Genomic DNA, 49,419 nt, shown 5'->3' with positions numbered 1-49,419 from the left:
GTCTAAAAAAGTAATCGATTCCCTATCTAAATAATCGATCAATTGAGGAAAAAATAACTCAATAAATTCGACAAAAAAGGTGGAGATTAACTCCTTAAATAAGCGGTCATGGTCAATATTATTAGTCATGTAATGTCATCTTAACTAATCTGAGCGATGAATGACTACTCGTCCCTATTGTATTCTGAAAAGTCGGTTTTGGCAACGGATTATTATGACCTTACCCCCTTAACCTACGAGGAGAGGGGGATGCTTCCCGCAAAAAACCCCACAGAAAACGGGTTTCTTGAAGAAACCCGTTTTCTCGATAAGAAATTAATTACATTTTCGCTAGATTTAACCTTAAAGTGATTAACAAGCGCAGACATTCCACTAACCGATCACAAAAAAAAACTGGAGCGAGCGCTTTTCGCCACCCCAGTGCTGTCACGGAATTCAATTCTGTATCTAAATTAACACATTATTGGCAGCAAGCATGATTAAGGAAATTGGAAATTTTTCCCAAAGGGGTTTCCAAAGGCTGTTACCTTGACTGACAGGGGATTTCGAGCCTGATAAAGCCAAAGTTTTGGGAGTCTATCCTCGAAAATTAAACTTCGGCGCTGAGATGTTCCCCCAGATGAACGGTTTTCACCCATTTTAAACGTTTAGGACGCAAAGCCATCCGTAGGCTGACACTGGGAATAATAATAAACCAGTGCATCATATAAATCATGCCGCGAATGGTTTGAGCCAGGATGTCCAAACCGAGAGCAAAAGTGAATTTTTTACCCGTATTGACTCGGATTAATCCTGTCACCATCCCCCAGAGAGAAAGGGAAAGAGCCAAACCAGTTAAAGGCGTTAAAATCGGGGCTTGATGCTGGGTAATTGTGATTAAAAGATCGGGAATAGCGGCCGCAGGTAAGATATATTGAACGAGCAAAAAAGCAATTAAATCAAACTTTTTCGGCCAAGGCATGGGAGACTTTAAAATTGCTTTCCAATAGTCGAGATAACGCTGAAAACCACCCTCGGCCCAACGATTGCGCTGATGCCATAAAGCGATCGCAGTTGTCACCCCTTCTTCCGCTACTGCGGGAAAATTTAAGACATTAATTTTCCAATTATCAATATGGAGACGAATAGTTAAATCAAGATCGTCGGTGATCGTTTGTTCATTCCAACCCCCGCAACGATTTAAGGCACTACGACGGACAAATTGACCATTTCCGCGCAATTCTCCGATCCCTCCCACTGCGATCCGTTGCTGTTGGAAACAGCTATCAAAGATCATTTCTACCGCTTGTCCTTTGGTCCAGAAGTTTTCGGCAGCATTGGCGATCGCTTTTCGCACCTGTACCGCACCCACTTCTCGATCGTCGAACATTGGGACCACATGACGCAGTAAATCGGAGGATAATCCCGCATCCGCATCGAATACGCCGATAATTTCCCCGTTAGTCAGGGATAAAACCTGATTCAAGGCGCCAGATTTGCCACCTCCGGCATTAGCAGGACGATGGAGAATTTTTAATTGGGGATATTCTAAAGCAAGGCGATCAAGAATTGCACCGGTGTTATCGGTACTATAGTCATCGACGATCCAAACTTCTAACTTATCTTGGGGATAGTCTAGATGACAGAGATAATTAACCAGCTTCGTGATTACAGTTTCTTCATTTTTGGCCGCTACTAAGAGGGACACCCTGGGGACAGAGGCTAAATCCCAATCTGGCAAAGGAATTGGCGGCGTTTCTGGTTTCGTGAACAGCAGCCGCAAAGCTTGCCCCGATAGTACCATAGTTAAGGCGATAATTGCCCAATAACCCCAACTCAGCCAATGAAGTCCGATAATTATTGTCCAGATCGCCATGAGGCTAAAAGCCGCTTTCTGTCTGCGTCCCGATCGGCCTTGAAAAATTTCGCTCCTAAATTCCTCCTCCTCATCTTCGGGATCGGACCAGTCAGATAGGAGGGAACCAATCGGGTCTAATTCTTCGTTATCATCCTCTCGCGACCAATAATTTTCTGCCATAATCGACTCAGGTTAAGTAACTGTTCAAATAGAAGCTTATTTCTTGCTTTATCTTACCGAAAATTGTTAAAATTTTTAACGGAATCTTAAGTTTTTTCGGTAAAGAAACCCCAGTTTTTCAGGCTATTGGTTCCTTTTACCCGATAAATGCGCTTTTTCGGCTAAGATTGCTTTGTTTACATTCGTTGAGAAAATTTAACATTTATCCCCTATGTCAAACCTGCTCCTCTGTGTCGGACTGATTTGTGGCTCAATTATTTGGGTGGAGATCGTGCGTGATTGCTATCATGCTCTGGCCCACCATTGGCAGCCCCTTTATCGTCTGCACGTCTGGCATCATCGGGTTTTTCGTCCCGATCTGTCGGTAATGAGCGAGGAAATTTATCGTCGGGCGCACTGGTACAATGATGTACCGGAGGCCTTGGTGATGTTGGCTGCCAGTGTTTTACCGGTACTACTGGCCTACTCTTGGGGGTTCGATCGCCCTTGGTTGGGTTGGTTAGGTTCCCTTTATACTTTGGCTTTTCTCAGTACGGCGATCGGTCGAGGTTTAGGTATCGCCAATCTGGAGGAATTAACCGATTTAACCCATCGTCCGGGGGAATTTGAGAGTTTTCCCGCTCAATGGCGCGTTAATCGTACCTACCACTGGCGACACCATTTTGATAACCAAAAGGCTTATTATTGTGGCACTTTCACCTTTATGGATAAATTGATGGGGACGGCACTTTCTCTCAAGGGTAAAACGATCGCCATTACCGGAGCGAATGGAACTTTAGGGCGATCGCTGTTAAAGTACCTACAACTGAAGGGAGCCAAGGTGATCGCGCTCACTTCTGGGGAGAATGCGATCGCTCTTGAAATTAACGGCGAATCAGTACCCGTAAAAACCGTGAAATGGCAAATCGGCGAAGAAACGCAACTTGAGAACCTATTTAAGTCTGTAGATATACTGATTTTAAATCATGGCGTTAATGTCCACGGCCAAAGAACCCCAGAAGCGATCGAATTAGCCTACGAAGTGAATACTTTTTCCGTCTGGCGTTTAATGGAATTATTCTTCAAAACTGTCCGCACTAACGAGCAAATTGCCCGCAAGGAAGTCTGGGTGAATACCTCGGAAGCGGAGGTTAATCCTGCCTTTAGTCCCCTCTACGAACTCAGTAAACGAGCGATCGGTGATATGATTACCCTGCGTCGTTTAGATGCTCCCTGTGTGGTGAGAAAGCTAATTCTTGGCCCTTTTAAGAGTAATTTAAATCCTGTGGGTATTATGTCGGCCGATTGGGTGGCTAAACAGATTATCAAGGCGGTACAGAGGGATAGCCGCAATATTATTATTACTATTAATCCCTTGACTTTTATCACCTTCCCAATTAAAGAATTCTCTGTTTCTACCTACTTAAAACTATTTACTCGTTCCCCAAAAAATCGGGAAAATCCCTAACTATTTATCCTTAATCGGGGATTAAGACTATTTTTCCGCGCACTCTTTCCGATTCACTATAATTATGAGCTGCTGCCACCTGGGAAAAAGTATAGGTGCGATCGATTCTAACAGTTAATTTACCCGATTCGATCGCTTCTTTGAGAAATTGCCAGTCAGACGCTTGTGCTTGAGCAAAAAATATCAGTTTCCCTTTTTGGGGCAACCAAGCACCGAGATAATTTAAGAGGATAATTCCTGGATTTGGGAGGGTGGTTATATAGGTCCCTTGGGGTTTTAAAAGCTGACGACAGTGCCAAAAAGAAGACTTAGCCACAGCATCGAAGATTATATCATATTTCTGCTCAGTTTTTCTCCAATCTTCTTGGGTATAATCGATAACTTTATCTGCTCCTAAAGAGGTGACATAATCGATATTTTTACTACTACAAACTCCATCTACTTCCGCAGAGAAAATTTTCCCTATCTGCACAGCAAAGCTACCCACTCCTCCCGATGCACCATTAACTAAAATCCGATTTCCTGCTTTAATATTGCCAAAATCTCGCAAGACTTGCAAAGCGGTAGAAGCAGCTAAAGGGGTGGCAGCAGCTTCAATAAAGCTCTGATTAGGCGGTTTTTTAACTAATAGGGAAGCGGGAATAATTGCATATTCAGCATAGGTTCTACCGGGTAATTTATTGACAAAACCAAAAACCTCATCTCCGATCTGGAATTGTTCCACCTGACTGCCTTTTTCAACGATAATTCCACTATAATCAAAACCTAATTGCAGGGGAAATTTATTACCTGTGGCTATTTTGAGCATTCCCCGACGAATCTTCCAATCAATCGGATTAATTCCCGCTGCCATAATCTTAATTAAGACTTCTTTCCCTTGGGGAATTGGCTTTTCTATTTCGGTGTATTGGAGAACATTACTATCGCCATAGCGATTGATGATAATAGCTTTCATAATTAAGAAAAAAGTTGGTAAAATAGTAAAGGAGCAAAAGTAATGACCAAGAGAACAAAAATCCAAACTCGTCCCGCTAAAAGATTATAATCTTGCCCTAATCTTGACCAAGAATGACCAGCGATAAAATGACCGAACAGAAACTCAAACCCCACTGTTAATACTAACCAAATTAAACCGATAGTAATTGCTTGACCGGAGGATTCTAGACCCCAAAAATAGACAAGAGTGCCAATATAAAGACTAAAAAAGAGGATTCCTGTCAGGGTAGAAATTTGATGGGCGCGCAGTTCATCGAGATATTTTCCGTAGGTGGTTTCTCGGAGGATACCGTTACTAACTCCTATTACGATCATCGGTAGCCATAGGACAATGTAGCGACTAATCATAAGTTGTTGGTTTAGAACTCGCTCTAATTGGATTATAGCTATACTTGGCTGATAACTTGAGATATTTTCGTAAAAATTAATATTGTTACTTGCCTAAATTTTCAGCCAGATAATCAACTAGCTTTTTCACTGTTGTAAATTCTTGGCATTTTTCTTCTGAAAGTTCTAGATCAAATTCTTCTTCTAAAGTCATGATTAATTCAACTGTATCAAGTTCATCTCCTCCCCAATTTGAGACTAATAAACCATTACTACAAGAACCATAAGAACTATAAAAGCTAGAAGAACTATAACTACTGAGGGTTTCCTTAGATTTTAAATAAAATAGTTCATCATCAATATGTATCTCAGACTTTTCCACATCTAATTGATCACTAATTATCTCTTGAACTTTGATAAAAATTGCCAGTTTTCGTTCATTGTCTTGTGACGTTATTTTCTCGGTATCATCATTGTTTTTATCGTTAATAACAGCATTAGCTTTTTGTTCTGCTATTTTAATAGCTTTCTCTTCATTGATTCTCCTTGATTCCAATAGACTGGATTGACTGAAAAATAACTGATATCTCATAACTTCAATTCTAGAATTAATTAAGTTTCGTATTATATGAAATTCTACTTTATGACCACTTTCCTTGTAAATTCTTGTGGCTAAATCCCAAACAATCTGATCGCGGTTTGCTTCTAGCTGGTTTAATTTTTCTTCACTCAGAGATACCATATCATCCAAATACTGATTGATCATCATTGCCAGAATTTGCATCTCATAATTTTTGCTATCTTCATTCATTCGACTAGATCCTCTGCTGCAAAAAATCTCAACCATATTGTATCTTAAGATAAATACTTTTATAAAAAATCTAGGGGTGCATCTCACATTTGCAGAAATACCGACAATCAGCAATTATCGGTGACTCTTAGATGATTACAAATGTATCAGCATCTGGCTGTAAGCATCCCACCGAAAAGCTAATGCGCTCCGGGGTTTGGGTAGGGTTGATTCATGAATCAACCCTACCTTGAATCAACCCTACCTTGAATCAACCCTACCTTGAATCAACCCTACCTTGAATCAACCCTACCTTGAATCAACCCTACCTTGAATCAACCCTAGGGTATCGTCTCGGAGTCTCCCCAAATTGTTAATTTTTTTGGGGATTTAGCTACATCATCCGAAAAATGTCACACTAGAGGTAGGGGAGCGTCAACTATCAGTCATCAGCTTTCAGCAATTTTTGGCTATTTCCCCAGGGTATTGCTGGCAGCCGATGGGAAAAAAGATTAACTTCAACCCTGACGTTATCTGCTATCGAGGAGGCTAATTCTATGAATAATACGGAAACACTCTCAGTCGATCGGGATACCAACAAACTCTATAATAAAATTCTCGTGGCTGTGGATTATCAAGATGTCACTCCAGAGGTATTGAATACGGCTATTCTCTTAGCGAAAACCTACGCTAGTGAGTTGCGAATTGTTTATAGTCTGTCTAAACCTTTGACTCCCTACACGGAAACTTTTATTTATGGTAATCTGATCGGTTATGGTGGCGGTTATCCCCCCGATATGATCGCCTTAGAACAACAAATCACCGAAGAAATGCAAGCGGAATTACAAGCTTGGTTAAACGGTTTAGTCGATCGAGCTAAGGAGGATAATATCATAGCCCGGGCTGATTATTATATCGGTGATCCGGGCCAGAAAATTTGTCAAGTTGCCCAGCAAGAAGGGATAGATTTAATTATTGTTGGTCGTCACGGTCGATCGGGTTTATCTGAGTTAATCTTAGGTAGTGTCAGTAATTATGTAGTGCATCATGCTCCCTGTTCGGTTTTGGTAGTACACATCACTCATTAATTAGAAAGGGTTGAAATCCATTTTTTGCTGTCCATTGAATCGCACCATCTCTCCCCGTCCAGTAAGTCTTAATCCGGGCCTTTCTCAGTTGATTTCTGGCATTACGGGAGAGATTGTTGGTGACGGCGATCGCTGTTTGAGGTCGAATGGACTCTAACCATTGTTTATCTAGATTGCTTCCCTGCCATAATAACACTAGGGAGCTGAATTCTTGGGATAAATTAACGGGATTTTTCGGGTTGATAATCCAGAGCCAAGATTGATTTTTTACCTGAAATTTAAATAAATTTTTCTCGAGCAATTGTCCAGTAATTTCGCCGAGATTAAATTTTTCTAACTGGGATAAAGTAATAGTTTTTTTGATTGGTATGTCCTCACTGATAGTTGAGAATTGCGCCGAATTATTGACGGTTATTGCTCCTTGTATTTGATTAATTCCCTCCTGTCGCAAAAAAGGCAAAACTGTATAACGTGCTGTTGCGGGTTCCTCCCCATTAATTAAGAGAGTATTTCCTCGATTTTGAATAATTATTACCGGTTGCGATTTGGTGGCTAAAACTGTCACCTGAGTTAAAGTTAAATGCTGATAAATAATCGGTATTAAAATTAAAGTGAGGATAAATAAACCGATTAAATGCCACCGTTGACGAAACCAGATATTAAAGCAGATTAAGGTAAGGCAAATATAAATAATTAACATCACTCCTAAGGATAATTTACCTGTGGAGTAGGTACTAAAAGGAAGCAGACTAAAAAAGTTGGTAATTTGCAGTAATAACTCTAGAGGGTAATAGAGAATACTAGCACCGATACTGCCCAAAGGGGGATAAATTAAGCCTAAAAAGGCAGTAAAAACTCCTCCTAAACTAATCAGGGTAACTAGGGGAGTTGTGATAATATTAATGGGGATATTATAAAGAGCGATCGAGTTAAAGGTAAACATTAATAAAGGCATAGTCCAGAGAGTGGCAGCTAGACTAATAGCTATAGGTTCAGCGATTAAATTAGGGAAATAGTCAATTTTATTTTTCAGTAAGGGAACGGTAATAATTAATCCCAAAGTCGCTAAAAAACTTAACTGAAATCCTAAATCCCAAATCCAGAGAGGTTGCCATAATAATAGAATTGTAGCCGCTAGTAACAGGGAACCTAAACTATTAACTTGTCGATTATAAAGCAGACCAATTAATGCGCCAATTCCCATCAAAATCGCCCGCAGAACTGAAGGTTGTAACCCTGTTAAAGTGCCGTAAATTATTAAGATAGTAACGGCAATAGTGAACTGTTTTTTAGGGGATAAATTGCGAGTAACAGTTAAAACAAATCCCAACAAAATAGACACATGAAAGCCAGAAGCTGCTAAAATGTGAGCCAATCCAGTTTTAATAAATAAATCAGTGATTTTTGCTGGCAAATTAACCGCTTGTCGTCCGAGGGTAATCGAACTTAATAAAGTGCCTTTTTCTTGGCCTATTCCTTGAATTTGTGCCTCAACAATGCGCTGACGAATCTGCCAAACTCCCCAAGTCGGTGATTTTTTATTGATAATTATTTCCCCTTTTAAACCAGCAAAAGCACCCTGACGCGCTAGATAATTAGCAAAGTCAAAAGCATTGGGATTATTGGCACGACGGGGACGATAGAGTAATCCTTTAACTGTTATTTCTTGTCCGGGATAAACCTGATTTTCTGCTAGATTTGGTAGAGTAACGTAGAGTTTACCTGTGGATTTTTCCTTTGGTAAATTATTGAGGCTAAATTCCTTTACTTCTAACCAAAATTGTAAATTTTCTCGGCGATTGAGACGAATTTCTGATATAATACTGCCCGTGATTTTAATAGAGTTAACCACATTATTTTTTAAAAGATGACTGATATCGTTTGCGCTGGGGTAAGGAGTGCGAATTTCTAGATAAACAACGGCAAAGATAGCTATTAATCCCGCTATCAGCCAAATTTTTTGCGGGGGACTTTGCCACCAAAAACGACGGATAAAAGTTGTGGTTAACAGGGTAATTAGACTGATAATAACAATTCTAATTACCACTTCTTGCCATCGGTTTAACTGGGGACTAAAATCTAGCAGACCTGTAGATAATAATCCCAAAATATAGGCTAAACCAAGAATAACGCTATTAGGGCGATTCATAGAAATTTTTGTCAAAGAATTTCAGAATTAGAGAGCATTATTTTTACCTAAGTATCAGCGAAAATCGAGATTAAAAAGTAACTTAGCATAAACACTATGGGTATCGTTAAATGTAGGTAACTTCAATAATTCCTGCTGAAAATTTTGCCATTCCTGCGTCAAAGGGTGATTATTTTTAGTTAGAGGAGGAAGATAGGTTTGCAAGAAATTAGAGACAAGTTCTTCTTGCCAACTTTGCGATCGAGGATATTCTTTAAGACTCCAATCATCTCCTAATTTAGCTGTTTTGGCTGCGTATTGTACTGCCGCTTCTAGACCACCGATTTGATCAACTAAACCAATTTTAACCGCATCTTTTCCCGTCCAGACACGACCTTGGGCCACAGTTCTAACCTTGTCTGGGGATAATTTTCGCCCCTTGGCTACCGTCTCGATAAATAAATCATAGAACTGATTAACTGCCGCTTGATAAATTTCTAATTCTTGGGGATTTTTCGGTCTGGTAATAGTAGATATATCGGACAATTTTCCAGTTTTAACCGTATCCCAATCGATGCCATTATTATTAGCAATCTTCTGGATATTTAACAACAATCCAAACACACCGATCGAACCAGTAATTGTATCATTATCGGCAAAAATTCTTTGACCACCCATCGCAATCCAATAACCCCCAGAAGCTGCCACATCACCCATAGAAATAATTACCGGTTTTTTCGCATCTAAACGCTTAATTTCTCGCAGAATCACCTCGGAAGCGGTGGCACTTCCCCCCGGACTATTAATTCTCAAAACTACCGCTTTTACCTCCTCCTTCCCTTGTAATTTTCGCAATTCCTTCGCCAATTTATCCCCACCGATTTCGCCTCTATCTCCCTGACCTTCTACGATTGTCCCTTCTGCATAAACTATCGCTATTTGATCGCTACTATCTTCCTCCTCATCGAGAGAACTAGCATAATTAGCTAAAGAAATTTGCGAAAAGGAGCCAGAGTTTTCCTCCTGATTAGTTTTATTTTTTGCTTCTCCTGTCAAATCCTTTGCTAAAGCAATTACTCGATCTAAATGGGCCACTTCATCAACAAAACCCGCCTTTTTCGCTGTGGTTGCTTCCAGAATACCTTGAGTATCAGAAATAGTTTGCACCTGTTGGGGTGTTAAATTGCGACTTTTGGCCACTGTGGAACTATAATTAGACCAAATTGTATCGAGTAGGGTTTGCAGCTGCTGACGATTCTGGACACTTAAATCCTGACGCGTATAGGGTTCCACCGCACCTTTAAAAGAACCCACTTTTACCACTTGTACCCCCACACCATATTTTTCTAGTGCATCGGCAAAAAAGGTTTGTTGACTACTTAAACCATTAATTTCCATTCTCCCCACGGGATTAATAATCACCTTTTCAGCAACGGAAGCGAGATAATATTCCTTTTCCGTCCATTCCACATCGTAGGCGATAATTTTTTTACCCGATTGGCGAAATTTTGCCAAAGCTTGCCGCACTTCCGTCAGGGTAGCATAGCCATATTCACCGACAGTGCCGCGACCGTAGAGTAACAGACCGACAATACTATCATCAAGGGCGGCCTTTTCGATCGCCGCTATCACCTGTCGCAAATTTAAAGTGATCCGACTCTCACTGGTCAAACTATCGGCTAAACTTGAACTAGGGGGAGCATCGCTGATATTGGTGGCTAAGTTAAAGACTAAGACTGATTTTTCCTTAACTGAGGAGCTATCGCTAGAAATCAGGAAAGAAAGCAGTAAAAATGCTAATCCCCCCACACCTAGGGACGAAAATACCAATAATCCCAATAAAGTTCCCAAGCAACTAGCGAAAGTTTGTTTAAAAAACTGACCCATCGGTTTTCATCTACTACTAATTATCCTGTTTCCTATTGTAGGGATTCCCCGCCCAGAAACAAGTTTTTTATCTGACTGCCTGACACATCTTGCTGAATCACCGACAGGTTAAGACACGGATGCGAGAGAACCAAATTCGGTCAAAGAAATCTTGTTTAGCTGGCTTGGAAGCAAAAATTGGTTCGAGGGATGAAACCCTTATAGAGAAAGACATTCGGCTATTTTTGTCAATTGTTTTCGCTCTAGAACAAAAGTGGTCTAGATTTTTTACTTCTATCTTTGACATTTTTCTTGACTTGAATATTTTTTGAGAACTTTTTTAGTTTCTCACTTTTTCTGCCCGAAGAGCATAAGTATAAATACTTAAGTTATTTTCATTTTATATGCTACCAGTCATAAGCTGTTGACTATCTAAATTGCTCGTTAAGGCTGCAAGGGAGAAGGGAGCAGGGAGAGGAAGTTTGAGCATTTGTACTAAAATTTTCAATCCGCAGTTTAAATTCAGTACAGCTTACTACAATTGGAAGTGCGGAATGTGGGTTAGAGGTCTATTATTGTCGTGCCTCTATCGGCTGAAAATACCGAAAAAAAACTCTTAAGTTATACTAAAATAATTAATACAGATAGGCATCTTCCCAGACGGTGAAAAGGAATTATTGACCCTTGAAAACCACAGTTAAAGTCAGCACACAAACCCAATTACCCCTACATCTAGTTATCACCCATCCCCAGTATCGTTTTATCGATTTATTCGCGGGAATCGGTGGGTTTAGAATCGCTTTGGAGAAATTGGGAGGACGTTGTTTAGGCTATTCAGAAATTGATAAACAGGCCATCCAAGTTTATCAACAAAATTTTATTAGCTATCTCAACAGCGATGAAATTGCTTTCGGAGATGTGAGTAAAATTAGCAATTTACCCGATAATCTCGATCTTATTGTCGGCGGCGTTCCCTGTCAACCTTGGTCGGTGGCGGGATGTTTACGGGGATTTGAGGACCCCCGGGGAAAACTCTGGTTTGATGCGATTAAATTAGTCCAGAAAAGTCAACCGAAAAGCTTTATTTTCGAGAATGTCAGTGGGTTAGCTAGTCCTCGCAATCAGGAGAATTTAGAGTTAATTATCGATGAATTAACCAGCTGTGGTTATCAAGTTTACTGGCAGTTATTAAATGCCTACGATTTTGGTTTACCCCAGAATCGCGAGAGAGTTTTTATCGTAGGAATTAGAAAAGATATAGACAACTATGATCGGTTTAAATTTCCTTTACCTTTGGGTATCCATCCGAAGGTTTTAGATATTTTAGAAGACATCAAGAATATTCAACCCGTCGAGAAAGTCAAGTTATCCGCAGATACTTTATTTAATGGTTTTGTTCCTCCATCGAGAACTCGTTTTCAAAAAGAAGATGAATTAAATGACTTTTTTATTTTTTCTGATTTAAGAAATGGTCACACAACTATTCATTCTTGGGATATTATCAAAACTACGGAACGACAAAAAAGTATCTGTTTAGCTTTGCTGAAATTAAGACGCAGTAAAAAGTATGGCGAAAAAGATGGTCATCCCGTGGCTTTTTCTGCTTTTTTGGAAATTATACCCGATCTAAAAATCGAGGAACTAAATCAGTTAGTTTCTCTGGGGATTTGTTGGCAAACGCAGGAGGGGAAGTATGAATTTATTAACTCGAAAAATATGACGGGAATTAACGGCATTTATCGGATTATTTTACCGACGGCCGATATTATTCCTACCCTAACCGCTACGGGTGCTAAAGATTATATTGCTACTATTTCAATTACCGCTACTCATCCCCAAGAATACAAACAATTGTTTTTAAAGAAAATCTATAAACCCAAAAAGTTTCGAGAAATTACTCCCCAAGATGCGCGTAAATTACAAGGATTCCCCGATAATTTTATCTATCATCCACAGCCGGCTATCGCTAAAAAACAATTCGGAAACGCTGTTCCTGTACCAGTGGTGGAGGCAGTAGCAAGAAATTTACTGGAAATAATTCGTCCCGATTATTAGACTGCGGGATACTGACTCATATTAAAATATTTAAAGGCTTAAAAATCAAATCTTCTTTGGGAATGGGTTGATGATCAGCTATCAAACTTTCGAGGTACAATTCCATAGCTTCTGTAATATTGACAATCGTTTCTTCAAAAGTGTCTCCTTGAGAATGACAACCTTTAAGCGCAGGACAAAAAGCGTGATAACCACCGTCTGACTCTTTTTCTAGAATAACGGTGTAGTTATAAATTTGTTTGGTATTATCACTCATAACACTATCAGTTGTGGATTTTAAACTATCCTAGTTACACTTAAGAAATGCTGGATAAAACACAAAAATTTTACCTGTCAACCCCTCCACCCCAATTATGTCAAAATTATTTGACCAATAGTTGACATTCGATACATTGTTTAACAATATTTACAATACTTTGTAATTTTGTTGACAAATATAAATTTTCCCAACAAATCTTATAGGATTGATCTTGAAGCCCTCAGCTTAATTGAAAAATAAAGAACTAAAAGTGGATGTTCTGATATCTGAAAAATTCTCTAGGTGCTGAACGCTAATAGCTAGTAAAAATCTAACTACTTTAAATTGAAAAAATGATCATGTTTAAACGATACGAAGCTGATGAGCAAGTTATATTTCATGGTGATTCTTTGCCGATTTTATCCAGTGAGATTGCCTCTAATTCTGTAGATCTAATTTTTCTCGATCCTCCCTATAATATAGGTAAGCACTTTGCCGATTTTTACGACAAATGGGAATCGGAAAATGATTATATAAATTGGGCAAATCAAATTCTTGATCAGTGTCTTCGTATCTTGAAACCCCAGGGAACATTATATGTTATGGCCAGCACTCAAGCAATGCCTTACTTTGATCTTTACTTAAGACAAAAAATGACGATTCTTAGTCGCATTATCTGGCATTATGATAGTTCAGGAGTACAAGCAACAAAATACTTTGGTTCGATGTATGAACCAATACTTCACTGTGTGAAAGATAAAAATAATTACACTTTTAATTCAAAGGATATTAAGATAGAAGCAAAAACTGGAGCAAAACGAAAACTAATTGATTATAGAAAAGCGATTCCGAGTCAATACAATACAGAGAAAGTACCAGGCAATGTCTGGTATTTTCCTAGGGTAAGATATCGCATGGATGAATACGAAAATCATCCCTCACAAAAACCTGAATCATTGCTAGAAAGAATTATTTTGGCCAGCACTGACAAGAGTGGAATTGTGCTTGATCCCTTTGCAGGAACTTTTACAGCTGCAGCTGTAGCTAAACGTTTGGGAAGAATTTCTATTAGTATAGAATTACAAGAGGAGTATTTAAAAATTGGTCTTCGACGGATTCTCGGATGGCAAGAATACAAGGGAGAAAAGTTACTCCCTCCTCAAAAAAGCTATAGTAGAAAAAGCGAAAATAAACAAGAATCTAACTTTGTACAGGAGAGTCTTTTCGATGTCGATAGTAAAGCATGAATTCACCAAGATAATTATTAAAATTATCGATAATTACTTTCCCAATCAGGGAAATAGCATTTTAAATGCTAGTGAGTTATTGCAATATTTGAACATTAAAACTAGAGCCGCTAATCGAGGTTCTAAATCCCGAGCAGGATTGGCTAATCATTATGCCATTTATGTTTTAGTGGAAGACTATATTAATAATGAGTTTCATCTTAAGGATGGATACGACGAGTATCAAGGCGCTCAGTATATTACACTTTTTCGCAGGCAAAGGGAGCTTCCTTTTGGCAATAAATTACAAAATCATGCTCTCAATCATCGATTAAATCAGGAATTTAACAAGTATTTTCCCACTTTATCTTATCTGCCGATAATTAGAGATGTTAAAACCAATAGATACTGGATTAATGAGAATCTAATTAAGGTTTCTCTAGAGGGTAATCAAGTTAATATTGCGCCAGTGATTATAGATATAATTGATACCTATGTGCAAACAAGACAAAAAGCATTTAATCAATTTATCAGCTATTGTCAACAGATGATTGATATTCAACAGCAAGATCCCCAGAAAGCCATTGAATTTATTCGGAGTTTACTCAGACCAAACATTGATGCTAGAGTTTTTGAGATTGTCAGTTATGCAATTCTTAAAGAGTATTATGGGGAACGGAAAATATATTGGGGATGGTCGCCTGATCAGTTAAACTCTGAATACTTACTTTTATATAAAACTGGTCGAACAAATGCCAATGACGGGGGGATAGATTTTGTCATGAAACCCCTAGGTCGATTTTTTCAAGTTACGGAAACGATAGCTGCTGATAAATATTTTTTAGATATTGATAAAGTGCAAAAATATCCCATTACTTTTGTGGTTAAAACCGAGCAGACTTGCGAGGAAATTTTAGAAAAAGTTGCGGAGCAAGCTAAGATAAGATACAAGATCAGGGCAATTGTCGAAAGATATCTAGAATCGGTAGAGGAAGTGATCAATATTCCCGAATTAATCAACCGTTTTGAGCGGGTTTTAGCTCAAGGTAAAGGAGGAGCGGTAATTGCAGAAATGGTTTTACAGAGCCGGATTGAGTTTAACCTAGAATCAGAGCCATAAAGATATCTAACTCCCCAGCTAAACTAGAATAGAAAGATAGGAAAGCGATCGAAATTAGAATGACGACCGAAATTGAAAAAGAACTAGAAACCGGCGAAGCTGTCTTGGAAAAACGGCGAAATTTTGCCATTATCTCCCACCCTGACGCAGGAAAGACCACCCTGACCGAAAAACTGTTACTATACGGGGGTGCAATCCATCAAGCGGGTGCAGTCAAAGCAAGACGCGACCAACGCAAAGCCACCTCCGACTGGATGGAAATGGAAAAACAACGGGGAATTTCGATTACTTCCACGGTTTTACAGTTCGATTATCGTGATTTTCAGATTAATCTCCTCGATACTCCCGGCCACCAAGATTTTAGCGAAGATACCTATCGTACCCTAGCCGCTGCCGATAATGCGGTGATGTTAATCGACGCGGCCAAAGGTTTGGAACCCCAAACGAGAAAACTCTTTGAAGTGTGCAAACTGCGGCAGTTACCCATCTTCACCTTTGTTAACAAAATGGATCGCCCCGGCCGCGAACCCCTGGACTTATTGGACGAAATCGAGCGAGAATTAGGATTACAGACCTATCCCGTCAATTGGCCGATCGGAATTGGCGATCGCTTTCGGGGAGTCTTCGATCGAGCCACCCAGACCATACACCTGTTTGAACGTCGCTCCCACGGCTCTCAGGAGGCGCAGGAAACCGTGATCGAGCTTGGCGACCCCAAAATTGAGGATTATCTCGAAAAAGACCTGTATTACCAGTTAAAAGAGGATATAGAACTGCTCTCGGAATTGGGTGCGGAATTGGATTTGCCAGCAGTCCACGCAGGAGAAATGACCCCGATCTTTTTTGGTAGCGCGATGACCAATTTTGGGGTGAAATTATTCCTAGAATCCTTCCTCGACTATGGATTACTACCCAGAGGACGCAATTCCTCCCTAGGAGTCCTTGATCCCACCTATCCCGATTTCACCGGTTTTGTCTTCAAACTGCAAGCAAACATGGACCCCAAACATCGGGACAGGGTAGCCTTTGTGCGGGTATGTACGGGGAAATTTGAGAAGGATATGGTAGTAAACCACGCTAGAACTGGTAAAACTATCCGTTTATCCCGTCCTCAGAAACTTTTTGCCCAAGATCGCGCAGTTATTGAAGAAGCTTATCCCGGAGATGTGATCGGATTGAATAACCCCGGGGTCTTTGCGATCGGTGATACGATTTATATGGGTAAAAAGCTCGAATACGAAGGGATTCCCTGTTTTTCTCCGGAATTATTCGCCTATCTCAGAAATCCTAACCCTTCCAAGTTCAAACAGTTTCAAAAAGGAGTCTCGGAATTGCAGGAAGAAGGGGCCGTACAGATATTATCCTCGATCGATGAATTTAAACGCGACCCGATTTTAGCCGCCGTCGGTCAATTACAGTTTGAAGTGGTGCAATTCCGTCTTTTAAGCGAGTACGGAGTCGAAACTACCCTCGAACCCCTAGCCTATAGTTTAGCCCGTTGGGTCGCCGGGGGTTGGGCCGCTTTGGAAAAAGCAGGTAAACTCTTTAATACTTTAACCGTCAAAGATTATTGGGGTCGTCCCGTCTTATTATTCAAAAATGAGTGGAATTTACAGCAAGTCAAAGAAGATCATCCCTCTTTGCAATTAAACTCGATCGCACCGGTAGGAGCGGGAGTACAACCCCAATCCTAACCATTAATCCCTCAAGACAATTGCCGAACTGGTCAGGACAAGATAGCGACCCCCAGACAACTGCACTAAAGTGGAAGTGGTCAGAAAGTCTCGATCTTTCCTAACAATCGGATGTCTCAAAGCACTATCGTTGACGAGTCCCTCACCATTAGAAAAATTCCTGCTGTCAATTCCCGAATTAATCCCTGTTTAATTCGCTTTTGTTATTTTCTGGGAAATTATCTGGTTTTACCAGCTTTTTTCAGCAAAATAACGGTTACGGGCCAGGAAAATATTCCCCTAACGGGGGGTGTCATCCTTGCACCTACCCATCGTTCCCGTTGGGATGCGCTGATTTTACCCTACGCAGTGGGACGCTTAGTTACTAGACGCGATTTGCGCTTTATGGTTTCCGCTAACGAGATGAAAGGGGTACAAGGTTGGTTTATCCGACGTTTGGGGGGTTTTCCCGTCAACACCGATCACCCCGGTATGGGTAGTCTGATCCATAGTGTCGAACTTTTGGCCGCGGGGGAAATGGTGGCGATTTTTCCAGAAGGGGGTATCTGTCGCGATCGAGTGGTTCATCCCCTTAAACCGGGAGTAGCGCGGATCGCGTTGGAAGTTAAGACTATGAAACCCGATGCAGATATCAAGATTTTGCCAGTAAGTATTAGTTATAATCAGCCTTACCCCGGATGGGGAAGCGAAGCGACAGTAAATATCGGTCAAGGGATTGATGTGCTTGATTATCAACAAAACTCGCTAAAACGGGAAACTGTCCGCTTAACCAAAACCTTGAGCGATCGCTTAAAACTTCTCCACGAGGATCAATCCCCTTAATCAGCTGTTGACTATCTACCGCACAAGTGGGATTTCGGGGACGGACTAAAATTATTGTTTTAACTATTTTTCAGCAAAAAAGTGGCTTTTCTAGTTTAAATAAATAATACTAAATCTGGTTATTAGTGCATGAGTAGAAAACGGGTTTCTCGGAGAAACCCGTTTTCTGTGGGTTACTCAACGGATTTAGTATAACATCTTGGTTTTTGCTGCTTCTAGCTCCTGAATACTGCCTCGAAGACCCCTCAGAGCCGTGAAAATGTCCGATTGTTGCAGGGGGTCTAATGATAGAATGGGCATCAGCGAAAGTAGTTTGTGAGCGAAGTGATCCGATGCAGTTCCAAATCCAGCCAGACAGTGAAATACCCGCCTCTAAGCAATTATTTGACCAAATTCGCTTCGCTATCGCCTCTCGTCAGTATCCACCAGGCCATCGTTTACCTAGTACCCGTCAACTAGCTATGATCACGGGATTACACCGTAATACGATAAGTAAAATTTATCAACAACTGGAAGACGATGGGTTAGTGGAATCCATAGCAGGTTCGGGGATTTATGTCAAGGCTCGCGGGCATGAAAACGATAATTTATTGGGTTCGCCCCTATTGGAACAAAATCCAGAAATAGGCCGACTAATTCGCCAGAGTTTGGCTGGTTTTCTCGCTCAAGGTTTAACTTTAGAGCAAATTCGCGAGTTATTACTGGCGGAAATCGATTGGCGATCGCAGTGTAGTTCTCAAGTTCTTGTCACCATTCCCCGTCACGATTTGGGTGCAGGGGAACTAATGTTGAGAGAATTAGAGCAATCCCTCAAAATTCCCGTCCAATTAGTGGCAATGGAGGATTTAGCCCAAGTTTTAGCCAATACTAAATCTGCCACTGTTGTCACCAGTCGCTATTTTATCAGTGTGGCGGAGGAAATTGCTGCTCCTTTTCAGCTGCGAGTCATTCCCATCGATATCTACGATTACAGCAAGGAATTGGCATTAATCAAAAAATTACCCACCGATAGCCGTTTGGGGATTGTCAGTATTAGCACCGGTATTATTAAGGTGGCCGAAATTTTAATTCATAGTTTACGGGGCGATGATTTATTAGTTATGTCTGCCCAAATTCATGAAACGGATAAGTTAAAAGTTTTAGCTCGAACTTCCCAGACAATTATCAGTGATCAAGCGAGTTATACTTTAATTAAAAATCTAATTAAGGAAGTGCGATCAGATTTAATTCGTCTGCCAGAAATTATCTGTAGTGATAATTATATTGGGGATAAATCAATTCAATTGCTCAGACGAGAATTAGGATTAGGTGGTTAGATGATAAGCTAGGACACATTTTAACCTCTGAATCTCCCCCAATCCCTTTACTGTTACCTCTTGCCTTATCTCAACAAGCAATTTAAGTAGGGAGGCACAATTATTTGTAGGATGGGTTAGCGGTAGCGTAACCCATGCTGGCGTTGGGTTTCATGCTTCAACCCAACCTACGTTCATCTTATATTTAATTCCACTCACCCACTTAAATGCGCGGGCAGCTGAACTTTAAAATTTAGTTTAATCTATGGTTACTATTGACAATGACCTAGGGCAAATCGAGAATAAAAGCGAAAAAAACTTTTAAGAAGTATTATTTTTTTAGTACAATGGGGCAAGGATAGGGATAAGCTCAATTTTTCACTCTCGGACGAGGTTAGATGAAAAGTGCTGACTGTTTAACGGTATCCCCCGGGGAACCGCTTACCGATTGGCAAAAACTCGGATTAGATTTGGTGGCTCGTTGGCAGGGACGAGATGTTATCCTAGCGATCGATCTTACCGGCAGTGTTAACTTTAATGATGAAGGACGCACGCGCCTCGGTCAAATTATTCGCGATAGTTTAAAAAATAACGATTCCGTTTATTTAGTCCCCTTTGCTGATAATGTTCAACCGATTACAGAACCGATTTTAATTCGCGGAAGGGAAGATATAGACGCGGTTTTAAAGTCAATTCCTTGGCAATCTAGCCAAAGTGCTAAAAATACCGATATTCAGCGCGCAGAATGGCACGTTTATCCCCGACTGGCACGCTTAAATCAGTGTCGTTTAACTGCCAATCAAGCTATCAAACCCCAGTCGGTAGTTTGGATTACCGATGCACCCCTTTCTACTGCCGCGGGGATTACTTCACAACAGTGGATAGAAACCCCAAAAAATAGCCCTTTTCGTCTTGCTAATTCTCCCGAAAGTTTGGAAAGACAAAACTGGCTTAATTCCCTACCAATTAATCTAAGAACTCAAGAAATTACTGCCACTAACGGCAATAAATATAAACTATCAGTTGTCGATATTGCTCCCACAGCACAAGAGTTTTGCACTCCCGCACCGGGAGGACAAGAAACCTGTTTGATTAATCCTTATCTCTTGAGTCAGTTATGGTTGCCAGCATTGGTAATTACATTAATGGGAATTGGGGGAATAGTAGCGAGTATTTTGGGAATTCGTCACTGGTTGCGGTTAAATACTGCTTGGACTATTAAAGTCTCATCTAATGATGATGACAATGAAACCCAAAAATATATTTTAAAAACATCCGAAAGAATTAACATCGGTGGTGATGAATATCATAAGAATACCATTCCTTGTCATGGGGAAGAAATTCGCTGCTATTTAGAAAGACGCGGCAATCAGTTATATCTAAAACCCACTAAACAAGCAGAGATTTTTTATCGAGGTAATCAACTAACTCAGGAGGTGAAGATAGATAAAAATTACCTGACTTTAACCTATCACCATAACCATCAAGATTTCGACCTACAAATTCAGATTAGCAAAAAATAACTCAGGAGATTTAAACCATGGCTAACACCAGTCAAACCCGCGCTATCAAACGGACAGTTATCATCGGATTAGGTGGTACTGGTCGAGATGTGTTAATGAGAATTCGTCGCTTTATTATTGATAAGTATGGGAAGTTATCTAACCTACCCGTTGTCAGTTTTGTTCATATTGACACAGACAAAAACGCTTTCAATGGTTCGGGTTTACCCACAGGAAATAGCTATCACGGGGAAGAAATTATTCTATCAGCTGCCGAAAGAGTATTCATTAATATGAATGCTCAGGATGTTAACAATCTAATCTTTGAACTTGAACACAAAACCCTTTTTGAAAGTCCCTTTTCCCATATTGAAAGCTGGTTAGACCCAAGACTAAAAAAACAAATAACTGCCATTGAAAATGGTGCGGGGGGTATTCGTCCCGTCGGTCGTTTAGCTTTCTTCCATAACTATCAAAAAATTCAAGAGGCAATTGAAGCAGCGGAAAGACGAACTTCTGGTCATGAACCCTTTATGTTTAGCGGTAAAGTTAATGGTCAAAGTTTTAATGTCCAAGAGGGTTTAAATGTCTTTGTTGTCGGTTCTTTGTGTGGGGGAACTGGTAGCGGTATTTTCCTCGATGTGGCCTATACTTTGCGTCATATTTTACAACAAACCGCCGAATATACATCCTTTGGTTATTTAATAATTAGTCCTAAACTTTATGGTGATGGGGCAATTATGAGAGCTAATACCTATGCAGCTTTGAAAGAGTTAGACCATTATACCAATGAAAGTAATTCCTTTCAAGTCTGTTATGATAAACAAAATTTCGTCAACATCGATGAAAAACGTTCTCCTTTTGATTTTGCCTACTTAGTTTCTAATCGCACTGCGGGAGATTACCGGATTAATAACAAAGGTAAATTATGTAACGTCATTGCTTACAAGATTTTCTTGGATTTTGCCGATGAGTTATCTCCTCACATCAAAAGCAATCGGGATAACTATAAAGACCCGATGATTCGTAAAGATAATCATCCTTTTCAGATGTGTCAAGGTTATATCTCCTTTGGACTAGCGAGGATTTATTTTACTCGCGACCGAATTGTGCAGATTGGTCTCAATCGTTTTAGTCTCAAATTAATCAAATTTTGGTTAGAGGGATATGGTCAAAGTCCCAGTGGACAAGAGTTATTAAGTAAGTTCCTAGCTAATTGGAGTACTCAAAGTAATAAGGATTATTTTACTGCCAGATTGGAAGAAGCAACCCTAGAGAATAATAAAACTTTTTCTAAGACTTTAACCTCTTGGAAAAATTCCCTAGAGGAAGAAATATCCAATAGTCAAGATTTGGAGAATTTACCCCAAACCGTCAAGCAATCCCTAGAAAAAGAGTTTCGCAAAGTACAAGGGGGAGAAACAGATAGCAGTCGCGGAATCTGGTTAACTCTGACCCAACAAACGCAACCCAAGTTAATCGAAAAATTTAAGTCAGATATTGACCAATTTTTGGAGATTCTTCTTAATCCTGATAGCTTAGAATTTTCTTTGGAAAATAGCCTATCTTTTTTGGTCGCTTTACAAGTACAGATTAATACCTACAAGGGGAATCTAGAGGAATTATCTCAGGATAATAAAGGGTTTCATTCCTCGGAAAAAATTGATAACATTTGGCGAAATGTTAAACAAACTCTCGAAGATATAAACGGGAAAAAGTCTGTCTTCAAGATGTTTAATAAAAATGCCAATAGTGAGAGAATCAAGGCCGAGTTAAGAGACTACGTTCAAAGCGGACAAAAATTAATTCAGCAGAACTTTAATTTCAGCATCAATGGGGAATCCAGAAAGATTGTTGAAGCGATTCTCAAGCATATTTCTAGTCGAATACTGCAGATACAACAACTGAAAGAATCCCTATATCAGCTAATCACAGAATACGATAAATACGAACAGGAGTTAATGCAGTTAAATCTCGACGAGATGACTGGGGAAGGTATTTTCCCAGAGGAGAATATTGATAACTGTATCCCTGACAGTAACTCCCGAACTCAATACATTTCCGTTAGCCAAAAAGTCACTAATAATTTAGGCTATAATGCTTCCTTATTCAGTTTATTTAGCCAATCCTTTGTTATTGATAATGAGACTCTCAAAGAGACCCTAACAGCAACAATTGAGAAACAGTTTCAATCAGTAAGCACTAATAAGATTGATGCAGTAATTAAGCGATTTATGGGTCAATATAAACCCCATGATTTTCCTGAACGCTTGGCGCAAATTCTGCGAGAAGCTGATTTAATGTTACCCATAAATGTTAATGATGCTTACTATCGCTTGGAACCAGATAAAGCATTACTAATTGGGACTAAGGATGATAATTCACCCACCATGCAAAGATTCCTGAAGACTCTCGAATCTGATTTAAATATTAATCGGGGTACTTCTTTTAAATCAATTCAAACGGACGAAGAAATCCTAATTACCTACGAATTTGGTGGGTTTCCCCTAAGAATCATTACTGATTTATCTGGGTTACAAAAAATCTATCAAGACCAAAAGAGAATAAGCATTTTACACAATGATTACAGGATAGATTTTGCTGATATTATCCCACCACCTGCGAAATTAATTGAGGAATTAGAGTTTATTTTCTATCCCGCAATTGCTCTCGGTTTACTAGAATACGATGAGGAAGATGATACTTATCAATTAGTCATCGAAGGCGATTTATTTAACAATAAGTCCATTATCGATATTAGCGGTAATTGGCGACTTGCTTTAGAACAATTTGCATCTCGTAAGGACATGATTAATGCTTTACAGATACTGCTTAATCAGGCAAAAAATGAGATTTTGGCTAATCCTCCTCTATTATTTACTAACGAGGGTGATTATTTCCAGAACGTCAGCTATTTTGTCAACAATGTCAAAAATTTACCCTCCTATCACCCCAATTATCGCTACAAAGATAAGGTAGCTGGACAAGATGGAAATACTCGACAGGAGGCAAAAGAAGGAATTATCACCCGTTTTGTTAATCAACTGAAAATGGAACTAGAAAAACGTGCTGCTGAACAGAAAAAACTCGACAAACAACAGCAAAAGCAACAAACTTTACTGGGAACAAATAATAACAGTAGTCAACCCAGTTTACCCCCAGAGGTTAGCACTACTGATGAATGGTCAAATTAATCAATCTTAATAATGTTTCCCCAGCTATCTGAGGAAACATTCACCCCCTAACTCTCTCTATCAACCACAATTCGAGGTATCCAATAACTATCATGGCATTACTTAACCTTTTTCCCCCCTATCTGATTGTTTTAACTCTAGTCTTGGTTATTTTTCCCACCGTCTTAACTCTGGGAATCCGGATTGCTCTCTATAAACATCTCCAAGAGTCAACTGTAAAAGTCAAGCGCTTAATTCGGGGAGAAAGTCGCGGGGTTCAACCTAAAATTATCTCTAATCTAGAGAATAGATTTAAGATAGCCAGTAGTCAACTAGATGATGTTAATACCGCAGCTTTGGTAGATGGTTTATACCATGAAGAACAATTTACTTTCATGTCTAAATCTCTTAGCTGCGAGAAATGGGATTATTTTGTAAGAGTCTTACCCAATCTCCTCCTCGCTTTTGGTTTGTTGGGAACTTTCCTCGGAATTACTCTCAATCTGACGGGAATCAGCACACTTATCGATATCAATAATGTCGATGTGCAAAGTTTAGGAGAAAAGCTCAAAACTCCCCTAGAAAGTATGGGGATTGCTTTTATCACTAGCTTAATTGGTTTAGCTTGTAGTTCTTTACTGACTGTGATTAACTTAATCTTTAATACCCACCTTGCTAAAGTAAATCTAATTAGTTCCCTAGAAGACTATTTAGATAACATCTTGCAGCCGACTGTAGAAGGGAATAGTCGCTTGAATAAAGCGGTTGATAGCATGGTGGATAAACAGCAAGCATTTCTGACTAACTTTCATACCGAGGTGACGAGAGTATTAGAATCTTCTTTAGGAAAAGTTGCTAAAGAAATTGCTGATGGTAATCAGGAAACAGCTAAGTTAGTCACCCAGGTTTGTGAAAGATTAACTGAAACCGCAGGAACTTTATCTACCGGTGCGACGACTTTTCAGCGTTCAGCTTTTGAACTTAACCAGCAAGTACCAATTATCACGCAAGCAAACCGAGAGTTTACACAATCCTCTCAGGAACTAAAAAATAGTGTACTGCTTTTTAAACAAGCGTCAGAGTTAATTGAAAAAAGTAACTTCTCTGGTAATATCGAAAGGTTTACCGCTAGTTTAGCAGAAACTCAAGGGAGATTTTCTCAATCCACTGCACTACTAGAGCAGAATATCGGGGAGATTATCAGCAGTAATAAAAGAGCTAACGATTTAGCAGAACAAGTGTATTTAAATATCCAAGAATCTTCTCAAAAATTACAAAATAGTGCGGTAGGTTTTCTGGAAGCTTCCGAAAAAATCGAAAGTAGTCAATTTGCCGATAAGTTAGTGCAAGCAACCGCAGATTTAATGACTGCTCATCAACAGTTTGCCAATTCTACTACAGATTTAAACCAATCAACTCAATCTCTAGCTTCTTTAACTCAAGACTTCCAGCGTTCAATGACAACTATGGTTGAGTTAGGAATAAAAATTACTGACTTGAATCAAAAATCTGAGACAATCCTAGAACAAAATCAGCAACGATCAGTCACCGAACAAGAAAAGTTATCTAACATCCAGGGAGAATTAGTAAAATTAATCGAAACTGTGAAAACCTATCAAGACAGTTTTAACTCCGAGTCGAAACAATTAGGAAACCAACTTATCAATCGTCTCGATGAAAGACTCTCCCAAACCTCCGATAAAATTCTCACTGCTTCCCATGGGATTGAGCGCTCTAGTAATAATCTCGATGTGACTAATGCTAACTTGTCTCGGTTAATTGATACAGTGACAGAGCAAGTTACTCAAGTCTCTGAGAAAATCCTAGAACAAAATCAGCAACGCTCAGTCACCGAACAAGAAAAGTTATCCAACATTCAAGGAGAATTAGTAAAATTAATCGAAACCGTGAAAACCTATCAAGACAGTTTTAACTCCGAGTCGAAACAATTAGGCAATCAACTTATCAATCGTCTTGAGCAAAGACTATCCCAAACCTCCGATAAAATCCTCACTGCTTCCCATGGCATTGAGCGCTCTAGTAATAATCCAGAGGTGACTAATGCTAACTTGTCTCAGTTAATTGGTACAGTGACAGAGCAACTTACTCAAGTCAAGGAAAGCTTACAGTCTGAGTTAAACCTTTTAAGCAATAACTTAGGGATGGTAGTTGATGATAAATTAACTAAGAACTCAGAACAATTAAAAGCAGTTTCCCAATCTATTGAGAAAACAGCCAATCAATTTGGCAGCCTTAAATCAGATTTTTCTCAAGTAATTAATTCAGTGAACACCAACACCAGTCAATTAACTGCTAACTTAGAATCTTTGCGAGATAAGTTAGAGAAAGTTATCGCTAAGGAAAATAAATCGAATCAGAAAATGATTGAACACATCTATGGAGAAATTCAAAAATGTTTAGCAGAACTGGAGAAAATTAACGATATGCGTTCTGAATTTTCTAACTTAAAGGATGAGATAGAAGAACTTTTTGAGACAATCCCTAATCCTGCTCAAAAAAATGTTCAGTCTGAATTTTCTAACTTAAAGGATAAGATAGAAAAACTTTTTGAGACAATCCCTAATCCTACTCAAAAAAATGTTCAGGATGACATTAACACCATATTTGATAACTTCACTAACAAATTCTAAGCAATTATGTCTAGACGTACCTACTACCGAGATGAAGATAAATCGGTGGATGTTTATCCCGCATTTACCGATTTAATGTCCAATGCTTTCATGATTCTGAGTTTATTTCTCCTCTTGGCACTTTTTCAGTCCTATAATCTCATCAGCAAACTGGAGGAAGCTAACCGAAAACTGCAAACAGCAACCCCCATAGTTATCGATGAAAAATCAGGAAAATTTAAATTTCAGTCGGGAAGTGCCCAATTAAACCCAGCTTTAAAAACCTATATTCGTCAGCGCATTATTCCTGCTATCGAAACCATTACCAAAGACAGAGAAATCGACTTTATTCAAGTAATTGGACACACCGACGGACAGGGAATACAAAAGACAAGTAATCTCGATAAAAATATCGAATCGGTTGCCAGCAGAAAACAATCTGTTAAAATGCTAGTACCCGGTTCTAACACTGATTTAGGATTAATGCGCGCTTTAGCAGTCGTCCAAGAAATCGAAAACACAGGTAAACTCAAAAACGTCAAATTTCGAGCTTTTTCCGCAGGACAGTTATACCTACCCTCGGGTAAATTAGCTGCGGTTAATCGTGACGCAGATGCAAGCAGACGCAGAATTGAAATCCGTTTTATTCCCCCCGGTAAAAAACAATAAGGCAAAAAAATCTAGAAATTTGTTTTTTTATCTTTTGCTTGTTACACTGAGGAAAGAACGAAATTCAAATCAATATCTATGGAACAAAACACTTTAGAGGGGACTTGGGAAGAAATTTTACAGCATAGTGCTAAATTAGCTGGTCAGCGAGTGAGATTGACCATTCTACCTAATCAATCTTCCAATTCTTCCACTCCAGAAACTCTAGACCAAAAATTAAAAGGACGAGTTGGACGAGTTTATTTTCAGCCATCAGATTTATCTGAGCGAGTAGAAGAAGTTTTTACAAATATTTTAGATGATAAAGACTAAACGGTATGGAAATCAACCTTTTGAGGTTGTACCTTAATGATTTTTCATTCCCTAGAGGGTGACATCCTCGTATAAATCCCGAAAAGATGCCGTCAGATTAATACTCTGCAAACTAAAACTTTCTTGCTGATAGGTTTGCAGAATCCATAAACCCTGTTCACCCCGTCGAAAAGTTTCTACTCGTTGGTGTTTACTATTGACTAGGACATATTCCTCTAAACTTTCTAGAGTTTGATAATCATTAAATTTATCACCCCTGTCAAAAGCTTCTGTGGAATCGGAGAGAACTTCAATAATCAATTTAGGAAAACTTTTGTAGGTAGCAGTTTCTCTATCTCTGTCATCACAGGTGACAATAATATCAGGATAATAAAAGTGATTGCGCTTCTCTAATCTGACTTTCACATCAGCAAAATAAACCCGACAATTGGAACCCCGCAAATGATTACGAATGATAAAAGTGAAATTGAGTCCGATAATATTATGAGTATCCGTTGTCCCTGCCATGGCGTAAACTTGTCCATCGATATATTCATGTTTAATGGGACTTTTTTCTTCAAACTGAAGATATTCTTCTGGGGTGAGATTATTATAGTTAGATAAAGCAATCATGGTTTTTAAGGAATTTGGGGAGTATCATTAACCGTTTCTAGGGTGACATCCTCGTATAAATCCCGAAAAGATGCCGTCATATTAATACTCTGTAAACTAAAACTTTCTTGCTGATAGGTTTGCAGAATCCATAAATCCTGTTCACCCCGTCGAAAAGTTTCTACTCGTTGGTGTTTACTATTGACTAAGACATATTCCTCTAAACTTTCTAGAGTTTGATAATCATTAAATTTATCCCCCCTGTCAAAAGCTTCTGTAGAATCGGAGAGAACTTCGATAATCAATTTAGGAAAACTTTTGTAGGTAGCAGTTTCTCTATCTCTGTCATCACAGGTGACAATAATATCAGGATAATAAAAGTGATTGCGCTTCTCTAATCTGACTTTCACATCGGCAAAATAAACCCGACAATCGGAACCACGCAAATGATTACGAACAATTGTGTATATATTCCCCGCAACAATATTATGAGTATCCGTCGTCCCTGCCATGGCGTAAACTTGTCCATCGATATACTCGTGTTTAATGGTACTTTTCTCTTCAAACTGAAGATATTTTTCTGGAGTGAGATTATTATAGTTAGATAGAGCAATCATCGTTTTTTCTGCTAATTACAACTTTATTAAGTACCTAAGCAGGTAGGTGTTAAAAATTGTCGGCACCCCCCTTATTAAGGGGTAGGGTTGATTCATAGTAGGGTTGATTCATAGTAGGGTTGATTCATAGTAGGGTTGATTCATAGTAGGGTTGATTCATAGTAGGGTTGATTCATGAATCAACCCTACCATGGGTAGGGAAGGATCAGAGGCAAAATCTATCTTCTATTTAATTAGAACCACTTACCTAAGCAAAATTAATTATACATCTAAGCCGTTAGCCTTTTCCGTAATCAGTAAGCAGTATTAAGTAACAGTACATTCCCTGATTACTGTTCACTGTTCACTGATAACTGAAAAGTCTCCTCTCTCCGAGTCTCGACTAGGAAATTAACTTTGCAGGATTAGATACCTGTTGAAATACTGTCTAGGAGAACCGGCAAAAAGAGCCTCGAATGGTTAATCTATATGTTATTACTCTTGTAACCCTCTATAACTACTGTTATGACAACCCTAATTGACTATTCAAATATTCAATCTTTACCCGAAGTTTGGTCAATAGTTGCCCAGCGTTTCCCCGATATTATCGCCCTGCACGATCCCCACAGTAAACCGGAAGTAATTATCACCTATCGGGAACTTTATCAACAAATTCAGCAATTTGCCGCCGCTTTACAAGCATTAGGAGTCACAGAAACCGAAAATGTCGCTTTATTTGCCGATAATAGTCCCCGGTGGTTTATTGCCGACCAAGGTTCCATGGCAGCCGGGGCAGCCAACGCGGTACGATCTGCTCAAGCAGATGCAGAGGAATTAGCCTATATTCTGGCCGATAGTGACAGTCAGACGCTGATTGTGGAAAATAACAAAACTTTAGGGAAATTGCTGGCGAAAATCCCTGAATTGCCCCTAAAATTAATCGTGCTGCTCACCGACGAAGACCCCGCTACTGGGGCGATTTCCGTGCAGACCTTAAATTTCAAGCAACTAATGGCGATCGGGGCTGAGAACACCCTTAAACCCATCACCAAGAGCGAAAATGATCTGGCTACCCTCATCTACACATCGGGAACGACGGGACAACCAAAAGGGGTGATGTTAAGTCATGGTAATCTCCTCCATCAGGTACGCAACTTAAATGCTATCTTTCAACCGGATCCTGGGGATCGAGTTCTAAGCATACTACCTTCATGGCATTCCTACGAGCGCAGTTGTGAGTATTTCAGTCTAGCTCAAGGTTGCACCCAGATTTATACCAGTATTCGCACTTTTAAGCAGGATTTAAAGCAGTTTAGTCCGCAATTAATGGTGGGAGTTCCCCGTCTTTGGGAATCTCTTTACGAGGGTATCCAAAAACAATTTAGCGAACAATCGGCCACAAAACAGAAATTAGTGCGATTTTTGCTAGAAAAGTCGGAAAAGTACGTTATTGCTAAACGTATCGCTGATAATCTCAGTCTAGATCATCTTCATGCTTCCCCCGGAGAAAGACTAAAAGCAAGAATTCAATCCCTCTTACTCTATCCCCTCCATGCCATCGGTGACAAGCTAGTTTATGGCAAAATTCGCCAAGCAGTGGGAAATAAAGTTAAAATCTTGGTTAGTGGCGGTGGTTCCTTAGCCAGACATCTAGATACTTTCTATGAGATTGCCGGAATCCCGATTTTAGTTGGTTATGGACTGACAGAAACTTCTCCTGTGGCTACCGTCCGTCGTATCGATCATAACCTGCGCGGGTCTGCCGGTCGTCCCGTCTTTCAGACAGAAATCTGTATTGTCGATTTACAGAGCAAAGAAGTCTTACCCACAGAAAAACACGGTTTAGTTTTGATTCGCGGTCCGCAGGTGATGCAGGGATACTATAAAAAACCGGAAGCAACCGAAAAAGCGATTTCTCCCGATGGTTGGTTTGATAGCGGTGATATTGGTTGGTTAACCGCTGCTGGGGATTTAGTCTTAACCGGACGGGCCAAAGATACAATTGTTTTGAGCAATGGTGAAAATATCGAACCGCAACCGATTGAAGATGCTTGTTTACGCAGTCCCTTTATCTCCCAAATTATGCTAGTGGGACAGGATCAAAAAGCTTTGGGGGCTTTGATCGTGCCTAATCTTGATATACTGGCCAATTGGGCCCAAGAACAGAAAATATCCTTAAATTTACCCGATCTTCACAGCGATCGCTCAATGATTCTTTCTAGCGATCTCTACAGCAAAAAAGTCTTAGCTCTCTACCAACAAGAATTAAAGCGCGAGGTGAGAAATCGGCCCGGTTATCGTGCCGATGACCAGATTAAAACCTTTGAGTTAATTTTAGAGCCTTTTTCCCAAGAAAACGGCATGATGACCCAAACTTTAAAGATTAAACGACCGGTAGTAACGCAACGCTATCGCGATATGATTAACGAGATGTTTGCCAAGTAAATATTTCTGGCAAATATTCCCTAACCCCTTGACAAAAAGACCTTTTTAGGATAAGCAAATCATGGATGACGCACAAACCAGTTTATTACTGAAGCGCCCGGTGACAATTAAAGTCATCGTGACTCCGCGCTGGAAAGAAGAAGCACAACAGCAATTACAAGCACAAATGGCTCAAATTGACGCACAAATTCAACAATTAGAAACCCAAGGACAAAGAGCGATCGCAGAAATTCAGCGTCAGAGTCTGATCCCCTTACCCCCCGCGGCTGCCCAACAGATTGACAATATTCAAATCCAAGTCAATCAACAGAAAAGTGAGTTTCTCGAACAAAAAAACCAGTATCTGCAACAATTGCAACAGGTACAACTCTTGGAACTCAATCAAGAAGTCGCCCAAGCACAACTAGAAAGCTTTTTCCGCGTCGAAAAAGGCGATAACTTAGTGGCCAAAATGAATGTGGAACTCGTCCTTAGAGATGGCATCGTCGAAGACATTCGCGGCGAAATTTAAAGCTAGGGTGAGCAGTTACCCGTCCCTGTCAACTTAACGGTTAAAATCGGCAATAGCAAGGGTTTTTCTCCCTTGCTAACCCAGAAAACCGCCCCTAGCTCACATCATCCCTGACAGGACTTGATCAGACCTTAAAAATATATTAAGATTCTTTATCGATCGCCAAGACAAACTCGCTTATATTGTCCTATAACTTCACCTCTCCATCGACTCACCCTTAATTAGATCCTATAAATATGGAATCTCTATGCTTTCTTTCTTACCCACTATTCTTTTAGCTCAGTCCGCCTCGGTCTTGCCCCAGATAGAGAGGAAATTAATCACCCAATATCAGGAAGTGCGTCAGTTGCCCGGTCAACTAAATGACGTTCTAGTTTTTAATAGCAATAGTCCCGAAGTCGTAGAAAAAGAGGGAATTCTCCTCTCCACTTTCCCCGGCAAAGGAAAACGTTATCCCGTAGCCCATCTCAATCATCCCCTACAAGGACGTTTTGACGTTTTCACCCACCACATCGCTCGTCAAACCGATCCCAATCGCGACTTACACCAGGGCCTGATCGTTACTAATCCCACCTCCAGAAACCTGGTTATCCGCATCCTGCAAGGAGTCAGTTACGTCACCTCCGCCGATGCCCCTTTTGTCGATTTGCCCTCTCTGGTGGAAGATCCCAACGGCCGGGTTTTTTCCGGTCCCGGTTCCCGTTTAGCCGGCGATATCATGCGTCGTCGCCATGATAGCCAATTTCCCACCCAGATCGTCATTCCCCCGGGCCAAAGTCGGATGCTCTTCGATCTGGTTATCCCCAGAAGTAGCGCCCGCTCGACTCTCCTGCGTCTCTACAGCGATGGACCGGTCTATATGGCTAATTTAGCCCTCTACGAAGTTCCCCAAAAAGTCAAAATCGAAGATCGGGAAATAGAAAGCTTTCGTCCCCCTACCCTAGAGGAATGGCGTACCCTATTAGTTAGAGGTGATTTGGCCGCTCCTCGTGATTTTCCCCCCACTCCCCCCGATCAATGGTTCCCCGGCAGAAGAAATTTTTATGGTCGCGTGGCCGGAATTTCTGTCGGTTCGGAATGGGCAACCCGGATTGTCGATCCCAAAGGGGGAATTAATCTCACCATTCCTCAACCTGGTCAAGCTTTTGCCTATCCTTTAAGTACGGTGACAGCAGCTACTTTCGGAACCAGACAAATCCAAAGCGCCCCCATGTTAGTGCGTTATCCCGATACGGCTTTCAAAGCTCACGGTAACTACGGTGTTCACTACTATCTGACTTTACCTCTATATAACAACACTAGCAAAACCCAGGTGGTGGTTTTGAGTATTCAAACCCCAATTAAAGAAGATAATTATCTCGATCGCTTGCTATTTGTTGAACCCGTCCAGGGACCGGTATTTTTCCGGGGTGCAGTGCGCGTTACCTATCGTAACGAACTGGGACGCACTGAGGAACGTTTTTTCCATCTCGTTCAACGGGAAGGACAACAGGGAGAAGCTTTAGTGCAGGTGGAACTTCCCCCTGGCGCCCGACGCGACGTTAATCTCGATTTTCTCTATCCCCCCGATGCCACCCCTCCCCAAGTTTTGAGCGTTAAAACTTTGGAATAGATAGTTTTTCTCGAAAAGTTAACGGCTGATTGTCGGTAAAAATAAGTAAGATAAGTAGGTGGGTATTAAAAACTTTCAGATGCCCCCCTTATTAAGGGGGATCCCCCCGCCTTCGGCTTCCCCCCTTATCAAGGGGGGCTAGGGGGGATCGAACCTAAAATCCATTTTAAATTTAATTATAACCAGCTACTTACACTGATATTAATCTCTCTCTGGGAATTAGCCGATGAATATTAGCAAAACTTGCTTTATTTGCTGCTTATTATCTCAATTCTTGGGCGATGCAGCTGCGAGTTTAGCCGTGACTAAACTCGATTTTGATGCCGGTCAACCCCTCAGAAATCAAGTGGTTAGATCGGGGAAAATTAAGGTACAAGTTAGCTATCAACCTATCGACCTAAACGAGAAAGTTGATGATAATTCTGATATTAATAATGTGTCTTATCAAATCTTTTATAACGGGCAAATTTATCAGCAAAATAGCGGTTATAGTGCCTTTGGATCTGGCTATGTTGAATTAAGAGATTTAGATAATAATGGCATCGATGAGATTATCGTCTCCACCTATAGCGGCGGCACTCATTGCTGCACATCTTTGGTAATTTATACTTGGCAAAAAGATAAATTTATTAGAGAAGAAACGGGTTTTTTAGATGGTAGTGGTGGTTCTTTTGAAGATTTAGATGGAGATAATAATTATGAATTTATCACCGTTGATAATGCTTTTTTGTATGCTTTTAGTTCCTACGCCGCCTCTTTTCCTCCCTCGAGAATTTATACTTTTCAACAGGGTAAATTAGCAGATGTCACCAGAAAATATCCCCAAGAATTAAGAAAAACTTTAGCAGCAATGTTGAAAGCTTTTCAGTTAGCTAAAAAAGAAAAAGCCGAAGTTAATGGCATTTTGGCCGGTTATGTGGCACAGAAAATTCTACTAGGAGAATACCAAGAAGCTTGGCAATTTCTTCTCGCTAATTACGATAAAAACTCCGATTGGGGTCTCGATATCCATGGCGAAAGTATAGCGATCGGAAAATATCCAGACTTTCCCACTGCCCTAAGAGCTTTTCTCCTGAAAAATGGCTACTTAACCCGAACTGGGGTTAAGTAGAAGCGATAAAATTCCCTGTTCAAGGAGGATTTTTTCGGCTGATGGCAGTAAGCAATCAAACCAGAGAGGAGATTAAGGCAAAAATTAACAGGGCTACGGTGGCGGGAATGTTCAACGGAACGAGCGAGCGGCTGTTAATAGCCTTGAACTCAATCAACCACCACCACAACCACCACAACCGCCACAACCGCCGCCACCGCCATCACTGCCGCCACCACCGCCATCACTGCCGCCACCGCCATCACTGCCGCCACTGCCGGCATCACTGCCGCCACTGCCGGCATCACTGCCGCTACCACTGCCGCTACCACTGCCGCTACTAGCAGCGGCTATGGGAGTCAGCATTTGATACAGGTCTGCTAAAGCCATATCCGCCATCAGAACTGTTGCTCCAAACAACGCCACCGCAAGTACCAGTTCAGAATCGCTGCTATTGGCTGTTTTTAAATGTTGTAAGCGATTTGTTAAATCATTAAAAATGATCTCTCCATAACGGCTGCGCTGACGCTGTGGTTTGACAAAAAACCTTGCTCCCAAAACTAGAAGCCCAAATATACAGATGAGAAGTAAACCAACTGGCTTATCGCGAGAAATTCCCACCGCCATTTTGCACAAGCCTATTCCTAGAAGAATAACCACAATCAATGATGGATAAATTTGCGCTTTCAATGCTTGGGCATCGCTCAGAAACAAACCAAGCTGTTCTAGGCGGGAACGAATGCTATCTTTCATTCCTTGAGACTTCTGGAAAACCTGTTTAATTGCCCCATCAGTGGCCAAAATATCTTGTGCAACCGCCTTTTCTACAGGATCGGCAATAGCATCGATCTTTCCTGTCACCACCAGTTTGCTTTGTGTTCTTCCAAATGGTGATTTTTCTTTTAATACCTCCACATAGCCTTGTTTTACCAAACTGGTGATTGCGGCCATAATCAGGCGATGATTGCCCCCCGCCAAGAAAGCTATCTCGTAAGTATTTAAATCAGGTTGCTGCTTTGTATTAGTGCTAACTAGGCACAGGGAAAAACGTAGCCAGGCTGCCAAAGCGATTCCCATCACTCCTAGGGAAATATAGAAGGTTAAAAATTCCGGACCTGTAAAATTCATTGGGTTAGGAATTTGGGAGATTATCTGACAGCCAGTTATCATCAGTGAAAGGAAGGCTAAAAAGGTAAAGATGCCTATTTTTCGCAGTTGTGGTTTGACGGAGACTGTGAAATTAGGTTTTGACAAAACCCAGCTTTGTTGAGTATTGATCCGGATAAAATGCAAATCTCGCCCGAATCGGTCTTTGGGTTTAGGCCAAATATCTATTGGGGGAATATGTCCAAAAAACTGTTCGTAACTTTCTAGCGTCTTGCTATACCAACTGCCAAATTTTAATTGCTCGGATGAACCCCCACGAGTCGGCTCGTGATGTAATGTGGTTTGCAAAATTTTGGGACAGAACTCTTGCCAGTACAATCGCGTATAGGTCAGATGTAAATGCCAAACTTGATCGATTTGGTCGGATGGCGTGACTGGATGTCCTGCTGCAACGGCTAGAAATATAAACTTTTTGTATTCCTCGATCACTCTCTGAGTATAGCCTAAGGACCAGCCGTTATCTCTTGCTAATCGTTGGCTGAAAGATAATTGACTATCTGGCCGATCCAAGGCAAATGCCTGAATTCTTTTATATAGTTCTATCTGTTGAAAGTTCATCGTCCCTAATGGGCTATCCATAAACCGGGCCTCCCGAAAAAAACTGTTTCTAGTCGTTTATTTAGGCCGAAGAGGCTTAACTATGCGTGCAGTTTAAATTTCTTTACAAAAAGCTGGATGCTAACTATCCCTCTTTCATCCCAAAGATAGAGCAAATATTCTCAACAATCAAAATCATTCATCTGGGCAATAAGGGACTTGCGTGGGAATAATATCCCAATCGATCGGAGGGCGCAAGCTTTGCGCCCCTACAGTAACGGATTTTGTCCACAATGTAGGGGCGCACTGCGTTCGCCCAAAAGGTACATTATCAAAGCGCAAGTCCCTAAGTCTCGGAAACCCAAAAGAAAGTTGAGGAAACTGACAGAACCGGTTAGGTGAAGATAAAATACCAGTGGTTGCTTTAATATCACCTAAATAGTCGGTTTTTTGTGTCTTTCCCCCGACTATTGGCTGCTACCACTGGTTTGCTGTTGTTTGTTGTTGTAATCCGAGGAAATATAGTTCTTGCGTTCCCAAGCGCCTGAACTGCATTTGTCTCTCTAGTAACAATTGTAACAGACAATACCCTTTTTGTGTAAAAAAAAGTAAACAATTTGGTAAAAAATTATTTTTTGCGGTAATCTTCAACCCTCTGAGGACAGCCCCAGATTACCGTTTCCTGTTTGTAAACCACCATACCGGGCTTGGCGCCCTTGGGTTTATAGACGTATTTGGGACGGGTATAGACGACGGGAACCTGTTCACTATGGCGAGCGCGGCTATAATAAGCGGCGTAATCGGCGGCAAATTGCAGATCGGCGGCTTCTGGAACTGTACCGGGGGTTAAACGGAGTAAAACGTGACTACCGGCGATTTCTTGACTATGAAACCAGATATCGTAATCGCTGGCGCTACGAAAAGTTAGCCGATCATTTTGACGGTTATTTCTGCCAATCCATAATTCGACTCCAGAGGGAGTAGTAAAGCGCATGGGTTCGGATTCTTTATTATTCGTCCGATTACGCTGGTAATTGCTTTCTAAATACTTCTGTTGTATTAATTCTTCTTGTATCTCGTCTAATGCCTCTAAATCTTCGCTGCCGCTATAATTTTCTAGTTGACTTAAACTCGATCGCACTTGTTCGAGATAATTAATTTCACTAACCACTTCCTCTAATAAAGGTTCCACCGCTAACCGCGCTCTTTTTAATTTCTGATGTTGTTTATAAAAATATTGGGCATTCTGTACGGGATTTCTTTCGGGATCAAGAGGAATAATTACAGGGGTTCCTGTCTCGAAATCTGCCAAAGTAATGCTAGTCATTCCCTGCGGTATTTGCTGCAGATTGGCCATTAATAAATCCCCTTGCTCTTTATAGCGATCAGCATGAGCAGATTCTGCTAGTCTTGTTTGAAATCCCGCCGCTTTAGTTTGCAGTTTAGTCAGTAAAGAGGTAATTTTTTGGTTTAATTTTTGCTGTAGTTGTCGAAAGCTTTCTTGATTAATTTGCTCGCTATAATAACGGTTTAATAATTCTTGGACATCTTTAGCCGCTGCCAGCATCTCCCCACCGATAACTGTATAACCTTCTCTCGTCCATCCCGGTTGAAAGGTTTTATTTTCAAGGATTTTTAACCATTCTTGCCAAGCTGAAAAGAGCTTTTCCCAATCAGTATTATCTAACTGATCCGTGTTTAATTTCGGGTTAATTTTGGCTTTTTGTAACAGCGATCGAGCGATGACGGGACTAACCCCACGATAGGTACTAACTAACTGTTTTTCGATAGTTTTAGGGATTAAACTAACCCTAGCTTGCCAACTGCTTAAGGATTCTTCTAAACTGGGGTCTGTTGCCAATAAAACGGGGGGTAGTTGATAGATTTGTCCCGTTTGTACGGTGCGAACACTAGACTGAGTGGCATTGACTTGATGGGCAACGGTGACGATTTGATTGTCAGCCGCAGTTAAAATCACATTGCTATATTTGCCCATAATTTCTATATACAAATGCCACAGCGCCGGATCATCGGGACGTTGGGCAAATTGCAGATCGATGACTCTTTCCCACGGGGCAACAAATGCTAATTTCGTCAGCGCAAAACCATTGAGTTGATGACGCAATTGATCGCTGAAAGTGAAGGTATCGGGGACTTTTGGCGGTGGATCACCAATATGCAGCCGCGCCCCTTGGGGATGCCAAGAAATAATTAACCATCCTTTGCGATCGAAGGTTCGTAAATGGAGGGCGATCGTTTGGCGATCAATTTGATACACTTGTTCTAGTCTGGCCGGCAGCCAAGCGGCGGCAATTTCGGCACAAGTGGCACTGAGGGTGGTAAAGTCTAGGGATTGCATTTTCAGTTATCAGTTATCAGTTATCAGTTATCAGTTATCAGATTTGAGTTTTAAGTGGACAGTGTTATCTAGCAGTTGCCGTTTTCTCTTCACTGATTACTGATTACTGTTCACTGAAAAGCCACCTAACCTCGATCACCTTTTTACTTTTTACTTTTATAAAAGGGTTTTTTAACGACGGTAGCGGGGTAGGTGCTGCCGCGAATTTCCACTTCGATCGCCTGTCCGATCGAGGCGAAAGGTGTGGGAAGATAGGCTAAAGCGATCGCTGTGTTTAAAGTTGGTGATAAAGTGCCACTGGTGACTTTACCCACCATTTCCCCAGCGAATATTACCGGATAATCGTGACGGGCGATATGTTTGCCGGACATCTGCAATCCCACCAAGAGCCGATTGACACCATTAAGTTTTTGGTCTTCCAGGACATCACGACCGATAAAATCGCCTTTTTCTGGCAGATGAACCAACCAATTTAAGCCAGCCTCTAGGGGACTCGTGCTATCGTCGATATCCTGTCCATAAAGGGCTAAAGCTGCCTCTAAACGCAGGGTATCCCGGGCCCCCAAACCGCAGGGAGTCACCCCTAAATTTAAGAATTCCGTCCAAAGTTGCTGCCCGATTTCAGGGGTGGCCATAATTTCAAACCCATCTTCTCCCGTGTAACCGGTCCTAGCGATAAAAACTTTTTCCCCGAAAAGCTGGCTTTCCCAGTGATTAAATAGGCCAAAATCGCTTAATTTTTCCCTGATCAAGGGCTGTAAAATTGTGGATGCTTTGGGTCCTTGCAGGGCAATTAAGACCCTTTCTCGCGATAAATCTTCTAATTTGACCCCCGATCCCTCTAAATTGCCTAAAATCCATTCTCGATCTTTATCGGTAGTTGAGGCATTAACAATTAACAGGCCCTGGCTTTCGCTTTGGTAGTAAAAGATAATATCATCGATTATGCCACCGTCCGGGTTAAGTAAAACGCTATACTGTGCCTTTCCTGCCCTTAAACGGGCTAAATTAGAAGGAACTAGGGTTTGGAGAGATTGAACCAGATTATCTCCAGTTAAGATAAATTTGCCCATGTGGGAAATGTCAAACATCCCGACACCGTTGCGGACAGCATTATGTTCGATTTTTAAGCCGCTAAACTGTATCGGCATCTCCCAACCCGCAAAAGGGGTAAATTTGCTGGTTTGTTGGGCAATTAAATTGTATAAGGGGGTACGAATAGCGGGGGAAGTTGCTTCTTGGTTGGCCACGGTGTTCTCGATCGAATGGTTTTCTGCCTAGAGTAGCATAGCAGTTATCAGTGACCAGTTATCAGTTATCAGTGACCAGTTATCAGTGACCAGTTATCAGTTATCAGTTATCAGTGACCAGTTATCAGTTATCAGTGACCAGTTATCAGTTATTAGTGACCAGTGACCAGTAAACAGTGATCGATCACTATCCACTATCCACTGATTACTGATTACTGATTACTGATAACTGAAAAAGTTCCCCACTCTCTTAACCTTTCTCGCACTCTGTCAATGGGAATTGCGAAACCGCAGCCCAATCTAACGGCATTTTCTAGGGGTTTAGGAGTGGAGGTATTATCACAAAATAAACTCGCTTGGGAAATCACTCCCACCACTTGATTTTTATCGTTTAAAACTGGACTTCCCGACTGTCCAGAAACGACAAACATGGATAAACTTAAGGATTTTTCGTTATTATCATTAACAGTGCCTTTGCTGACAGTCCAATCTTTTTGATTAAAAGGATTACCGATCGAGATTACTGGTTGATTAGGGGCAATTGGTAGCGGTGCTAAAGCTAAAGGTTTTAAATCTGGGGGGGGATTTTTTACCTCTAATACTGCTAAATCGAGCCAGTCGTCAGCGGGGGTAGTGTGGATAATTTTAGCTTTTGAACGCTTGCGAATTTTTCCCTGGGGTGGTTGGCTATAATACTCCACAAAAATGCGGGACCCTGCATCGATTTCTTGACGAGAATTCGTGACCACATGGCGATTAGTCACGATCCAAGCTCTATCTTTATCTCGTTTTAATAACCAACCCGTGCCGATACCATTGTTATTTTTGCCGCGCACGATAATTTTAACAATTGAGCGTTTTAAATTCACCAGAGGATCACTCTTAACACTGGGAATTATCTCTGGCATTTTTAATAATTCGGGATTGTCGTGAATTAATCTTCCCCGTTGGATTTCCTGTAAAATAAATCTAACTTCTGATAAATTGGGATCGATTTCTACGGCCTGCCGACACCAATTTAGACCCGCATCGATCTGACCGCTATTAATATAGATATAACAGAGATTTTCGTAAATCTCGGCATTTTTGGGACTAATTTGGCGTGCCTGTTGAAAAACTGCCATGGCTTCCCCTAGTTTTCCCTGTTCCGCTAAAGCTTTACCTAAATAATTATAAATATCCCCATCTTTAGGAGCGTAAATTAAAGCCTGTCGATATATTTGCTCTGCTTCCTGCCATTTTCCCTGTTTTGCTAGGGTTTCTCCTAATTTTTTGTAGATTTCACCCTGACTAGGTGTCAATTCTAGAGCTTGCTGATAGGCATAACTGGCCTCTGGCCAGAGTTGCTGTTCACTGTAGGCCTTTCCCAGATAAAAATAGGCCTTTCCCTGAGTAGGATCGAGAAAAACCGCTGCTTGCAGAGCTTTCGCCGCCTCATCCCAACGTTGTAAACTATAGAGGGCTTTTCCTAGCTGAAATTGCGCTTTAAAAGTTGGTTTAATGATCATTGCTTTTTGGTAAGCATCGATCGCCTCTGACCATTTTTCCTCCTGCGCGAAGATATCTCCCAAAGCGACTAAATAATTACTTTGGGAGGGTTCCATCGGTGGTTTATGATTAACGATAAAGCCACGATCATAGGCTTCTAAGGCTTCAGAATAGCGTTTTTGACTTTGCAAGACCTGAGCGATTTTTATATGGGCTTGGACTGAATTTTCGTCAAAAGATAAAACTGTTCGGTAAGCAGACAGAGCCGATTCCTTCTCCCCCGCGGCCAAAAGTCGATCGCCTTGCCAAAGATAAGCCAAGGCAATAAGATAAAAAATAGCAAAGGGAGCGGCGACGATGAAGGCAATAATTAAAAATATTTGCACGGGTTTGCTAGAATAGCGGCGACCGATTTTAATGTCTTTTCTTTTCATTTCTTGGTTAGGATAGACAACAGGCTAGAGGTGGTTCGATAATCGACCTAGACCAATTTAGATGCGCGGGCCGCTTATACATATTTTTCCCCTTTCCTGTTGCCCTTTCCGCAATTCTAGCCCTCCTTCTTTCTAGGGTATAAATGTAATTTTGTCCAACTACTTACCGATTACTGCTGCGAGCGCTGGGTAGGATTAACATAGCGTCACCGAAGGAATAGAAACGGAAACGCTCTTGGATAGCTGCTTGATACAATGCCAGTAGTCTTTCCCGTCCGACTAAGGCACTGACTAACATCATCAAACTGGACTTGGGTAGGTGAAAATTAGTGATCATGCCGTCGATAACTCGCCATTGATAACCTGGATAGACAAATAAATTGGTTTTTCCCTGAAAAGCGGTTAATTTATCGCTCTTACTTTCTTTAATTGCCCCTTCCAAGGCGCGAGCTACCGTGGTCCCCACGGCGATAACCCGGCCACCTCTAGCCTTTGTTTGGGCAATTTTTTCGGCAGTTTCGGCGGAAATCTCTAAAAATTCTTGGTGCATTAGGTGTTCTGTAATATTTTCCAATTCCACGGGACGAAAGGTTCCCACTCCCACATGAAGAGTGATATAGGCGGTATCTATACCCTTCTGAGCGAGCTTATGGAATAATTCGGGAGTAAAATGTAATCCGGCCGTGGGAGCGGCCACAGAACCCTGTTTATCAGCGTAAACTGTTTGATAACGGTCTTCTTCCGCCTCCGATTCGGTGACGTAGGGGGGGAAAGGAATATGACCGTACTCTTCCAACATATCCCAAAAACTGCGTCCGGGATGACGTTGAAATTCCAGCAGACGACCACTGGTGTTCAGATCTCGATCGATTACTTTCGCTAACCATAATTTTTCTTTGTCTTCCGTTCGCCCTGTTTTCGGATAAAAAAGGACTTCTGAACCGACTTTAAAGCGTTTTCCCGGTTTCACTAGAGATAACCAACGATAGTTATCTTGTTCTTCCAATAGTAATATTTCTATGGGTGCGCCTGTGGTTTTACGACCAAATAAACGGGCCGGAATCACGCGGGTATCGTTGAGAACCAACAAATCCCCCGGCTCTAACCAAGTGGGTAAATCCCGAAAAATAGCCAAATTATGACTATTGGGAGAATCTACTACCAAAAGACGGGAACTGTCTCGGGGTTCTGCGGGATTTTGGGCAATTAACTCCGGAGGAAGGTGATAATCGTAGCTGGAGAGTGATTGGTCAGGGATCATCATCATTATCATCATAAAGATCTTCGCAAAAGTTGGGTAATCCTACCCAGGCGAACTTCACTAAATCGGGGATTTCTCCCCTTGGTATCTGGAACGGTTTATCGTCAGACTAGAGATATAACACTAATTGTGACTATTAGCCAACAGCCCAGCGGCCACTATGGATTATCTCTATTTTCTTGCTAACGCTAGTTTAACGCTACGAGTCACCGAATACCTGCGATCGATGACTCATCTACCCTCCTCCGTCATGACGGTTATTCATCAGATTAACGGTTGGGTGGTCAAGGTAAAGTTTAATCAAATGCTTACTCCTTGCCAACACGGGGATTTTCGCGCCTACATGAATGAGTTAGGGATTCCCTATCAACCGGAAATGCGTCTCCAGATGGTTTTTTGGAGTTTGGAAACAGGACAATCCCCCATTGATGTCATGCGTCGTTACCAAGTGGCGATCGTGTCCCATGGTACCCCGGATCAGCAAGATATAGAGGCTTTTCGGCAACAATTTACTAAGGGTTTAGGATACTGTCCGGAAACTCTGGCCTAGTGTTTATTTTTTCTCGGGATGCTCTTCAAGGGCAACTACAGGACTTAAATCGTTGATGTGATCTATTAATTGATACAAGCGTCCGTAACTCTTGCCGTTGAAGTAAAAAACTAGACGAGGTAAATGGTGGCTGGAATCGCGATTCTCTCGTTCTAGAATTTGACTAGGTTCGATTTTCCCCTTAACTACGATATCGCCGAAGTTTTGGTTAATTTGTTCGATCTGTTCCCCGCTTAGTTCGTGATTAAGACGAATAACAAAGGATTCTCCCACAAAACGGCTGGAGTGATACACCCGATAGAAGTGGCGAATTGTTTGACAAGCGTGGTCTAGATCGTTGGTAATAGTATAAAAATTCCGATCTTCGGCGGATATCAGTCCTCTTTTTTGCAGATTTTCACTAATTTGTGCTTGCCAAGTTTGCCAGTAATCCCCATCAGGCTCATCAATTAATACTAGGGGTGCAGGTCCGTATTTACCCGTTTGACAGAGGGTAAGCGTCTCAAAGGCTTCATCTTGGGTGCCGAAACCACCGGGGAATAAAGCTACTGCGTCACTTTCCCGCAGAAAAAATAGTTTTCTGGTAAAGAAATATTTAAAATCGATTAATTTGGCATCATTTATGATATAGGGATTAGCCCCCTGTTCAAAGGGTAGCTGAATATTTAATCCGAAGGAATTTTCCCGGCCGGCGCCTTCATTCCCCGCTTGCATGATGCCACCCCCAGCACCGGTTAACACCATAAAACCGTATTGACTGATACGACGTGCGAATTCTACTGCGAGACGGTATTCACTGCTGTCGGGTTTGATGCGTGCCGAGCCAAAAATGGTCAGTTTACGAATGTGACGGTAGGGGTAAAATACCTGAAATCCCTTTTCTAGATCTTCGATCGCGTAGGTTAAAATTTTCCAATCCAGGCGATCGATTTCCTCCCCGGCAATTCTGACTATTGCTTCCAGAGATCTTTGAATCCATTTACCATCTTTCAAGTGGGGTAAATGTTGCAGCAATTTCAGCAAGTCTTCGGTTAATTCAGAATAGGAGTTGTTCATTTGGGTGTTGGGTGTTGGGTTTTGGGTGTTAGAGTTTTGGGGTGTTGGGTGTTGGGGTGGTCACTGCGTGCGCGTTGCGGGGGGTTTTAGGGTTTTAGTTGAAATTCCCCACTTCCCCACTTCCCCATTCCCCCATTCCCCATTCCCCATTTCCCTGTCCATTAGTTAACTATTCAAAGACTTAAAGATCACTGTTCAGGATTATTTATTGCTTGATTAACTTGGGTGATTTGGGTTTGAAAATATTGTTCACGATAACGGATAGCTTGGGCTAATTCCGCACCTTTTTGGAAAGCGAGCAAAGCTTGGGGATAATTTTTTCTCTCTAGATAAATTTGACCGATTTGATCGTAGGTATTCATTAAACCGTAGTAATTATAACCCAATTCATGGACTTTAATTAATTCTTGATAGATTTGTAAAGCATAATCTACCTGTTGATAACTTTTATAAAGTTCTGCTAACTTATTTAAAGCTTCTCCTGCGGTGCCGTACTGTTGTAAAGCAAAAGCGAGAGAATAGGCTTCTTGAAAGTTTTGGCTGGCTTTATTTGCATCTTTTAAAGCTTGATAATCTAAACCAATTTGAATTTTTAGATCGGGAATTAACTGTATTTGCTGATTTCTGATTTGGGTTTCAGCTATTTCTTCTTTAATTTTTACGGCGTTAGCTGGTTGCAGAGATTCTCGATAAATTTCTGCTAGTCTTTGCAAATAAATTCCTTGAGTCAAAGAATTATTCTGCACCTTAGAAATAGTTAATAATTCCTCATAGACTGGAGCTGCTTTTTGATAATCAAAACGGGATAAATGAATTTGACCAAGTTTATTTAAAGTTGCTTCTACTGCCAGATTATCACCAGATTGTCTGGCATTAGCTAGGATTTTATCATAGATAATTATCGCCTCATTAAAAGCTCGTACCTGTTGATAGGATGTACCTAGTAATGCTAATAATTCCCCGTCCATTGTCTGGTTAGTTTCTGCGGTTTGTTGCACAGTTTTTAAACGAGCAGTAATTAATTTAACATCCTCGGTTCGATCTCGATTCCAAGCTGCTAAACCCACTTTTCCCAAAGATTTGACTTCTTCTTTTGCTCCTAAATAACGATTTAATTTAATCACTTCATACCAGATGGGAAAAGCTTCCTCATTTAATCCCGCATCGTATTTAGCCTGAGCTTCAGCATCGCGTTGATCGATGTATAATAACAGTTGACGACGCTCCAAGGGAGTTAAAGGGCGATCGATTGCGGGTAATAAAGGACTTTTTAGGGGAGTTTCGAGGGGATTGGGTGCAGGGGTTTCTGTTTGTGCTAGGAGAGGAAGGGAAGTACCGATCAAACAGAGCCATAAACTGAGAGAAAAACGTAGCATAATAGATGGATAGGAGCGTAGTAGAGGATGATATTTTGTGATCGATCGATTCTATAAGAGACTGACTGCCGAAAATTTGCGTTTCCCAATTTTGGGTTTAATTGCTAGTTTGATTGTAACCTTTAGTCTGGGGGCCTGTGGTGTCTCCCCGCAAGTTTTAGCAGAACAACGAATGTTTCTACCCCTCTCGGTCGAGTTTTTGGGAGAATATCAATTGCCACAAGCGGATTATCAAGGGACAAGGGTGGGGGGATTATCGGCAATTACATACGATCGTGCCAATAACCGCTTTTATCTCCTCAGTGATGATCGTTCTCAGAAAGCTCCGGCCCGCTTTTATCGGGCTAGTTTGCAGATAAATGGTGAAAAAATCGAAAAAGTGAATTTAGAGGCAGTCACGTTGCTAAAAGATGGCAAGGGAGAAACGTTTAAAAAGGGATCGATCGACCCGGAAGGTATCGCTTTTTCGCCCCGACAAACTTTGTTTATTTCCAGTGAAGGTGCGGTTAAACAGGGAATTGCTCCTTTTATTGCTGAATTTGATTTGCAGGGACAATTAAAGGAGTCTTTGTTAATTCCTAATCGCTTTTTACCAGATGATACCAATCAAAAAGGAATACAGGATAATTTAGGGTTTGAATCCTTAACTTTAGGGATTACCAGCACTCTCAAAGACGATCCTTTTCGTTTGTTTACTGCCACAGAAAGCGCGTTAATTCAAGATAGTCCCACGGGAAAAAGAGCAGAAAATCTCAGAGTGCGACTTCTTCATTATGTTATTGATCCGATTGGTGCGCCTGTGTTAGTATCAGAACAATTGTATGTGTTAGATGAGCCACCCAGTGGTGCGAGATACTACGGTTTAACGGAATTATTAGCTTTAGAAAAAGAGGGTTATTTTCTCAGTTTAGAGCGAACTTTTGGTTTAGAAGGTTTTGGAGCGAAACTATTTCAGGTAGTTAATGGGAGTGCCACCGATACCTCGAAAATTGCTCGGATACCGGGAGAATTAGAAGCTTTACAGGTGCAACCCTTGCGGAAAAAATTATTACTAGATTTAGGGACTTTAGGGATTGATTTAGATAATTTGGAAGGAATGACCCTCGGTCCAAGATTAGCTGATGGCAGTCGCTCTTTGATTTTAGTCAGTGATGATAATTTTAATCCGAATCAGGTCAATCAGTTTTTACTATTTCGACTCAAGGAAAAATAAACAAGAGATGGTTAACTGCCTCACCTATCCCCTTCTGGGAGAAGGATTGGGGTGAGGACTACCAATAAAGAAAAATGGGATAAATAGCCGGTTTAAAGACAAAACGGCCGGTTAATAATCACTTTTTTCGATATCTTTGCGAATATCATTCAGGTCAATATAGCGATCGGTGGCGTTGCGTAATTCCCTAGCGATCATCCCTTCCGTAGAAACTACGGTAATATGAGTATTTTTAGAGCGCAATAGTTCGATCGCTCGTTCAAAATCTCCATCACCGCTAAATAAAATCACTCGATCATATTGATCGACGGTATTAAACATATCGACGACAATTTCGATATCTAAATTAGCCTTCTGAGAAAAACGACCGGAACTATCATCATAATATTCTTTCAAAATTTTCGTTCTCACCGTATAACCCAAACTAATTAAAGCATCGCGAAAACCTCTTTGATCTTGGGAATCTTTTAAACCCGTGTACCAAAAGGCATTAATTAACATAATATTCGGGTCGTTGGTGAAGTAATTTAACACCTTGCGCGGGTCAAAAAACCAACCATTTTTTTGTTGAGCATAAAACATATTATTGCCATCCACAAAAATCGAAAGGCGATCTTTCGGACGACCGCCACCATTACAATGACAAAGACCGGCTTCTGTCATACAAAATACATACCTAATTTTTTATAGAGTTTAACTATAAAATTACCTTTGAGTAATTTTACGGGGGAAAACGACTATTCTTTGAGGAATAGCGGTGATTTGAGAGCAAAAGGATAGCAACTAAAATAAAAATTAGCTTTTTTGTCTAAGTAGGGAGGCACAATTATTTGTAGGATGGGTTAGCGGTAGCGTAACCCATGCGGGCGTTGGGTTTCATGCTTCAACCCAACCTACGTTCATCTTATATTTAATTCCACCCACCCACTTAGGAGACAAACTAGATAATAGTTTGGGAATAATTAAAAGTGATAATAGAGGGATTGTACAGTAATCAGGTCATTTTGATAATCTTTCTCGATAGATGGGTATCAATAGGGCTGGTTAGATCAGGTAGGAACACCAATCACTCCAACCTCCAGAATATAGCTTAACATTCTCGTATCCGGCTAGGGTCAGGGAAAAGATATTAACACAGGCTGTCACTCCCGAACCACAGTAGAGGATAATTTCTTGATCGCCTTGCCGCTCTTGCCAACGTTGTTTTTGCAGGGCCAGGGGTTGAGAAAAACCCTGACTATCGGTGACTTCCAACCAGGGATAATTAAGCGCCCCCTCGATGTGGCCGGCGATCGGATCGATCGGTTCCCTTTCGCCCCGATAGCGATCGCTTTCCCTGGCATCAATTAACACCACTCCCCCTTGCTCTTTTTGCCTTTTTACCTGCTCGATCGTGACTACCCAATCCTGTTGAACTTGGGGGAGAAAAGCGCCGGTTTTCGGCACAGGTATCTGATTAGAGACGGGATAACCGGCATTTAACCAATTTTGCCAACCACCATCGAGAATGCTGACTCGTTCATGGCCCAGATAACGTAATAACCACCAGAGACGACTGGCAAAGGCAAAACGGGAGGAATCGTAGGCGATGACATGGGTTTGACCAGAAATCACCCCTAAAGAGCTTAATTTAGCGGCTATCGTCTGCGGATTCGGTAAAGGATGACGGCCGCCATGAGGGGCAACGGGAGCCGATAAATCGCAATCGAGGTGTAAATAGAAGGCATTTTCAATATGATTGGCTAAATACTCTTGATAACCGAGATCGGGATCGTTTAACTGAAAACGACAGTCAATAACCATCAGATCGGGGCGATCGAGATTAGTCACTAACCAACTAGGAGAAACTAGGGGTGCGATCGGATTCATGGCGGGAAAATTGTTTAATAATTAATAGACAGTTGCGCTGATCTTCGCTGCGAGTATAACTGAGTTGATCGGCGATTTTTTCGAGGATCGGCAGTCCTTGCCCATGAGCGGAGAAACTATAGTCACGATGGGCATTTTTCTCGATAAAGCTCTCTAAATCGAAGGCGGAACCCCGATCCCAGATGCGAAGTTCCATCTGGTGGGGGGCAATCTCGATCTCGATCTCGATCGGAATTTCGGGGGGTAGGTGTCGGTGAGCGTGACGGACCGCATTGGTAAAACCTTCGGCAAGAGCAAGCTGACACTGGAGCCAGTCTTTTTGGGGAATGCCCGCTGGTTCAAGTTGCTCAAAATACTTTAAAACGGTATCTAAGGACCTGAGATCGCTATCTACCTGAAAAGAAATCTTCACCCCCGGCTTACCTCTCCAATGCCTTACGCTAGAAGTTATACCATTTTTCCCAAACTATGACTGATGTGTTATACTTTGCACGGCTACAACTTGCATTTTTTACTCAAGGACAATAATATAGTTTAAGAGTCATAATTAGAAGCAAAGCACTCATTAAAAACATGATTAACCTAGAATTCACGGAAGAAGAAAAGAACTCACTGTATT

The 49,419-nt window shown here is 41.0% G+C and carries 39 protein-coding genes; 20 read left to right on the top strand and 19 right to left on the bottom strand.

What is annotated here, in order from left to right; all coding sequences use genetic code 11:
- Nucleotides 1-156: 156 nt before the first annotated feature.
- A complete protein-coding gene (locus tag IM509_RS13165; RefSeq protein ID WP_052275514.1) occupies nucleotides 157-351 on the top strand; it encodes a hypothetical protein in 195 nt (64 codons plus the stop codon).
- Between the two features lie 238 nt (nucleotides 352-589).
- Here the strand turns inward: IM509_RS13165 and IM509_RS13160 are convergent, their stop codons facing one another.
- Complete coding sequence (locus tag IM509_RS13160; protein WP_052275515.1) at nucleotides 590-2,017, bottom strand: glycosyltransferase family 2 protein; 1,428 nt, start codon at nucleotides 2,015-2,017, stop codon at nucleotides 590-592.
- 211 nt (nucleotides 2,018-2,228) lie between these two features.
- Here IM509_RS13160 and IM509_RS13155 point away from each other — a divergent pair, with 211 nt between their 5' ends.
- Nucleotides 2,229-3,464, top strand: a complete 1,236-nt coding sequence (locus tag IM509_RS13155; protein WP_052275516.1) for a bifunctional sterol desaturase/short chain dehydrogenase — start codon at nucleotides 2,229-2,231, stop codon at nucleotides 3,462-3,464.
- A 10-nt stretch (nucleotides 3,465-3,474) separates the two neighbouring features.
- Here IM509_RS13155 and IM509_RS13150 read toward each other — a convergent pair whose 3' ends face one another.
- The 3 genes from IM509_RS13150 to IM509_RS13140 form a co-directional block, all read right to left on the bottom strand.
- A complete protein-coding gene (locus IM509_RS13150) occupies nucleotides 3,475-4,419 on the bottom strand; it encodes an NAD(P)-dependent alcohol dehydrogenase (RefSeq protein WP_052275517.1) in 945 nt (314 codons plus the stop codon).
- 2 nt (nucleotides 4,420-4,421) lie between these two features.
- Complete coding sequence (locus tag IM509_RS13145) at nucleotides 4,422-4,808, bottom strand: hypothetical protein (RefSeq protein ID WP_072923715.1); 387 nt, start codon at nucleotides 4,806-4,808, stop codon at nucleotides 4,422-4,424.
- An 85-nt stretch (nucleotides 4,809-4,893) separates the two neighbouring features.
- Complete coding sequence (locus IM509_RS13140; RefSeq protein ID WP_052275519.1) at nucleotides 4,894-5,598, bottom strand: acyl carrier protein; 705 nt, start codon at nucleotides 5,596-5,598, stop codon at nucleotides 4,894-4,896.
- A gap of 536 nt (nucleotides 5,599-6,134) precedes the next feature.
- Between IM509_RS13140 and IM509_RS13135 the strand changes: the two genes are divergently transcribed.
- Nucleotides 6,135-6,665: a universal stress protein gene (locus IM509_RS13135; RefSeq protein ID WP_185236877.1), complete on the top strand. Its 531-nt coding sequence runs from the start codon at nucleotides 6,135-6,137 to the stop codon at nucleotides 6,663-6,665.
- Here the strand turns inward: IM509_RS13135 and IM509_RS13130 are convergent.
- Both IM509_RS13130 and sppA read right to left on the bottom strand, forming a co-directional pair.
- Nucleotides 6,655-8,814, bottom strand: a complete 2,160-nt coding sequence (locus tag IM509_RS13130) for a ComEC/Rec2 family competence protein (RefSeq protein ID WP_072923720.1) — start codon at nucleotides 8,812-8,814, stop codon at nucleotides 6,655-6,657. The two genes, IM509_RS13135 and IM509_RS13130, sit on opposite strands and share 11 nt — an antisense overlap.
- Nucleotides 8,815-8,868: 54 nt before the next feature.
- Nucleotides 8,869-10,680 (bottom strand): signal peptide peptidase SppA, encoded by a 1,812-nt coding sequence (sppA, locus tag IM509_RS13125; RefSeq protein WP_185236876.1) that lies wholly within the window; start codon nucleotides 10,678-10,680, stop codon nucleotides 8,869-8,871.
- A 663-nt stretch (nucleotides 10,681-11,343) separates the two neighbouring features.
- On the opposite strand from sppA, the gene IM509_RS13120 reads away from it, so the two are divergent.
- Nucleotides 11,344-12,714 (top strand): DNA cytosine methyltransferase, encoded by a 1,371-nt coding sequence (locus IM509_RS13120; protein ID WP_072923722.1) that lies wholly within the window; start codon nucleotides 11,344-11,346, stop codon nucleotides 12,712-12,714.
- 16 nt (nucleotides 12,715-12,730) lie between these two features.
- Here the strand turns inward: IM509_RS13120 and IM509_RS13115 are convergent, their stop codons facing one another.
- Entirely contained in the window at nucleotides 12,731-12,970 is a 240-nt protein-coding gene (locus IM509_RS13115; protein ID WP_002732327.1) for a type II toxin-antitoxin system HicB family antitoxin, read from the bottom strand.
- Between the two features lie 341 nt (nucleotides 12,971-13,311).
- Here IM509_RS13115 and yhdJ point away from each other — a divergent pair, with 341 nt between their 5' ends.
- From yhdJ to IM509_RS13065, 10 genes are all read left to right on the top strand, one after another.
- The gene (yhdJ, locus tag IM509_RS13110) at nucleotides 13,312-14,199 is read left to right on the top strand and encodes an adenine-specific DNA-methyltransferase (RefSeq protein WP_002751178.1); all 888 of its coding nucleotides are present in this window, start codon (nucleotides 13,312-13,314) and stop codon (nucleotides 14,197-14,199) included.
- A complete protein-coding gene (locus tag IM509_RS13105; RefSeq protein WP_072923725.1) occupies nucleotides 14,180-15,298 on the top strand; it encodes a restriction endonuclease in 1,119 nt (372 codons plus the stop codon). Before yhdJ ends, IM509_RS13105 begins: the two co-directional genes overlap by 20 nt.
- Nucleotides 15,299-15,357: 59 nt before the next feature.
- Nucleotides 15,358-16,992, top strand: a complete 1,635-nt coding sequence (gene prfC, locus IM509_RS13100; RefSeq protein ID WP_052275524.1) for a peptide chain release factor 3 — start codon at nucleotides 15,358-15,360, stop codon at nucleotides 16,990-16,992.
- A gap of 111 nt (nucleotides 16,993-17,103) precedes the next feature.
- The gene (locus IM509_RS13095) at nucleotides 17,104-17,814 is read left to right on the top strand and encodes a lysophospholipid acyltransferase family protein (protein ID WP_072923728.1); all 711 of its coding nucleotides are present in this window, start codon (nucleotides 17,104-17,106) and stop codon (nucleotides 17,812-17,814) included.
- A gap of 284 nt (nucleotides 17,815-18,098) precedes the next feature.
- Entirely contained in the window at nucleotides 18,099-19,130 is a 1,032-nt protein-coding gene (locus IM509_RS13090; protein ID WP_072923730.1) for a GntR family transcriptional regulator, read from the top strand.
- Nucleotides 19,131-19,507: 377 nt separating this feature from the next.
- Nucleotides 19,508-20,632, top strand: a complete 1,125-nt coding sequence (locus tag IM509_RS13085) for a vWA domain-containing protein (protein WP_002756598.1) — start codon at nucleotides 19,508-19,510, stop codon at nucleotides 20,630-20,632.
- A gap of 17 nt (nucleotides 20,633-20,649) precedes the next feature.
- Nucleotides 20,650-23,805, top strand: a complete 3,156-nt coding sequence (locus tag IM509_RS13080) for a tubulin-like doman-containing protein (RefSeq protein WP_072923733.1) — start codon at nucleotides 20,650-20,652, stop codon at nucleotides 23,803-23,805.
- A gap of 92 nt (nucleotides 23,806-23,897) precedes the next feature.
- The gene (locus IM509_RS13075; RefSeq protein ID WP_072923736.1) at nucleotides 23,898-26,435 is read left to right on the top strand and encodes a hypothetical protein; all 2,538 of its coding nucleotides are present in this window, start codon (nucleotides 23,898-23,900) and stop codon (nucleotides 26,433-26,435) included.
- A 6-nt stretch (nucleotides 26,436-26,441) separates the two neighbouring features.
- Nucleotides 26,442-27,083, top strand: a complete 642-nt coding sequence (locus tag IM509_RS13070; RefSeq protein ID WP_052275527.1) for an OmpA family protein — start codon at nucleotides 26,442-26,444, stop codon at nucleotides 27,081-27,083.
- Between the two features lie 78 nt (nucleotides 27,084-27,161).
- On the top strand, nucleotides 27,162-27,395 hold the full coding sequence (locus IM509_RS13065; protein ID WP_012268074.1) for a hypothetical protein: 234 nt from the start codon (nucleotides 27,162-27,164) through the stop codon (nucleotides 27,393-27,395).
- A gap of 51 nt (nucleotides 27,396-27,446) precedes the next feature.
- On the opposite strand, the gene IM509_RS13060 is transcribed toward IM509_RS13065, so the two are convergent.
- Both IM509_RS13060 and IM509_RS13055 read right to left on the bottom strand, forming a co-directional pair.
- On the bottom strand, nucleotides 27,447-28,007 hold the full coding sequence (locus IM509_RS13060) for a Uma2 family endonuclease (protein ID WP_052275528.1): 561 nt from the start codon (nucleotides 28,005-28,007) through the stop codon (nucleotides 27,447-27,449).
- A 5-nt stretch (nucleotides 28,008-28,012) separates the two neighbouring features.
- A complete protein-coding gene (locus IM509_RS13055) occupies nucleotides 28,013-28,603 on the bottom strand; it encodes a Uma2 family endonuclease (RefSeq protein ID WP_072923738.1) in 591 nt (196 codons plus the stop codon).
- Nucleotides 28,604-29,107: 504 nt separating this feature from the next.
- On the opposite strand from IM509_RS13055, the gene IM509_RS13050 reads away from it, so the two are divergent.
- From IM509_RS13050 to IM509_RS13035, 4 genes are all read left to right on the top strand, one after another.
- Nucleotides 29,108-31,027: a long-chain fatty acid--CoA ligase gene (locus tag IM509_RS13050; RefSeq protein ID WP_052275530.1), complete on the top strand. Its 1,920-nt coding sequence runs from the start codon at nucleotides 29,108-29,110 to the stop codon at nucleotides 31,025-31,027.
- A 61-nt stretch (nucleotides 31,028-31,088) separates the two neighbouring features.
- The gene (locus IM509_RS13045; protein WP_072923740.1) at nucleotides 31,089-31,538 is read left to right on the top strand and encodes a YlqD family protein; all 450 of its coding nucleotides are present in this window, start codon (nucleotides 31,089-31,091) and stop codon (nucleotides 31,536-31,538) included.
- A 247-nt stretch (nucleotides 31,539-31,785) separates the two neighbouring features.
- Nucleotides 31,786-33,150 (top strand): DUF3370 domain-containing protein, encoded by a 1,365-nt coding sequence (locus IM509_RS13040; protein WP_052275531.1) that lies wholly within the window; start codon nucleotides 31,786-31,788, stop codon nucleotides 33,148-33,150.
- 226 nt (nucleotides 33,151-33,376) lie between these two features.
- A complete protein-coding gene (locus IM509_RS13035; protein ID WP_185237123.1) occupies nucleotides 33,377-34,261 on the top strand; it encodes a hypothetical protein in 885 nt (294 codons plus the stop codon).
- Between the two features lie 153 nt (nucleotides 34,262-34,414).
- On the opposite strand, the gene IM509_RS13025 is transcribed toward IM509_RS13035, so the two are convergent.
- The 5 genes from IM509_RS13025 to queA all read right to left on the bottom strand — a co-directional run bounded on the left by IM509_RS13025 (nucleotide 34,415) and on the right by queA (nucleotide 42,736).
- On the bottom strand, nucleotides 34,415-35,986 hold the full coding sequence (locus tag IM509_RS13025) for a TIGR04222 domain-containing membrane protein (RefSeq protein ID WP_052275533.1): 1,572 nt from the start codon (nucleotides 35,984-35,986) through the stop codon (nucleotides 34,415-34,417).
- Nucleotides 35,987-36,572: 586 nt separating this feature from the next.
- The gene (locus IM509_RS13020) at nucleotides 36,573-38,303 is read right to left on the bottom strand and encodes an Rqc2 family fibronectin-binding protein (protein WP_052275534.1); all 1,731 of its coding nucleotides are present in this window, start codon (nucleotides 38,301-38,303) and stop codon (nucleotides 36,573-36,575) included.
- A 143-nt stretch (nucleotides 38,304-38,446) separates the two neighbouring features.
- Nucleotides 38,447-39,553: a glycine cleavage system aminomethyltransferase GcvT gene (gcvT, locus tag IM509_RS13015; protein WP_052275535.1), complete on the bottom strand. Its 1,107-nt coding sequence runs from the start codon at nucleotides 39,551-39,553 to the stop codon at nucleotides 38,447-38,449.
- 212 nt (nucleotides 39,554-39,765) lie between these two features.
- The gene (locus IM509_RS13010) at nucleotides 39,766-41,475 is read right to left on the bottom strand and encodes a serine protease (RefSeq protein WP_185237122.1); all 1,710 of its coding nucleotides are present in this window, start codon (nucleotides 41,473-41,475) and stop codon (nucleotides 39,766-39,768) included.
- A gap of 163 nt (nucleotides 41,476-41,638) precedes the next feature.
- Nucleotides 41,639-42,736 (bottom strand): tRNA preQ1(34) S-adenosylmethionine ribosyltransferase-isomerase QueA, encoded by a 1,098-nt coding sequence (gene queA / locus IM509_RS13005; RefSeq protein WP_185237124.1) that lies wholly within the window; start codon nucleotides 42,734-42,736, stop codon nucleotides 41,639-41,641.
- 160 nt (nucleotides 42,737-42,896) lie between these two features.
- Here queA and IM509_RS13000 point away from each other — a divergent pair, with 160 nt between their 5' ends.
- Nucleotides 42,897-43,286: a hypothetical protein gene (locus IM509_RS13000; protein ID WP_002733765.1), complete on the top strand. Its 390-nt coding sequence runs from the start codon at nucleotides 42,897-42,899 to the stop codon at nucleotides 43,284-43,286.
- A 3-nt stretch (nucleotides 43,287-43,289) separates the two neighbouring features.
- On the opposite strand, the gene IM509_RS12995 is transcribed toward IM509_RS13000, so the two are convergent.
- Together IM509_RS12995 and IM509_RS12990 are read right to left on the bottom strand one after the other, a co-directional pair.
- Complete coding sequence (locus IM509_RS12995) at nucleotides 43,290-44,342, bottom strand: LOG family protein (protein ID WP_185237121.1); 1,053 nt, start codon at nucleotides 44,340-44,342, stop codon at nucleotides 43,290-43,292.
- Nucleotides 44,343-44,530: 188 nt separating this feature from the next.
- Complete coding sequence (locus IM509_RS12990; RefSeq protein WP_185237120.1) at nucleotides 44,531-45,718, bottom strand: tetratricopeptide repeat protein; 1,188 nt, start codon at nucleotides 45,716-45,718, stop codon at nucleotides 44,531-44,533.
- 37 nt (nucleotides 45,719-45,755) lie between these two features.
- Between IM509_RS12990 and IM509_RS12985 the strand changes: the two genes are divergently transcribed.
- Entirely contained in the window at nucleotides 45,756-46,931 is a 1,176-nt protein-coding gene (locus tag IM509_RS12985; RefSeq protein WP_002756636.1) for an esterase-like activity of phytase family protein, read from the top strand.
- A 111-nt stretch (nucleotides 46,932-47,042) separates the two neighbouring features.
- On the opposite strand, the gene IM509_RS12980 is transcribed toward IM509_RS12985, so the two are convergent.
- The 3 genes from IM509_RS12980 to IM509_RS12970 all read right to left on the bottom strand — a co-directional run bounded on the left by IM509_RS12980 (nucleotide 47,043) and on the right by IM509_RS12970 (nucleotide 49,212).
- On the bottom strand, nucleotides 47,043-47,594 hold the full coding sequence (locus IM509_RS12980; protein WP_002764933.1) for a LabA-like NYN domain-containing protein: 552 nt from the start codon (nucleotides 47,592-47,594) through the stop codon (nucleotides 47,043-47,045).
- A gap of 381 nt (nucleotides 47,595-47,975) precedes the next feature.
- The gene (locus IM509_RS12975; protein WP_185237119.1) at nucleotides 47,976-48,800 is read right to left on the bottom strand and encodes a sulfurtransferase; all 825 of its coding nucleotides are present in this window, start codon (nucleotides 48,798-48,800) and stop codon (nucleotides 47,976-47,978) included.
- Nucleotides 48,769-49,212 (bottom strand): ATP-binding protein, encoded by a 444-nt coding sequence (locus tag IM509_RS12970; protein ID WP_185237118.1) that lies wholly within the window; start codon nucleotides 49,210-49,212, stop codon nucleotides 48,769-48,771. Before IM509_RS12970 ends, IM509_RS12975 begins: the two co-directional genes overlap by 32 nt.
- Nucleotides 49,213-49,419: the final 207 nt, after the last annotated feature.

The organism is Microcystis sp. M31BS1, from assembly GCF_020245285.1.
GTDB lineage: Bacteria > Cyanobacteriota > Cyanobacteriia > Cyanobacteriales > Microcystaceae > Microcystis > Microcystis panniformis.
Note: the sequence above shows the minus strand (reverse complement) of the source record. Positions and strands in the feature narration are given on the sequence as shown.

Coding starts and splice junctions, on each gene's coding strand:
- IM509_RS13165 (WP_052275514.1), top strand. CDS start 157: ATGAATGACTACTCGTCCCTATTGTATTCTGAAAAGTCGGTTTTGGCA.
- IM509_RS13160 (WP_052275515.1), bottom strand. CDS start 2,017: ATGGCAGAAAATTATTGGTCGCGAGAGGATGATAACGAAGAATTAGAC.
- IM509_RS13155 (WP_052275516.1), top strand. CDS start 2,229: ATGTCAAACCTGCTCCTCTGTGTCGGACTGATTTGTGGCTCAATTATT.
- IM509_RS13150 (WP_052275517.1), bottom strand. CDS start 4,419: ATGAAAGCTATTATCATCAATCGCTATGGCGATAGTAATGTTCTCCAA.
- IM509_RS13145 (WP_072923715.1), bottom strand. CDS start 4,808: ATGATTAGTCGCTACATTGTCCTATGGCTACCGATGATCGTAATAGGA.
- IM509_RS13140 (WP_052275519.1), bottom strand. CDS start 5,598: ATGAATGAAGATAGCAAAAATTATGAGATGCAAATTCTGGCAATGATG.
- IM509_RS13135 (WP_185236877.1), top strand. CDS start 6,135: ATGAATAATACGGAAACACTCTCAGTCGATCGGGATACCAACAAACTC.
- IM509_RS13130 (WP_072923720.1), bottom strand. CDS start 8,814: ATGAATCGCCCTAATAGCGTTATTCTTGGTTTAGCCTATATTTTGGGA.
- sppA (WP_185236876.1), bottom strand. CDS start 10,680: ATGGGTCAGTTTTTTAAACAAACTTTCGCTAGTTGCTTGGGAACTTTA.
- IM509_RS13115 (WP_002732327.1), bottom strand. CDS start 12,970: ATGAGTGATAATACCAAACAAATTTATAACTACACCGTTATTCTAGAA.
- yhdJ (WP_002751178.1), top strand. CDS start 13,312: ATGTTTAAACGATACGAAGCTGATGAGCAAGTTATATTTCATGGTGAT.
- IM509_RS13105 (WP_072923725.1), top strand. CDS start 14,180: ATGTCGATAGTAAAGCATGAATTCACCAAGATAATTATTAAAATTATC.
- prfC (WP_052275524.1), top strand. CDS start 15,358: ATGACGACCGAAATTGAAAAAGAACTAGAAACCGGCGAAGCTGTCTTG.
- IM509_RS13095 (WP_072923728.1), top strand. CDS start 17,104: ATGTCTCAAAGCACTATCGTTGACGAGTCCCTCACCATTAGAAAAATT.
- IM509_RS13090 (WP_072923730.1), top strand. CDS start 18,099: ATGATAGAATGGGCATCAGCGAAAGTAGTTTGTGAGCGAAGTGATCCG.
- IM509_RS13085 (WP_002756598.1), top strand. CDS start 19,508: ATGAAAAGTGCTGACTGTTTAACGGTATCCCCCGGGGAACCGCTTACC.
- IM509_RS13080 (WP_072923733.1), top strand. CDS start 20,650: ATGGCTAACACCAGTCAAACCCGCGCTATCAAACGGACAGTTATCATC.
- IM509_RS13075 (WP_072923736.1), top strand. CDS start 23,898: ATGGCATTACTTAACCTTTTTCCCCCCTATCTGATTGTTTTAACTCTA.
- IM509_RS13070 (WP_052275527.1), top strand. CDS start 26,442: ATGTCTAGACGTACCTACTACCGAGATGAAGATAAATCGGTGGATGTT.
- IM509_RS13065 (WP_012268074.1), top strand. CDS start 27,162: ATGGAACAAAACACTTTAGAGGGGACTTGGGAAGAAATTTTACAGCAT.
- IM509_RS13060 (WP_052275528.1), bottom strand. CDS start 28,007: ATGATTGCTTTATCTAACTATAATAATCTCACCCCAGAAGAATATCTT.
- IM509_RS13055 (WP_072923738.1), bottom strand. CDS start 28,603: ATGATTGCTCTATCTAACTATAATAATCTCACTCCAGAAAAATATCTT.
- IM509_RS13050 (WP_052275530.1), top strand. CDS start 29,108: ATGACAACCCTAATTGACTATTCAAATATTCAATCTTTACCCGAAGTT.
- IM509_RS13045 (WP_072923740.1), top strand. CDS start 31,089: ATGGATGACGCACAAACCAGTTTATTACTGAAGCGCCCGGTGACAATT.
- IM509_RS13040 (WP_052275531.1), top strand. CDS start 31,786: ATGCTTTCTTTCTTACCCACTATTCTTTTAGCTCAGTCCGCCTCGGTC.
- IM509_RS13035 (WP_185237123.1), top strand. CDS start 33,377: ATGAATATTAGCAAAACTTGCTTTATTTGCTGCTTATTATCTCAATTC.
- IM509_RS13025 (WP_052275533.1), bottom strand. CDS start 35,986: ATGGATAGCCCATTAGGGACGATGAACTTTCAACAGATAGAACTATAT.
- IM509_RS13020 (WP_052275534.1), bottom strand. CDS start 38,303: ATGCAATCCCTAGACTTTACCACCCTCAGTGCCACTTGTGCCGAAATT.
- IM509_RS13010 (WP_185237122.1), bottom strand. CDS start 41,475: ATGAAAAGAAAAGACATTAAAATCGGTCGCCGCTATTCTAGCAAACCC.
- queA (WP_185237124.1), bottom strand. CDS start 42,736: ATGATCCCTGACCAATCACTCTCCAGCTACGATTATCACCTTCCTCCG.
- IM509_RS13000 (WP_002733765.1), top strand. CDS start 42,897: ATGGATTATCTCTATTTTCTTGCTAACGCTAGTTTAACGCTACGAGTC.
- IM509_RS12995 (WP_185237121.1), bottom strand. CDS start 44,342: ATGAACAACTCCTATTCTGAATTAACCGAAGACTTGCTGAAATTGCTG.
- IM509_RS12990 (WP_185237120.1), bottom strand. CDS start 45,718: ATGCTACGTTTTTCTCTCAGTTTATGGCTCTGTTTGATCGGTACTTCC.
- IM509_RS12980 (WP_002764933.1), bottom strand. CDS start 47,594: ATGACAGAAGCCGGTCTTTGTCATTGTAATGGTGGCGGTCGTCCGAAA.
- IM509_RS12975 (WP_185237119.1), bottom strand. CDS start 48,800: ATGAATCCGATCGCACCCCTAGTTTCTCCTAGTTGGTTAGTGACTAAT.